Annotated in this window: 51 protein-coding genes and 5 pseudogenes (2 of these 56 only partly in view); 29 read left to right on the top strand and 27 right to left on the bottom strand. The window is 68.8% G+C overall.

Annotated elements, in window-relative coordinates; genetic code table 11:
- On the bottom strand, window positions 1–128 hold the 5' end (the start) of the coding sequence (locus ACWGIH_RS21445) for an SMI1/KNR4 family protein (RefSeq protein WP_383270136.1). 517 nt of this gene lie to the left of the window's left edge; the window shows 128 of its 645 coding nt (coding positions 1–128); it begins with the start codon at window positions 126–128; its stop codon lies beyond the left edge, outside the window.
- 77 nt (window positions 129–205) lie between these two features.
- Between ACWGIH_RS21445 and ACWGIH_RS21440 the strand changes: the two genes are divergently transcribed.
- Window positions 206–391: a hypothetical protein gene (locus tag ACWGIH_RS21440; protein WP_453446971.1), complete on the top strand. Its 186-nt coding sequence runs from the start codon at window positions 206–208 to the stop codon at window positions 389–391.
- A 184-nt stretch (window positions 392–575) separates the two neighbouring features.
- Here the strand turns inward: ACWGIH_RS21440 and ACWGIH_RS21435 are convergent, their stop codons facing one another.
- The 5 genes and pseudogenes from ACWGIH_RS21435 to ACWGIH_RS21415 all read right to left on the bottom strand — a co-directional run.
- The gene (locus tag ACWGIH_RS21435; RefSeq protein WP_453447106.1) at window positions 576–2,333 is read right to left on the bottom strand and encodes an ABC transporter ATP-binding protein; all 1,758 of its coding nucleotides are present in this window, start codon (window positions 2,331–2,333) and stop codon (window positions 576–578) included.
- A 2-nt stretch (window positions 2,334–2,335) separates the two neighbouring features.
- Window positions 2,336–4,303: an ABC transporter ATP-binding protein gene (locus ACWGIH_RS21430; protein ID WP_453446973.1), complete on the bottom strand. Its 1,968-nt coding sequence runs from the start codon at window positions 4,301–4,303 to the stop codon at window positions 2,336–2,338.
- A gap of 51 nt (window positions 4,304–4,354) precedes the next feature.
- The gene (locus tag ACWGIH_RS21425) at window positions 4,355–5,575 is read right to left on the bottom strand and encodes a LacI family DNA-binding transcriptional regulator (protein ID WP_453446974.1); all 1,221 of its coding nucleotides are present in this window, start codon (window positions 5,573–5,575) and stop codon (window positions 4,355–4,357) included.
- Window positions 5,576–6,168: 593 nt separating this feature from the next.
- The gene (locus ACWGIH_RS21420; protein ID WP_406471885.1) at window positions 6,169–6,369 is read right to left on the bottom strand and encodes a hypothetical protein; all 201 of its coding nucleotides are present in this window, start codon (window positions 6,367–6,369) and stop codon (window positions 6,169–6,171) included.
- 3 nt (window positions 6,370–6,372) lie between these two features.
- Window positions 6,373–6,513: pseudogene (locus ACWGIH_RS21415) on the bottom strand (transposase); the annotation flags it as partial.
- A gap of 335 nt (window positions 6,514–6,848) precedes the next feature.
- Between ACWGIH_RS21415 and ACWGIH_RS21410 the strand changes: the two are divergent.
- From ACWGIH_RS21410 to ACWGIH_RS21400, 3 genes and pseudogenes are all read left to right on the top strand, one after another.
- The gene (locus tag ACWGIH_RS21410) at window positions 6,849–7,664 is read left to right on the top strand and encodes a hypothetical protein (RefSeq protein WP_453446975.1); all 816 of its coding nucleotides are present in this window, start codon (window positions 6,849–6,851) and stop codon (window positions 7,662–7,664) included.
- Between the two features lie 104 nt (window positions 7,665–7,768).
- Window positions 7,769–8,083, top strand: a pseudogene (locus tag ACWGIH_RS21405) (transposase); the annotation flags it as partial.
- Window positions 8,084–8,108: 25 nt separating this feature from the next.
- Window positions 8,109–8,390 (top strand): annotated as a pseudogene (locus tag ACWGIH_RS21400) (transposase); the annotation flags it as partial.
- A gap of 317 nt (window positions 8,391–8,707) precedes the next feature.
- Here the strand turns inward: ACWGIH_RS21400 and ACWGIH_RS21395 are convergent.
- Window positions 8,708–10,168: a hypothetical protein gene (locus ACWGIH_RS21395; protein ID WP_453446976.1), complete on the bottom strand. Its 1,461-nt coding sequence runs from the start codon at window positions 10,166–10,168 to the stop codon at window positions 8,708–8,710.
- Window positions 10,169–10,462: 294 nt separating this feature from the next.
- Here ACWGIH_RS21395 and ACWGIH_RS21390 point away from each other — a divergent pair.
- A pseudogene (locus tag ACWGIH_RS21390) lies at window positions 10,463–11,031 on the top strand (transposase family protein); the annotation flags it as partial.
- A 289-nt stretch (window positions 11,032–11,320) separates the two neighbouring features.
- Here the strand turns inward: ACWGIH_RS21390 and ACWGIH_RS21385 are convergent.
- A complete protein-coding gene (locus tag ACWGIH_RS21385) occupies window positions 11,321–12,502 on the bottom strand; it encodes an ISAs1 family transposase (protein WP_453446978.1) in 1,182 nt (393 codons plus the stop codon).
- A gap of 178 nt (window positions 12,503–12,680) precedes the next feature.
- Between ACWGIH_RS21385 and ACWGIH_RS21380 the strand changes: the two are divergent.
- The 8 genes and pseudogenes from ACWGIH_RS21380 to ACWGIH_RS21345 form a co-directional block, all read left to right on the top strand.
- Window positions 12,681–12,989 (top strand): annotated as a pseudogene (locus tag ACWGIH_RS21380) (alpha/beta fold hydrolase); the annotation flags it as partial.
- Window positions 12,990–13,022: 33 nt separating this feature from the next.
- Window positions 13,023–13,916: a Vgb family protein gene (locus tag ACWGIH_RS21375; protein ID WP_453446980.1), complete on the top strand. Its 894-nt coding sequence runs from the start codon at window positions 13,023–13,025 to the stop codon at window positions 13,914–13,916.
- Window positions 13,917–14,245: 329 nt separating this feature from the next.
- Complete coding sequence (locus ACWGIH_RS21370) at window positions 14,246–14,440, top strand: hypothetical protein (RefSeq protein ID WP_453446982.1); 195 nt, start codon at window positions 14,246–14,248, stop codon at window positions 14,438–14,440.
- 423 nt (window positions 14,441–14,863) lie between these two features.
- Window positions 14,864–15,283 (top strand): hypothetical protein, encoded by a 420-nt coding sequence (locus ACWGIH_RS21365; RefSeq protein ID WP_453446983.1) that lies wholly within the window; start codon window positions 14,864–14,866, stop codon window positions 15,281–15,283.
- A 109-nt stretch (window positions 15,284–15,392) separates the two neighbouring features.
- Window positions 15,393–15,815: a hypothetical protein gene (locus ACWGIH_RS21360; protein ID WP_453446985.1), complete on the top strand. Its 423-nt coding sequence runs from the start codon at window positions 15,393–15,395 to the stop codon at window positions 15,813–15,815.
- A 321-nt stretch (window positions 15,816–16,136) separates the two neighbouring features.
- Window positions 16,137–17,180, top strand: a complete 1,044-nt coding sequence (locus ACWGIH_RS21355; RefSeq protein WP_453446987.1) for a DUF7224 domain-containing protein — start codon at window positions 16,137–16,139, stop codon at window positions 17,178–17,180.
- A gap of 580 nt (window positions 17,181–17,760) precedes the next feature.
- The gene (locus tag ACWGIH_RS21350) at window positions 17,761–18,543 is read left to right on the top strand and encodes an ATP-binding cassette domain-containing protein (protein WP_453446988.1); all 783 of its coding nucleotides are present in this window, start codon (window positions 17,761–17,763) and stop codon (window positions 18,541–18,543) included.
- 423 nt (window positions 18,544–18,966) lie between these two features.
- The gene (locus tag ACWGIH_RS21345) at window positions 18,967–19,302 is read left to right on the top strand and encodes a hypothetical protein (RefSeq protein ID WP_453446989.1); all 336 of its coding nucleotides are present in this window, start codon (window positions 18,967–18,969) and stop codon (window positions 19,300–19,302) included.
- A gap of 180 nt (window positions 19,303–19,482) precedes the next feature.
- Here ACWGIH_RS21345 and ACWGIH_RS21340 read toward each other — a convergent pair whose 3' ends face one another.
- Both ACWGIH_RS21340 and ACWGIH_RS21335 read right to left on the bottom strand, forming a co-directional pair.
- Window positions 19,483–20,562 (bottom strand): IS110 family transposase, encoded by a 1,080-nt coding sequence (locus ACWGIH_RS21340; protein ID WP_453446991.1) that lies wholly within the window; start codon window positions 20,560–20,562, stop codon window positions 19,483–19,485.
- A gap of 1,204 nt (window positions 20,563–21,766) precedes the next feature.
- Window positions 21,767–22,732, bottom strand: coding sequence for a pirin family protein (locus ACWGIH_RS21335; protein ID WP_453446992.1), 966 nt, complete (start codon window positions 22,730–22,732; stop codon window positions 21,767–21,769).
- A 149-nt stretch (window positions 22,733–22,881) separates the two neighbouring features.
- Between ACWGIH_RS21335 and ACWGIH_RS21330 the strand changes: the two genes are divergently transcribed.
- On the top strand, window positions 22,882–23,229 hold the full coding sequence (locus ACWGIH_RS21330; RefSeq protein ID WP_453446994.1) for a tetratricopeptide repeat protein: 348 nt from the start codon (window positions 22,882–22,884) through the stop codon (window positions 23,227–23,229).
- Window positions 23,230–23,359: 130 nt separating this feature from the next.
- Here ACWGIH_RS21330 and crcB (ACWGIH_RS21325) read toward each other — a convergent pair whose 3' ends face one another.
- The 3 genes from crcB (ACWGIH_RS21325) to ACWGIH_RS21315 all read right to left on the bottom strand — a co-directional run bounded on the left by crcB (ACWGIH_RS21325) (window position 23,360) and on the right by ACWGIH_RS21315 (window position 24,582).
- A complete protein-coding gene (gene crcB, locus ACWGIH_RS21325; protein ID WP_453446996.1) occupies window positions 23,360–23,734 on the bottom strand; it encodes a fluoride efflux transporter CrcB in 375 nt (124 codons plus the stop codon).
- A 13-nt stretch (window positions 23,735–23,747) separates the two neighbouring features.
- On the bottom strand, window positions 23,748–24,128 hold the full coding sequence (gene crcB, locus ACWGIH_RS21320; RefSeq protein WP_453447108.1) for a fluoride efflux transporter CrcB: 381 nt from the start codon (window positions 24,126–24,128) through the stop codon (window positions 23,748–23,750).
- 88 nt (window positions 24,129–24,216) lie between these two features.
- On the bottom strand, window positions 24,217–24,582 hold the full coding sequence (locus ACWGIH_RS21315; protein WP_365815127.1) for an ArsR/SmtB family transcription factor: 366 nt from the start codon (window positions 24,580–24,582) through the stop codon (window positions 24,217–24,219).
- Between the two features lie 108 nt (window positions 24,583–24,690).
- On the opposite strand from ACWGIH_RS21315, the gene ACWGIH_RS21310 reads away from it, so the two are divergent.
- Window positions 24,691–26,682 (top strand): heavy metal translocating P-type ATPase, encoded by a 1,992-nt coding sequence (locus ACWGIH_RS21310; RefSeq protein WP_453446998.1) that lies wholly within the window; start codon window positions 24,691–24,693, stop codon window positions 26,680–26,682.
- 375 nt (window positions 26,683–27,057) lie between these two features.
- On the opposite strand, the gene ACWGIH_RS21305 is transcribed toward ACWGIH_RS21310, so the two are convergent.
- Window positions 27,058–28,485, bottom strand: coding sequence for a dihydrolipoyl dehydrogenase family protein (locus tag ACWGIH_RS21305; RefSeq protein ID WP_453446999.1), 1,428 nt, complete (start codon window positions 28,483–28,485; stop codon window positions 27,058–27,060).
- A 143-nt stretch (window positions 28,486–28,628) separates the two neighbouring features.
- On the opposite strand from ACWGIH_RS21305, the gene trxA reads away from it, so the two are divergent.
- Window positions 28,629–29,018 (top strand): thioredoxin, encoded by a 390-nt coding sequence (gene trxA, locus ACWGIH_RS21300; RefSeq protein WP_451208822.1) that lies wholly within the window; start codon window positions 28,629–28,631, stop codon window positions 29,016–29,018.
- Between the two features lie 35 nt (window positions 29,019–29,053).
- Here trxA and ACWGIH_RS21295 read toward each other — a convergent pair whose 3' ends face one another.
- Window positions 29,054–30,106 carry a LacI family DNA-binding transcriptional regulator gene (locus ACWGIH_RS21295; protein ID WP_453447001.1) on the bottom strand — a complete coding sequence of 351 codons (1,053 nt, stop codon included), beginning with the start codon at window positions 30,104–30,106 and terminating at the stop codon, window positions 29,054–29,056.
- Window positions 30,107–30,286: 180 nt separating this feature from the next.
- Between ACWGIH_RS21295 and ACWGIH_RS21290 the strand changes: the two genes are divergently transcribed.
- Both ACWGIH_RS21290 and ACWGIH_RS21285 read left to right on the top strand, forming a co-directional pair.
- On the top strand, window positions 30,287–31,690 hold the full coding sequence (locus ACWGIH_RS21290; protein WP_453447003.1) for an amidase: 1,404 nt from the start codon (window positions 30,287–30,289) through the stop codon (window positions 31,688–31,690).
- Between the two features lie 60 nt (window positions 31,691–31,750).
- On the top strand, window positions 31,751–32,209 hold the full coding sequence (locus ACWGIH_RS21285) for a type II toxin-antitoxin system PemK/MazF family toxin (RefSeq protein ID WP_453447005.1): 459 nt from the start codon (window positions 31,751–31,753) through the stop codon (window positions 32,207–32,209).
- On the opposite strand, the gene ACWGIH_RS21280 is transcribed toward ACWGIH_RS21285, so the two are convergent.
- Entirely contained in the window at window positions 32,206–33,057 is an 852-nt protein-coding gene (locus ACWGIH_RS21280; protein WP_453447007.1) for a TIGR02452 family protein, read from the bottom strand. The genes ACWGIH_RS21285 and ACWGIH_RS21280 overlap by 4 nt on opposite strands.
- A gap of 256 nt (window positions 33,058–33,313) precedes the next feature.
- On the opposite strand from ACWGIH_RS21280, the gene egtA reads away from it, so the two are divergent.
- The 4 genes from egtA to egtD are packed head-to-tail and all read left to right on the top strand — an operon-like array spanning window position 33,314 to window position 37,702.
- Window positions 33,314–34,654 (top strand): ergothioneine biosynthesis glutamate--cysteine ligase EgtA, encoded by a 1,341-nt coding sequence (gene egtA / locus ACWGIH_RS21275; RefSeq protein ID WP_453447008.1) that lies wholly within the window; start codon window positions 33,314–33,316, stop codon window positions 34,652–34,654.
- Window positions 34,651–35,979: an ergothioneine biosynthesis protein EgtB gene (gene egtB, locus ACWGIH_RS21270; protein ID WP_453447010.1), complete on the top strand. Its 1,329-nt coding sequence runs from the start codon at window positions 34,651–34,653 to the stop codon at window positions 35,977–35,979. Before egtA ends, egtB begins: the two co-directional genes overlap by 4 nt.
- On the top strand, window positions 35,979–36,734 hold the full coding sequence (gene egtC / locus ACWGIH_RS21265) for an ergothioneine biosynthesis protein EgtC (RefSeq protein ID WP_453447012.1): 756 nt from the start codon (window positions 35,979–35,981) through the stop codon (window positions 36,732–36,734). Before egtB ends, egtC begins: the two co-directional genes overlap by 1 nt.
- Window positions 36,731–37,702 (top strand): L-histidine N(alpha)-methyltransferase, encoded by a 972-nt coding sequence (gene egtD, locus ACWGIH_RS21260; protein ID WP_453447014.1) that lies wholly within the window; start codon window positions 36,731–36,733, stop codon window positions 37,700–37,702. Before egtC ends, egtD begins: the two co-directional genes overlap by 4 nt.
- Before the next feature lie 30 nt (window positions 37,703–37,732).
- Here egtD and ACWGIH_RS21255 read toward each other — a convergent pair whose 3' ends face one another.
- On the bottom strand, window positions 37,733–38,986 hold the full coding sequence (locus tag ACWGIH_RS21255; protein WP_453447110.1) for an extracellular solute-binding protein: 1,254 nt from the start codon (window positions 38,984–38,986) through the stop codon (window positions 37,733–37,735).
- Window positions 38,987–39,270: 284 nt separating this feature from the next.
- Between ACWGIH_RS21255 and ACWGIH_RS21250 the strand changes: the two genes are divergently transcribed.
- On the top strand, window positions 39,271–39,492 hold the full coding sequence (locus ACWGIH_RS21250; protein ID WP_361831529.1) for a dodecin: 222 nt from the start codon (window positions 39,271–39,273) through the stop codon (window positions 39,490–39,492).
- A gap of 74 nt (window positions 39,493–39,566) precedes the next feature.
- Here the strand turns inward: ACWGIH_RS21250 and ACWGIH_RS21245 are convergent, their stop codons facing one another.
- Complete coding sequence (locus ACWGIH_RS21245; RefSeq protein ID WP_453447016.1) at window positions 39,567–40,055, bottom strand: phosphatase domain-containing protein; 489 nt, start codon at window positions 40,053–40,055, stop codon at window positions 39,567–39,569.
- Between the two features lie 84 nt (window positions 40,056–40,139).
- On the opposite strand from ACWGIH_RS21245, the gene ACWGIH_RS21240 reads away from it, so the two are divergent.
- The 3 genes from ACWGIH_RS21240 to ACWGIH_RS21230 all read left to right on the top strand — a co-directional run bounded on the left by ACWGIH_RS21240 (window position 40,140) and on the right by ACWGIH_RS21230 (window position 44,605).
- Window positions 40,140–41,153 (top strand): LLM class flavin-dependent oxidoreductase, encoded by a 1,014-nt coding sequence (locus ACWGIH_RS21240; RefSeq protein ID WP_453447017.1) that lies wholly within the window; start codon window positions 40,140–40,142, stop codon window positions 41,151–41,153.
- 39 nt (window positions 41,154–41,192) lie between these two features.
- Window positions 41,193–43,538 (top strand): ATP-binding cassette domain-containing protein, encoded by a 2,346-nt coding sequence (locus ACWGIH_RS21235; protein ID WP_453447019.1) that lies wholly within the window; start codon window positions 41,193–41,195, stop codon window positions 43,536–43,538.
- Between the two features lie 188 nt (window positions 43,539–43,726).
- Window positions 43,727–44,605 (top strand): glycoside hydrolase family 16 protein, encoded by an 879-nt coding sequence (locus ACWGIH_RS21230; protein WP_453447021.1) that lies wholly within the window; start codon window positions 43,727–43,729, stop codon window positions 44,603–44,605.
- Window positions 44,606–44,637: 32 nt separating this feature from the next.
- Here ACWGIH_RS21230 and ACWGIH_RS21225 read toward each other — a convergent pair whose 3' ends face one another.
- Both ACWGIH_RS21225 and ACWGIH_RS21220 read right to left on the bottom strand, forming a co-directional pair.
- On the bottom strand, window positions 44,638–45,432 hold the full coding sequence (locus ACWGIH_RS21225; RefSeq protein ID WP_453447023.1) for an SDR family NAD(P)-dependent oxidoreductase: 795 nt from the start codon (window positions 45,430–45,432) through the stop codon (window positions 44,638–44,640).
- 165 nt (window positions 45,433–45,597) lie between these two features.
- Complete coding sequence (locus ACWGIH_RS21220; protein ID WP_453447024.1) at window positions 45,598–46,458, bottom strand: GlxA family transcriptional regulator; 861 nt, start codon at window positions 46,456–46,458, stop codon at window positions 45,598–45,600.
- 153 nt (window positions 46,459–46,611) lie between these two features.
- Between ACWGIH_RS21220 and ACWGIH_RS21215 the strand changes: the two genes are divergently transcribed.
- Window positions 46,612–47,043 carry a Rid family hydrolase gene (locus ACWGIH_RS21215; protein ID WP_453447026.1) on the top strand — a complete coding sequence of 144 codons (432 nt, stop codon included), beginning with the start codon at window positions 46,612–46,614 and terminating at the stop codon, window positions 47,041–47,043.
- Window positions 47,044–47,058: 15 nt separating this feature from the next.
- Here the strand turns inward: ACWGIH_RS21215 and ACWGIH_RS21210 are convergent, their stop codons facing one another.
- Window positions 47,059–47,475 carry an SRPBCC family protein gene (locus tag ACWGIH_RS21210; protein WP_453447028.1) on the bottom strand — a complete coding sequence of 139 codons (417 nt, stop codon included), beginning with the start codon at window positions 47,473–47,475 and terminating at the stop codon, window positions 47,059–47,061.
- 40 nt (window positions 47,476–47,515) lie between these two features.
- Window positions 47,516–48,526, bottom strand: coding sequence for an aldo/keto reductase (locus ACWGIH_RS21205; protein ID WP_453447029.1), 1,011 nt, complete (start codon window positions 48,524–48,526; stop codon window positions 47,516–47,518).
- A gap of 144 nt (window positions 48,527–48,670) precedes the next feature.
- On the opposite strand from ACWGIH_RS21205, the gene ACWGIH_RS21200 reads away from it, so the two are divergent.
- Complete coding sequence (locus ACWGIH_RS21200) at window positions 48,671–49,570, top strand: LysR substrate-binding domain-containing protein (RefSeq protein WP_453447031.1); 900 nt, start codon at window positions 48,671–48,673, stop codon at window positions 49,568–49,570.
- 24 nt (window positions 49,571–49,594) lie between these two features.
- Here the strand turns inward: ACWGIH_RS21200 and ACWGIH_RS21195 are convergent, their stop codons facing one another.
- The 4 genes from ACWGIH_RS21195 to ACWGIH_RS21180 form a co-directional block, all read right to left on the bottom strand.
- Entirely contained in the window at window positions 49,595–51,106 is a 1,512-nt protein-coding gene (locus ACWGIH_RS21195; protein ID WP_453447033.1) for an acyl-CoA synthetase, read from the bottom strand.
- 77 nt (window positions 51,107–51,183) lie between these two features.
- The gene (locus ACWGIH_RS21190; RefSeq protein ID WP_453447035.1) at window positions 51,184–51,930 is read right to left on the bottom strand and encodes a succinate dehydrogenase/fumarate reductase iron-sulfur subunit; all 747 of its coding nucleotides are present in this window, start codon (window positions 51,928–51,930) and stop codon (window positions 51,184–51,186) included.
- Window positions 51,927–53,885, bottom strand: coding sequence for a fumarate reductase/succinate dehydrogenase flavoprotein subunit (locus ACWGIH_RS21185; RefSeq protein ID WP_453447036.1), 1,959 nt, complete (start codon window positions 53,883–53,885; stop codon window positions 51,927–51,929). The genes ACWGIH_RS21190 and ACWGIH_RS21185 overlap by 4 nt, the downstream gene beginning before the upstream one ends.
- A gap of 3 nt (window positions 53,886–53,888) precedes the next feature.
- A complete protein-coding gene (locus ACWGIH_RS21180) occupies window positions 53,889–54,560 on the bottom strand; it encodes a succinate dehydrogenase (protein ID WP_453447111.1) in 672 nt (223 codons plus the stop codon).
- A 135-nt stretch (window positions 54,561–54,695) separates the two neighbouring features.
- Here ACWGIH_RS21180 and ACWGIH_RS21175 point away from each other — a divergent pair, with 135 nt between their 5' ends.
- Window positions 54,696–55,574, top strand: coding sequence for a LysR family transcriptional regulator (locus tag ACWGIH_RS21175; protein ID WP_453447038.1), 879 nt, complete (start codon window positions 54,696–54,698; stop codon window positions 55,572–55,574).
- A gap of 57 nt (window positions 55,575–55,631) precedes the next feature.
- Here ACWGIH_RS21175 and ACWGIH_RS21170 read toward each other — a convergent pair whose 3' ends face one another.
- Window positions 55,632–55,838: the end of a VOC family protein gene (locus ACWGIH_RS21170; RefSeq protein ID WP_453447039.1), read on the bottom strand. Its footprint extends 558 nt past the window's final position; 207 of the gene's 765 nt are visible here — the last part of the coding sequence; its start codon lies beyond the right edge, outside the window — the gene reads right to left on this strand; the stop codon is at window positions 55,632–55,634.

The following is a 55,838-nucleotide window of genomic DNA, read 5'->3' as shown; positions in this document are numbered from 1 at the left end:
GAAGCCCCAGGCAACAAGTTCTCCAGTGTCGCCGGAGCGCGCCGCTCAAGCCAGGACTCAATACGCTGCCAGGCGTCGTCTATCTGCCGCCACTCAATACCCTGCTCGCGTGCCGTATGACCATCCATACTCAACACGCTACCCGCCAACTGCTCACGTTCTCAGTTCGGGACGCAAGGTTCGGCCGTGCTCCACTGTGCTCGCTGTGACCGGATCCGGATTGGCCATCGAGGCACTCCTCAAGGGCGCCAAGCCGTTGGGGGACGACGAAGAGCAGGGCCATGGCGCCCCCGACGCAGAGTCCACCGAAACAGACGCGCCGAACCCGAGCGCGGCATCGGCCACCCCAGGCAAAGAAGCAGAGGGCGCGAACCTGGCTGCCGACGTGTAGCTCGCCTCGGAGGAGGTTCCGACGAAAACGTTTCCGCCTCCTGCATGATCACCTCGGTGTTCCCGGCGCGGCCTGTGTCCTCGCCTCTCCGCAGCCTGGCAGTAGGTGATCTCCCACCGCGATTGGCGGTATGTCCACGGTGTTGCGGCCGTGGACATACCGCGTGCGTCGATCGGGGGCAGCGTCAGGGCGCTGGTTCCCCAGCGGGGACCGTGCCGGTGCGGCGCTGCCAGTCCGCGTAGAGACGTGCGTACGGCCCGGAGCACACGGAGAGTGCAGAGTGTGGGCCGCGCTGGATGATCTGCCCGTCCTCCATGACGACCACATCATCGGCCTGTTCGGCCGTCGATAGCCGGTGTGCCACGGCAATGGTCGTACGGTCTCTCGCCAACAGCTTGACGGCCTTGGCGACCCGGGCCTCGGTTAGCGGATCGAGCTGCGAGGTGGCCTCGTCCAGCAGCAACACGCGTGGATCGGCCGCGTAGGCACGGGCGATCGCGACAAGTTGCCGCTCCCCGGCCGACAGGGCAGTTCCAGACTCGCCGACGTTGGTGCGCACTCCGTCTGGCAAGGTCGTGAGCCACTCTTCGAGACCGAGCGCCGCGAAGATCTCCATGACGTCCCCATCGGACAGTTCGGGACACGCCTGCCGTACGTTGTCGGCAAGCGTGTCGCGGAAGAGGAAGCCATCCTGTGGCACCAGGTGGAGGGCACCACGCAGTCCGCCCTCACTGAGGCGCGGCAGTGGAACTCCGCCGATGCAGACCTCCCCACGGTCCGGGTCCGCAACCCGTGTGAGCAGCGTGACGAGCGTCGACTTCCCGGAGCCCGTGTGCCCGACCACCGCGGTTGTGCTGCCGGGTCGCACGCGTAGCGTCAGATCGTTCAGCGCGGCCCGCTGTGCACCAGCGTAGGCGAAAGTGACCGCCCGAACCTCCACGTCCAGTGGACCCGGCGGCAGCGGGACAGCCCCGATGACCGCGGGGGTGACTGCAGGACGATGGCGCATCAGGGACCGGATACGGCGCACCGATGCCACCGCGTTCTGTATCCCGTTCAGGTTCTCAGCAACCGCCTGTAGCGGCTGGACGAACATGGTGATGAGGAAGAGGAATGCTGTCAGCTCACCGAGGGTAAGCCGGTGCGCGGCACCGAGCGCCATGCCCACGACCAGAAGGACTGCAGTGGTAACTGCGACCGCTGCCTCTCCGATCACGTACGCGTACGCAGCGGCCTTCTGCGCGCGGTTCTGGGCAACGTAGTGGGAGTCGATGGCCTCACCCAGCCGGGTATCAAACCGCTGTTGCACGCTGAACGCGCGGATGACGGCTGCTCCGGCGACGGCCTCACCGGCAAGCGCTACCACGGCACCGTTGCGCTCCTGTACCCGCGCGAACCGCACCGCCAGTCGCTTCTGGAGGGCCGGCAAAACCCAGGCCAGCGGGGCCAGCGTCATGAGCACCAACAGCCCGAGGACCCATGAGTAGTGGAGCATCAGGCCGGTGGCAAGGAACAGTTGCGCCCCATTGAGCAACATGTGTGTGCCGCCGCGCTGAACGAAGTTGGTGATCTGGTCGACGTCGTAGGTCAGCCGGGAGACCAGCCCCCCTCTGCTGTAACACTGCCGGTCCAGAGGTGTCAGCACATGCAGGTGGCGCATCATGCGGGAGCGTATGTCGGCCAACACGGCCTCCACTCCACGGGCCAGCAGGTACGCCATGCCCGCTGCCCCCACTGCGGCGAGGACAAGGAGTACTAGCGCCTGTGCGACCACCGCTTCCGGGCCCGTGCCTGGCCCTGGCTTCGAGGTCACGGCGTCAGTGACCCGCTGCACTGTGAAAGGAACACCGACGCGCCCGGCCGCAGCAAGGCACGCCAGTACGCCAGCGGCAGGCAGCACCCTCCACAGCGGTCGGGCAGGGGAAGGCTCGCCTAGGTGCATACTCACGCGCCCACCTCCTGACCCGCGGCACGCACGAGCCTTCGGTACTCGGGCACGGTCCGCAGCAGCTCGGAATGTGCACCGCACGCAGCGACGCCTCCGTTGTCCAGGAAGAGCACCTCGTCTGCGAGAGCCAAGCTCTGCGGCCGGCTGGTGACGACGACCGTGGTAACCGGTAGGGCCTTTCGTAAGGCGCCGAGAACGGATGCTTCGATGCTCGCGTCCAGACCAGAGGTGGCGTCGTCCAGGACCAGCAGCCGTGGCTCGCGGACGGCAGCCCTGGCCAGGGCAAGCCGCTGTCGCTGTCCACCTGAGAGGCTGACGCCCCGCTCGGCGAGCGAGGAGTCCAGCCCCTCTGGCAACGCTGCCACGAAGTCGTCAGCCCGGACGGTACGCAATACTTCCCAAAGCCTCTCGTCAGGAAAGTCCGCTTCGCGATCCAGGGCAACGTTTCCACGGACCGTGTCGCCGAAGAGGAACACGTCCTGCGGCACGTATCCGATGTAGTCGGGCAGTTGCCCGGTATCGCAAAGCAGCCGAGGTGGCAGTCCATCAACGTGAACGCTCCCCTCGCCAGGCACGAGGAGACCAGCGATCAGTCGTACGAGGGTCGTCTTGCCAGAGCCTGTGGGCCCCGTGATGGCAAGGACGTGACCGGGCCGAACCGTGACGCTGACGCCCCGCACCGCAAAGCGCCCGGGGCTATAGGCGAACGCCGCACCGCACAACTCAAGCCGTGCCAGGCCCGGTCCAGGACGAGACGTTGGTGCGGCTGCATCGATCGTGCGTGCTCCCCTTCGGGCTGTGACCGTTCGTAGCGCGAGGGCGGTCCGGGTCGGTTCGCCCGGATACCCGCCGAGCCGAGGCACAGGTGAGTCGTCCGTTACGCGTGCCGTAGGTCCTTCAGGCGCCGCCGATCCGCGCACCGCCTCGCTGTCCGGCGATGGTCCGTCAGCCGTCTCGCCGGGCAAGTCGAGCGTCTCCCGTACGCGTGCATAGCCGATCGCGCTGGCGGGCAGCGCGGCCAGCAGCCATGCCAGGCCACTCAGCGGGAATGCGATGGCGGAGAACAGCAGCGTCGCGGAGAGCAGCTGCTCAACTCCGATCGCCCCGTCCCGTAGCCGTACCGCTCCCACGAGCAACAGCGCCAGTGTGCCGGCCTGCGGCAACAGCCCCACGATCTGCTCGAAGATTGCGCGTGTGCGTTCGACCCGGACCACGGCATCCCGCAATCGGACGGCTGCCCGCGCGAAACGTGCCACCTCGGTGTCTCTCCGATGCAGGATGCGTACAACTTGGGCCCCCTCCACACTCTCGTGTGCGATCTCCGCGAGCTCTGCCCGACGCTCCTGCAGGCGCGCGGATGGCGCTGCGACGGCCCGCGAGTACATCACGTTCATCGCAATGATTACCGGGAAGATGGTGATCCCAACGGCGGCCAGTACAGGGTCGGTCAGCAACAACGCCGCCGCCGCGAGCACACAGATACCCGACGCGCCCACGGCCAGCGGCAGGTCGGCGACCATCGCCCAGGCGACATCAACATCGCTGCCGGCCCGGGACAGCAGCACGCCCGGCGACTGGCGTAGGTGCCACTCGAAGGACAAGTCCAGGTACCTGCGCAGCACCCGGCGCCGGTAGTTCGATGTCAGGCCGTACTGCATGCGGCCGACAGCCAGACGCCGCACGAGGATCCCGCCGAGTTTCACTGCGGCCACGCCGACCGTCACGGCCGCGGCAAGGACCGCAGCTCCCGGCTCGAACCCTCCCCCGGAAAAGGCCGGACCTGCCAGACGGGCCACTACGGCGCTGAGAACGTACGCCGCCCCGACGGTCGCCGCCGCAAATGCCAGACTGCCCAGCGTTCCGGCAGCGAACGCCCGTGGCTGTTCCCGCGCCGCCCGTGCTACCAGGTGCATGCCGCGCCGCAAGACCCGATCCTCACCTGTCGCTACTTGCTGTTCCTTCATGGCAGAGAAGCTCCGGGCCACGCAGGAGAGGAATCAAGACGTATTCGGGAATCAAGACATTGATGCGCTGCCGTAAGCCAGGTCGACGGCGTCCCAGCCACAGGAGGTTCGTAGGGTCAGGCGGGGCCGCAGCCGTACCTGCCGCAGCTCGGCCTCTGGATCGTCCAAGCGGTGCACCAGGGTCTCGACAGCCAGAGCGCCCATCCTGAACTTCTCCGGAGCCACCGCCGTCAGCGGCACGTCAGCGTCGGCGGCCAGGCTGTCGTCATACGAGACGATCGCAAGGTCCTGCGGCACCTGCACCCCCTCCGCCCGCGCGGCCCGCAACAGCAGCCCCGATTCGAAGTCACCGAAGCACAGCACCGCCGTCGCGCCGGAGTTGCGCAGGGTGTGCAGCACTTCCAGGGCCAAGGGAGCCTCCGCCGAGCGCCGCATCGCAAGGTGCGTATCGATTGGCTCCCAGTCGATCCGTGCCCTGGCGCGCAGATCGAGCGCCTCGACCGCCTGGTCGAAACCCTCCGCGACGACCTGCGTGGGCGCAGCCCCCAGCCTGCGAACCAGCCCCACGTCACGGTGACCGAGCCTGGCCAGGTGCGCGAGCGCGTCGTAGGCGCCGCCGGCATGGTCGGTGTACACGTGCTCACTCCGGTCCGCTGCCCCAGCCCGCGCCCACCGCCGCTCCAGGTACACGGCCGGCACTGGCAACTCCTGGAGGCACCGGGCCAGCTGACCGGTGAGCGGCACCTCGGGAGCCGAAGGCGTCAGCAACAGCCCTGCCACTCCGGCGTCCAGCAGCTCCTCCACAGCGGTCACGGCGCCGGTTACGGCGCCGACGCCGTAGCCCGTGGTTCGCAGCACCATGGAGCAGTGGGCGGCGGACAAAGCGGCCTCGACACCCTTCAGTACTGGGGCGAAGTAGTACTCGGCCTCCGGCACGAGCACCCCGATACGCCGACGCTCCGAGGACCATGGGTGTGCCCTCTGACGCGGCAGCGCGATGACGAAGGATCCGGCACCCTGTCGGCGATCGACCAGTCCTTCGGTGACGAGTTCCTCAAACGCCCTGCGCACGGTAGTGACGGATAGCCCAGTGCGCGAGGCGAGTTCGATCTCCGTCGGCAGCTTCGCTCCAAGCGCCCATGTCCCGTCTCGGATGCCCTTCCGCAGCTGCTCTGCCAGCTTACGGAACTTCAACTCCTTTACCGCGACATCCCGTACCGCCGCATCACGAACTGCCGTCTCAGGCTCCGTCACCTCATGCACCGCTCGCATCCCGGCAGTCTGCCACGCTCCCCCGCCCGGGCCGACTGGCCGCCATGGCGGCATCACTGTGGAGGTTGCGCCAACCTTGGTATCGATATCCGTCCTGTGAGGCGCACGGAGGTTGTTGATTTGATACCCCCATCCACTCCACAGGCGGAAACTTCACACGGCGTGCGGCCGTCCATGATCGCGCTTGTGGTGACTCGAGCACTGCAGGATCTCCTTCGAGACGACCGAGCCACTGCCATCGTGTGCCGCGAGCTGCTGGATGCGATCAAGTAGCTCGTATCCAGCGTTCGCAGCCTTTCCGGCGTCGGCCGAGCCTTCGGCGAGCGCCCGAGTGCAGCCGTTTCCTTCCAGTCAGTTAGACGACCATGCCCAATCCGCTCACGGATACCCGCCAGGTGGAGGCGGGTCAGCCGGGAGTGGTACGCCGCCATTCCTTTCACAGCCTGCGAGCGGGCCCCGGCTACGTCCTCGGCGGTGGCCTGGTGCCCCCTCCGAGCGTTTGCCCGGTTCAATGAACTACCGGTCGGCGCGCAACCTCAACTCACCGGATGTCGCGTCAAGTTCGGCGTGTGCCCCGAGGCTGCCAAGTCGTGTCAAGCTGCTTGAGCGAGTTCTTCGACGTTGCCGAGTCGGTTCCGGTCGGAGCGCTCAAGGATCTTGAAGATCTGGCGGCAGATCGCTCGCTTGAGGCATCGCTGCGCATCGCGGGAGGTCTTTCCTTCGGTGATCTTGCGTGCGACGTACGTCTTCGTAGAGGGATCGAGTCGCATCCTGATCAGGGTGATGGTGTGCATGGCCCGGTTGAGCTGCCGGTCGCCGCTGCGGTTGAGCCGGTGTCGGTTGATCAGCCCCGACGAGGCAGGGATCGGCGAGACGCCGGCGAAGGAGGCAAAGGCGGCTTCCGAGCGGAATCGTCCCTGGTGGGACCAACTGACCAAGATCTGGGCGGCGGTTATCGGTCCGACTCCGAGCAGCCGAGAAGCGCAGGGGCCTGCTGCCGCACCAGGGCGAGGATCTCGTTCTCAGCCGGGGCCGACTCGGGCTGCGCGGCCGTACTGGATGCGGAGCGGAATCTCGCGGCGCTCGCCGACCACAGCACCCGCAATCGCCAGTCGGCCCTCACGGCGACCTGAGCACGCCACGGCCCGACTCACCAGGGCTGGCCCTCGGGCCAGCCCTCACCCCATTCCCCCTACCTGGCAACGCGGTTGACAGTCTGCCCCTCGGCGTAAATGCCGCTCTCTTTCGCACATATCCGCAATAAGCTCAAGTAGTGAAACCCCAGGGAACCGAGGATCAGCTCCTCCGGAAGATCCTGGTGCTGCTCGACGGCGCCAGGCAGTACGAGACGCTCACCCAGTCCGACTCCAGGGCCTGGGTCGTCGCGCCGGGCAGCGCCCTGGCCGGGGACGACTTCAAGACCGACCCCTACCAGGTGTCGCACACCGCCTGGCTAGCGCTGACGGTCGCCGTCGACCACCTGCACTGCTTCCGCCGCACGCTGGTGGGCGACGCCGCGAAAGGCACCCATACGCCGATCACGATGCACACGCACGGGCAGTTCTCACTGCTGCGGGGCGCGTTCGAAAACAGCGCCCGTGCGGTGTGGATGCTCGGCCCTCCGACACGCCTGACCCGCGTACAGCGCCGTCTCTCCCTGCAGGCGAGCGATCACCGGCACTCCAACCACATGCTCGATCTCCTTCAGAGCCAGCAGCCCCGCAGCACGGACGTCCGGATGCAGCGGCTCACGGACTTGATCATCGCTGCGGGTACGGCGCCCGCGGACGCCAAGAAGGCACTCGGTAACCCCAGCCCGACGGCCATCGTGCGCGAGGCGGGCTCCCTGGCGGCCATGGGCACTGACCAAGCCGAGGTCATCTGGAGCAGCTGCAGCGCACTCGCGCACGGCGACACCTACGGGACACTCGGCTTCCTCGATGGCACGGTCGTGGAGAAGCAGGGAAAGCTGTCGCTCATGCAGATCAGCAGCTCGCCCCTATTCCTCCGCCAGGCGACAGACCGCACAGTGGCGATGATGCAGCGCGGGTTCGCCCTCTTCAAGGAACGGGCGGCCTGCCACCACTGACAGCGCCGCACCGCCCGGCTCTACCCACAGCACGACGTGCTTGTCGCCGCAGTAGGCGCGGAATCCGGCGACGGCACCGGCTCCTGGCAGCGCACCCGAGGCCGGTGTCGCCTTCACGGCGCGCGCACGATGCACGGTGGCGGAGTGCATGCACAGCGGCGCTCGACGTGGACGATGCCGGGGACGAGGCCGCGCGCGAACGCACCGGTCAGGGCCGTGAACCGACCCCGAGTGCGGGGGTGGTGGACAGCCAGAGTGTCAAGGCCACCGAGCGGGGTGGCTGGCACGGATACGACGGAGACAAGAAGGTCCTGGGGATCAAGCGCCACCTGCTGGTCGACACGCTCGGCCTGGTCCTGGCCGTGTGCGTGAGTCCGGCCAACGTGAGCGGCCGCGACGGCGCCGCGGTGTTGCTGGCCCCGCTCCGCCGCGAAGTTTCCCCGACTGAGGCATCTGTGGGCCGACCAGGGCTATCGCGGCCGGGAGTTCTTGGCCTGGGTGCGCGAGGAGACAGGGATCACCATCCGGATCGTGCAGCGCAGGGACGGCGGGTTCCGCAGCACCTGGGCCAAGACCGATGCATCACCGCGCGTGGTGCCGATGATCGCTGTGGTCCCGCGCCGTTGGGTGATCGAGCAGAGTTTCGCCTGGTTGGGCCTGTACCGGAGGCTGTCCAAGGACTACGAGTGCCTGGCGAGCAGCCAGGAGAACGCGGTCTACCTAGCCACGATCATGCTTCTACTCCACCGCACAGCGAGGGCACCCTGGCCGGGACTTCTCAGACGCCCACTAGCCACGTCCTCGGCCCGGTTTCCATCGTCGTCTCTGACGACAGCACCGTCCTCGGTGATATCGACACGTCCATCCACTGTCCGAGCCAGCGGGCACGCTGTTCTTCGGACACCGGGCGAACGAGTGCGCCTGGGTCGTCGAACCGGCCCCGACGCCGGCGGAAGCCACGGCGCTCTCGCTGTGACCCGTGAACCCATACGGGTCGGATGGGGAACCTGAACCAGGTGAATCCAGTGGCCTCCCGCGTGCTGCTACTGGTGCCGTCCGCCGCTCCACCACCGACGCCGCTGAGCGGATGGCGGTTGCGGCGGGTTCACTGGCGTCGCCGACTGCGCTGTCGCGGCCGCGTCGCCCAGCACTGCGGTGCGGATCGCCGTCCAGTCTGCGGCCCGCCACCAGTTGAACAGCTCCACAGTGCTGATGACCGTCACCGGTAGTGAGTCGAGCGAGGCGACGAACTCGGGCCGCGCGTACACCGCCGCCGTCCGCTCCGATGGGTGCAGCTTGTGCTGGTGGTTGACGATCAGTACGCCGTCGGAGACCGGTTCGTCTGGCCGCAGCTGCGGCCAGGTCTCCAAATGCCGCTGGAGATGCCCGACGAGATGCTCCTGTGCGGGACCAGCGGCGCCCTTGACCTCGACCAGGCGTGATTCCATGCCGTCGGCGCCAACGAGCAGGTCGGCTGACTTCGTCCCGCCGAGCTCCTCGTCCAGGTCCACGGTGTGCATTCCCGCCGCGGTCAGCACCCGCGCGACCGTATGGGCCAGGTCGGCGCCGCTGCCGTACAGCAGCCCGTATCGCACCGGCTCCGCCGTCGCCTTGGCCTGTCGCAGTTCATCCTCCAGGCGCTGCTTCTCGGCCGCGTACCGCGCCTCCAGGTCCTCCAGCGCGTCGCGAGTGCTCTGCTCACCGACGGTCTGCAGATCGGGGTCGATGAAGAACGGCGACCGGGCCCGCCGCAGCGCTGCGGGCACGTACTCCGGCAGCGCCCGGTGCACCAGCCAGCCCAGGACGCTCTCCCAGCGGGTGGCATCGGGGATGAGATACCACCGCTGGTCACCCTCCGGCGACGTCCAGGCCGCGACCACCGGCTCCCCGAGCGAGTCGACGAGAATGGGATGCAGCTCGCCCGCAGCGGGGTGGTCCACCCTGCCGGAACCGTCGCCGTTGTACGACTGAGAGCCGTACAACTTCAGGCTCCACCACGGCGAGCCTTCGGGGCGGGTCAGCAGCCGAATCGCCAGATCACGGTCGGCACCCTCCAGGCCCGGCGCGATCTCGGGCCGCATCCCCTTAGGCAGTCGCCGACCACCGGCGCTGGTGGACTGGTCACCGAGGCGTACGGAGGCGTGCACCGACGACAGCGGGTTACGCGGACGGTCGCCGTCCGCGTGGCCGACGACGGCGAAGACCAGAGCGACCTCGCTGCGCTGCCGTGCACCGCCGAGGAAGCGCTGGAACTCCTCATGGCCCTGCCCGGAGAAGAAGCCCGGCTCCACGGCCGCCGGACAGTCGCTGCTCTCCATGCCCCACCATCGCGGCACGAAGCCGTGCCGCTCCCAGGGCACGTCGCCGGAGACACGCAGCGGCTCTGGCGGGCCCATCCGGTTCAGAGCTCGCTCCCTGCGGAGCAGCAGCCCCTGCTCTTCATCGGAGCCGGGCTCAGGCTGGCCAATGTGCACCGGCACCAGGCCGGTGGTTGAGCTGTTCATCGCCGCAGGCTAGCAGCCCTGTTGACACCCGGTCGGCGTACGGCCGACTCACCAGGCATCCCGCCTGAGATCAGCTGATGAGTAGCCGAAGAGTCACCAATAAGAGCTCACCGCTCTGCCTCAATCGGCTACGCGGGCGCCCGGCGGATCACGAACACACTCTCCAGACGTTAGGGGTCGACGACACGGTCGGCTTGGCTGGTTGTCCGTAGCTGGTGGCTTCCTACGTCAGGACGGGGCTGCGAGTAGCCGATCATCGCTGTTCCTTGCTGCATGGGTATGACTGTGCTCTCGTCCACCGTGTGCCGGGTCGTTCAACGTCTTGGACCACTGCTGGCGCTCGAGCCTGTTTCGCGTCCGGCCGATGCTGCGGACCGGTTGTGGATCGTGGACGGCACCCTGGTCCCGGTCCGCGACCGGCACGTCGGTTCCTCCAGCCGCAACTACCGGTTCTCCGCGAACGTGCAGGTCGTCGTGGACGCCGATACCGCCCCGTGATCGCAGCGGCCCGGCCGGTGCCGGGCACCACCGCGGATGCCCACGCCTGGCGGGCCTCCGGCCTGGCCGAGCACTGCCAGGACGTGACAGTTCTGGGCGATGGCGCCTACCTCAACTGCGGCATGGTCGTGCCACACCGCAAACGCCCCCGACGCGAGCTGCTGCCGGGCGAGGAAGCAGACAGCGCCGCGCACCGCACGGTCCGAGCCCGTGTCGAGCATGTGATCGGACGGATGAAGAACTACAAGATCCTGCGCGACTGCCGACAGCACGGCGACGGCCTTCACCACGCCGTCCAAGCCGTCGCCCACATGCACAACCTCGCGCTCGCATCAGGACCACAAGACTGTGCTCACACGCCCTGACCTGCGCAAATACAGCCTTGTGCAACACCCTTTAGTGGCCGCGCCAGCGTCAGCAGGTCAGCCCCTCCATGAACCTTCGCCAAGACCGATACGCCAGACCGGGCCGCATCAGGCGCCACGTCCCTCAGATGCCATCAGAAACCACCCGGATCAGCGCGGTGGGGCACAGGTCGTCTGCGCCAACTCGCTGTTCGACTCTGCGACCTTTTCGATCGCTCCTCGCAGGGCTGGCGGCAGCCCTCGCCCCTTGGGCCAGGGGCATTGCATGATCGCGATCTGTCCGGGTTGATCACGTGAGGCCGAGGGCTGACAGCGGGCGGTGGTAGTCGCGGCTGGTGTGGCGGAGGGCGGCGGCGATGTTGGTCTGGCCGTTCTGGCGGAAGACGCTGATGGCGAGGTTGCGCAGGGACGCCATGGTGCGGGGCAGGTGGCCGGTGCGGACCTTGGAGTCGTCCTCGCGGAAGGTGCGGTCACGGACGTGGTGCAGGAGGTTCTCGATGCCCCAGTGGCCTCTGACCCAGCCAGCGATCTGGGCCGGGGTGGCGTCGTAAATGTCCAGGCTGGTGATCACATAGACCCACTCGATGGTGAGCTTGCCCGTGCTCAACTCCCGTCGCCATCGGAAGACTTGGATGGCCTGGCGGGCGCCGGGATAGTCGATGTGGCGGAAGGCTACGACCTTGAGCCGACGGATCTCGTCACGGTGATGGGCCTTGTCGCGGGTGCGGTGCTCCAGCGGTATGTCGGCCCACGGCAGCTTCCGGACCTGCGCGTACAGACCGGGGTGGTTCTTCTTGACGACGGCCAGGTAGTGGGCGCCGCGCGTGCGGAGATAGGCGCCGTGGGCGTGCTGGGTGTGCAGGACATCTCCGGTCAGTACGGTGTTGTTCAGGTCGATGGCGTCCAACAGGGGCTGGAAGGCAGGGATTTCGTTGCTCTTGGAGGAGACCTGCCGCTGAGCCAGTACCACGCCGTGGTGGTCCATCGCGGCCAGCAGCTGGATCGCGGTGGCCGTGGTGGTGCGGGATCCGCACACGGTCTTGCCGTCGACCGCGATCGCCCGCAACGACGACTTCGGCAGCGGCCCGGGCAGTGGCGACGGTGGCGTTCTGGCCTGGAGATATGCGCCAATGGCCGCGTCGAGGTCGTCGCCGTCGACGCGTTGGAGCAGGCGGCGGACCGTGGCCGTGTGTGGCGCCGACCGGATGCCGGTGAGCGGGTCGGCCGGGAAGCCGAGGTCCCACAGGACGGACTGCGGGGCGTCCGCTATCCATTCACCGATCGCGATGAGGGAGCGAGCGCCGGTCAGGACTGCGGCGGCGGCCGCACACAGCAGCGGGAGCATCGGATACCGCCGCCCCCGCATGCCGCGTGGATCGGGCACCCAGATCAGAAAGCGACGCAGGTCGGCAGCGTCCTGCGGGGTGACACGGAGGTTCGGGAGGGCCAGTTGCCCCAGCCCGGCCGGCATGGGCGATGATGTTCGGGCAGGCACGGTCTCGCTCGGTTCTCATGGGTCTCGACAACCACATGATCACCAGCACCGTGCCTGCACTGCTCTCTGGGAATATCCCGCCCCGCACCGGGACATGACGTCACGTCATACGCAAGACCGGCGAACCAGACCGATCCCCAACACGCAATGGCCCTGGGTACGGCGGCCCGCCATCGAGGATGTCGCCACTGTCACTGCTGTAGAGCCCGATGCAGAAGTCTTCCCGGCCGTCGATCTGTACGACCGCCTCACCTGTCCGATGACAATCGTGCTGGCCGAGGATGGCTTTTACGCCTCACGGCGCGACGAGGTGCGTGCCGTCGTCGATGCCGTCCCTGGCCGCCGGCTGATCGACATCAGCTCGAACCACAACGTCCCCATGACCCGGCCTGCTGACCTCGCTGCGATCATTCTCAATCTGGTGCGAGAGCGGGCTGCGACATCGGCCAGGAATGTCGATTGATCCTTAACCCCACCAGCCCTGCAAGGAGTTGCTGTGCACGATTGTGATGCCCCGGCCATCAGGGAGATCCCGGTGGCGGACAAGGGTGCGGGGCCTTACGGCATCGCGGCCGGACCTGACGGTGCGCTGTGGCTCACCTTCGCGCACCGTGGCTGCATCGCGCGTCTGACCCTCGAGGGCGAACTCAGGGAATATCCCCTGGACTCGTCTGAGTGTCGCCCTACGGTCATTGCTGCCGGGCCCGACGGAGCACTGTGGTTCACCCGGTTCCAGGACCACCGGATCGGCCGCGTCACCGCCGACGGCGAAAGGGAGTCCTTCCCGATTCCGACGCCCGGCAGCGGACCCTTCGGTATCACTGCCGGTCCAGACGGTGCGGTGTGGTTCACGCAGATGAACACCGACCGTATCGGCCGCATCACCTGCAAAGGAGAGATCACCGAGTTCGTCCTTCCCCATACGGGCGGCTATCCCTCGGCAATCACCGCAGGCCCTGATGGGGCCCTGTGGTTCACCCTCAACCAGGCGAACGCTATCGGCCGCATCACTGTCCACGGGGACATCGTCATACACCCGCTGCCCACCCCCAGTGCCGCACCCGTGGGCATCACCAGTGACGGCACCGCCTTGTGGTTCGTTGAGATCGCAGCGGGCCAGATCGGCAGGATCTCGGTGGATGGCGCGATCAAGGAGTTCCCGCTCCCTGACCGCACGGCCAAACCCCACGCCATCGTCGCGGCGTCCACGGGGGACTGCTGGTTCACCGAATGGGGAGCCAACCGCATTGGCCACATCACCGATAGCGGCGAGATCGCCGAGTACAGCCTGCCGTCACCGTCGTCCGAGCCGCACGGCATCACCATAGGTTCCGACGGCGCTCTGTGGGTGGCCCTTGAGACGGGAGGGGTCGCGCGGGTGGAACTGTAGCTCGGGACGGAGAACCATCCAGCTCAGCCGTGTGCCCCTGTCGCGTCACACCGTCATCCGGGCGGTGACTCGGTCTCAGCTCCTACGGTCATGGGCGTGCTCTCGTCCGCCAAGGCTTCGGCGATGGTGTGGAGTTCTGCGGCCAAGGACCGCAGAGTGCTCGCCGCTCGAGCGCGGACATCCCGATCATCGGTATCTTGCGTTGCCAGGAGCGAGTACGCGGAGTTCAGGCCCCGCACCTGCTCGCCCAGGAGGCGGCAGACATCTTGCTGCTTCACGGCCGAAAGCATCCCAGAACCGCGAACACGTCCGTACGCAGGGAGACCCTGGTGGGCATCGTCTATCTGCCGAAGCAGCCGCCCGATCCGCGCCGGCAGGGCACCTGCCCTCAATGCATGGCCATGCAGGGCGAACGCTGCTTTCAGGCCCCGAAAGGCGGAGTCCACCGGCGGCGCCTCACGGCGAACGGCATCAACCCCGCAGACGTGCCCGGACTCAAGGCCCGTTCACGATCACGCCGTTGACATCCCCGCGACCCAGAGCCGCGGGGAGATCCGCCCCCCCAGGGCGCTGGACAGGATGGGGACTCGGAGGCCAAGCAGCCGGCGGCCGTGGGAGCTCGCTCGTGGGGGTGGTCATCGCGGGCTTGCCGTGACGGACGAGCCGGGTGGACCTGTTATGCCGATCATGCGACCTGTGATCAATGCGGCTTTGGCCACAACGGCTGCGCTCTTGCTTATGGCTCCCGCGTCGTCAGCGGGGTCTGCGAGAAACCCTCCCAAAGCGCGCATTCCTGCTAACAGAGAGCCCAAAGACTCAATATATACCAATCCCCAGAGGCCACACAGGTTCCCCACAATCTCACCTTGACTAGCCCACCTGAACTTCATAAAGTCCCCTTGATCTACAGAAACCCTGCTTCTGTAGCGCAACAAGGGGGGCCAAACGTGCAAACTCGACTAAAAGCCGCAGCTATCTCCGGTGCAGCAGCCTCGCTGCTCCTTGTGGCAGCTCCCAGCGCCAACGCATCCGTCCACTCGATTTCCGTCAGGGACGGCACGACGGGTGACGAGTCGATCCGATGGGCCGACGAACAGTACAGTGAACTTAGGTTCATTCACTGTAATTCTGAGTCTGATGAGAGTGTCGACGTCTCATACTGGCGCGATATCTCGCTCTATCCTGACACTCAGTACGACCAGAAGACATTCACGGCGTGCTTTAAGTGGAGTGACGGCGATGTAAGCAGAGGCGAGTGGCGCGGCCTTCCCAAGGGGAACTACTACTTCCAGCTCGGTCTCGTGGACGATACATCGTCGCACCATGTAACGGCGGCTGCGAGTGTGGATACCACAGCAGCCGACTAGCCAGCCAGCTCCCAGGGAGCGATCACCTAGAGCTGATCGTCTAAATCCCGCCAAGGAGCGAAATGCGCAGAAATGCGCCGCCGTAATCAAAAGGGTGGGGGAAAGTTACATGTTCATAAAACGAAGACTCTCCAGCATTGCCAGTATCAGCGCCGCCGTCACTTTGATGACAATTCCAGCGGCTCAGGCAACGATCATCAGCTTCAGCATCAAGAACAAAGAGGCTGGTTCAGAGTCTAGCCACTGGTCGGAGGAAAAGTACACGGAAGTCGCCTTCAAGAACTGCAACTCCACGAGGGATTCAAGCGTGGATGTCAAGTTGTGGCGAGCTATCGACTACTATCCAGATTCGGACCACGGCAGTAAGCACTACACCGCTTGCTTCTCATCCAACAGGCCAGCCGTGAGCAGCGGTGAGTGGAGCAGTTTGCCGTGGGGCAGCTACTACTTTGAGCTCGACAAGATCGATGGCGGAGGGTCGAGCACGCTCTCAACGGAAACTGCTTGGGCCGACACGACAAAGGCCGATTAGCAACTAGCAAACCGGCTTGGAGGGGTGCTCTTCATTGCGAGGCACCGCTCCAAGTCGCTAAAGCTCAGCTCAGCCCGGAGAAAAATCTTGAAACTCTCTACTTCCTTGCGTACCAGTAGCGCTCTTTGGGCTTCGCCATTTGCGCTGGGGCTGACGCTGTTCTATTTCTTTTCCGGCGGTGAGCCCTCCGAATTCCAATACGGGTATGCCCCCTCTGTAGTTGCTGATGCGCTAGGGCCGATGCACGCCCTAACATATGCGGTGGCTTCATCCCTGGGGGCTTGGGAAGCGGGCCGCGTCAGGCGAAGTGGCGTTTGGAGTATGGCTGCCGTACGATCTCGCCACCGCATCGCGCTGAATTTGCTGGTTCCAGTCATGACACTTTCCTGGCTCATGATGGCTATTCCAGTTTCCATTTCGCTTATCTCTTCTGGAATCACCCCCTCAGTGGAGAGCCTACGGCCTCTCCTCGTTGGCATTGCCCTGTCTGTCGCCCACGCGACGATAGGCTTTGGCGCTGGGGTGCTTGTTCCACCACTGATATCTGCACCTCTCATGGCAGTCGCCACGTTTCTCCTTGTAGCTTTCTCTACCGCTACAACACCATTCTGGCTTCGCCATGTTTCAGGCCAATATCGCGAGCCGTTGATGCTCGGTGAACTCGTCTCGTTTGAAACGATGTTTCCCCATCTGCTGTTCACAGGCGGAATTGCTCTCGGGGTGGCCTCATCCTGGTTCTTTATTAAGTCAACCCTCGTCAAGGTAGGTCTCGCATGCCTACTTGCTCTTGGGGGAATGACGAGTGCTCAGCGGCTGGTTCACGACTGGGGGCCAAGTGATCCGGTTCTGGTTGGCAACGCACCAATGTCGTGCGTCAACCGGGCGCCACAGGTGTGCATGCCCACGGCCACCAAGGACGGTCTTGCAAGAGCCTCTACAGCGGCACAGTCGGTTCTGGATGATCTACGTTCCGCAGGTGTCAATGAAGAACCTGCCCTCATCACGGACCGCCTTGCGGATGGACGGTACTATCTACCTTCAGATAGCCGAACGTGGCGAGTTAATCTCACATCAGGGGTCCGCAACAATAACGTCCGTTATCAGCTAGTGGCCGCCGCTGTGGGATTTAAATGCGAACGACCGTCGCCCCGTGTTAGCCGTGAAGTGATGCTTTGGGCGGCACAGGTGACTGGCGAGGAACGCTCGTACCAGCAGCAGTTGGAGGCGCGGGCTGAACAGTTCGACACAGCCGAGAACCAGACCAAGGTCCGAACTCAGGTCAAGAAGATTCTAACGTTGCCTGCTCAAGACCAAGGTGCTTGGTTCAAACAGCGTCGTCTCGATGCCTGCCGCAGTAGCTCATGAAGTGGCTGCTAAAGACGCGACGTGTGCATAGCTTTCTTCTTGCGTCATTCATAGGTTACGTCGCACTTATCGTTGCAACGCAGGACACGGTTGCGACCCTTCCCTCCTTCACGCTGGGTGGCGGAGTCCAACTCAGGCTCATGCTCTTCGCCCCCATTCCGTTGCTAGCCGGCCTCATTATGAGCCTAGAATCCAGGCTGTATGCACCGGAAATCTCAGGCGTCAGGTCAATCTCGCTGACTGACGCTGCTATTGTAACGGTAGTTAACCTAGCGGCAGTTGCTGTAGGTTTCGCTGCAATCAGTTTGCATGCCTCGTCAGAGATTGCGACCGTTGGACGTAACACAGTTTTCCTTACGGGGATTATGCTGTGCGCACGGTGGATGGTCGGGCCTGCTGCAGTCATGGTTCCTATTGCCTGGCTAATGGCGGTAATTTTCGTCGGATATCGCAACCCAAACGACCCCTATCCGTGGACAGTCGTTGCTGAGCCCGTGGCGACGCCCCATGCCGCTCTAAGTGCAATCGCAGTTTTTATTGTCGGCCTATGCATGCTGCTCCCCGCTCCAAGGAATAAATCATGACGCTCAGGCTTAATTCTTGCCGCTACGCTTACAAACGCTGGCAGGCGCCAATCATCAAGGACCTGACGTTTATCCTTCCAGACGGACTCACGATTCTGCTGGGCCCGAATGGTGCGGGAAAGTCGACGCTCCTCAAACTTGCCGCTTCAGTCGCCCAACCCAGTTCGGGCACAGTCACCTTGGGCGACATCTCCTCTCGGTCAAAGCCCTTCCGGGTGGCTGTTGCGTGGATGCCGCAGGACATTACCCCCATGCCGTCACTAACAGCTCGCGAGTACGTCGCCTATGTTGGGTGGCTCAAAGGAATGAACCGGCGCGACGCCTGGGATCGAGCATCTCAAGTTCTACAGCGCGTCGAGCTGTCAAAAGAGTCCGACATGAAATCAGCTAGTCTGTCGGGCGGCCAATTGCGCCGCGTGGGTGTAGCCTCTGCCCTCGTCCATGATGCGCGTGTTCTCCTCTTGGATGAACCCACAGCCGGAATGGACCCACGCCAGAGGCGCGTATTTCGGAACATCTTGAATGATCTGACTTCCGATGTGCAGGTCCTGATGTCGACACATGACGTCACAGATCTGGCGGAAGAGGCCGCTCACGTAACTGTCCTAGATGAAGGGAAAATTCTTCATACGGGCGACACTGCGGAATTTCTGCGCCACACACCGACGGGAACCGCTGTCGGGCGAGCAGCCGAGGGCGCATACAGTGCCATTCTAGGCGAGGGCATGGACCCCTTGCGGATGCGCCGAGAAGGCAGCCTTGACGAAAGGCGTGGGTAGCGCACCTGGCGACGTCGTTTTCCGACCGGGAGAGTTCAAAATGCTGCCGCGGATCCCGTTGCAGCCCAAATCTAATGACGCCAAACACCAAGGGCCACCGTCCTCACCTTCGAGCAGCAACGGTGAAAATGCTCACTGAAAAAGTTCCCGAAGCGTCTCAAGCTGCTCTTCGCCAAGGCGAGGGGCAGCTTTGGCGTGTACTGTTGCCCATTGCTCTATGTGCCACGCCACGGGGTCCTCTTCAGGGAGCAAGGGACCATGGATCGCTTGATTTTGAATTCCCAAGCCCCCGGCCCGTACTTGTACCACTCGTGGAAGACTGCCCAAACAGATCTGAACACGTGCCGGAACGCGAATGGAACGTTCAGCTCAGCTCTCGACCGAGGAACGTCTGATTCGAGCCACTGAAGGATCCGCCTGCCCTTGCAGCAGGCCGAGGCGATGCCCCGGCTGCACCCCCACGCCTCGTTCTTCAATTCGGCGCTGCCGTTCGGCATGATCTGCGGCGGCCATATCGACACCGCGATCCGCGCTTGCCCCTTTTTCCGTGAGAGGTGGCGTTCCCGTTCTCTTCCCGTGCGCAGTTGGGGTCGGCTGTTTCGCGGGCGGCTCGGTGGCGCAGTACGCCGCCACGTGTTCCGCGCCGCCGACCGCCTCGATCAAGCGCTGCCACTTCGCTTCCAGCGCTTTGCCATGGCTGGCCGTCGACTCGTAAGCCCGGCACTTCGAGGCGCGATCGCGGTACTCCTCAGGATGTGAGGGTGTCGCTGCGTCTGGCGCGCGGCGGGGATGCCATGTCTCGCGGTCAGCGCAGCGGGCGTGTCGCTCGCTGCCGCCAGTCGTAGAGCGGAGCCAGGACCCAGCGGGAGAGAGCGGTTTGAGTGGGTTAACGAGGGCGAGAGGGAAAACCGCACCTGTCCCCCATGTCCCCCAAGAAGCTCACCCGGTCAGCGCTGGGTGCTCCGCAAGGAGTGCGCCCCGCGAGGCATCTCCTTTCAATGTCTTTCGGCTGGCGCTGATCAGGCGGTAGATCTCGCGAGCCACGTACCGCTTCAAGCAACGGATGATCTCCCGCCGAGTCTTCCCCTCGGTCACGCGTCGCTCGTAATACGCCTGCGTCCGCGAATCCCAGCGCAACCGTGACAGCACGATGCGATGAAGCGCAGCGTTCGCCTGCCGGTGGCCGCCGCGGTTGAGCCGGCGGTGCTGCCGGCTGCCCGATGAGTATTCGACGGGGCTTGCCCCGCACAAGGCCGCGAAGGACGCCTCACCTCGCATGCGCGCGCTGTTGTCTCCCAGGACCATCAGCAGCACTGCCGCGCTATGGGGGCCGACTCCGAGCGCCTCGAGTAGGCGAGGATAGTGCGTTACGATCACGCCTTCCAGGCGCTGTTCCAGCAGTAGAGCCTGCACCCTCAGTTGCTCGATGCGCTCAGCTAACACGCGCAACGTGAATCGGGTTGCCCGTACCAGCGGGTCCGTCTCCTCATCGCCTTCGCGTAACTGCAGGCAGGCCAGGATGAGCGCTCGGCGCTTCAGACTCCGCAAATCCTCACGCAGGACTGGGTCTGCGGTAACCAGAATGGCCCGCAGCTGGTTCATTGCTTGCCGTTTGGCACGTGCGGCAGAGTCCTTGGCCATCACATACATGCGTGCGATCTCAATCGGGCCACTGCCGGTATTGACCGGGAACTGCGCACGGCCACTGAGCACAGAGCGGGCAGCAGCGACTGCGTCGCCCTCATCCGACTTGCTGCGTCGGCGCCGGGCCGAGCGACCCGGGCCAGGAGCCTCCACAACCTCTATGCCTGCAGACAGCAGATGCCGAGACAGCGCCGCCCCATAGTTTCCGGAACTCTCCACCCCCGCCCGGTGGACCACACCCCATCCACAGGCCCACTCGACAAGGTCCCGATAGCCACTTGCCGTGGTAGGAAAGCGCTCAATAGCCAGGGCTTGCCCCAGCATCGACACCACTGCCGCCACGTGGACGTCACGATGCGAATCGACCCCGAGCACCACCTCACCTGCATTAGCAGCGTGGTCCGCGGCTTGGTGAAAGTCTGACGACTCGATCGTTCATTCACCCCCGTCGGCCCACGCACAAGCCTCGCCGCTGGCCCGGAAAGCGGTCGCAGATGACACTGTGCAGAGAACGCCCGCATAACAGAGCTCTAGACACGCTCGCCCGGACCAGCGTCCGAGCCCACTGCCTCGGCCCGAGTCGACACAGGATCGTTAGGACACCTTGGTCAAAACCGTCAGGAGCCAGTCCGCGGTGCAGGAGCAGTGCTAGACGTCATGCTTCCCGAGGGCGACCGCTCCAATCTCAGCATGCCACCAGGCGCCGCAGAAGTTCCTTCAGCGCATTTCAACGCGCCCCGCGTGAATGCCGACAGGCTTGTCCGTGCCACTGGCTGGCCCTCACCAAGGGGAAGGACCCCCGAGCCGCGTAGCGCTTACGGGAGCGGACAATCACACGCCGGGTTTCCCCCTCCTGCAACCGTTGCCCGCAACAGCCCTGCATCCTTGCGTCGACCCGAGGAGAGGGAACGCGAAGCGAGGGGGTAGCCCAACGGCCGGACGATCGCTCCCGGTTCAGGCGGCGGTACTGCTGGCGCCCCGAAGTTCACCCCGTCGGACTGTCCCGCGCAGCGAGCAAGCAATGCGTTACCGTCCGAACGTTCCAGGTCGCCACCCATGTCCCCCGTGCCACACAAAGCGGGCACGCACGCCAGAACGCGGAACAGAGATGACCGCAAGTCCGACGACCAGATACTCCGCCACGCCTCGCGTGAGACGAAGACTGCAATGAAAGCGGGGCAGCCCTCAACTTCATGCAGCACGCCGATTAGCGCCTGGAACCGCTGAGGTTGTCGTACCCCCACAAAGAGCTGGCCAGTGGCGCAGCGCACCACCAGCTCTCCGCGCGCTTAAATGATCTCACCTCCACCAGGGGTCAGCATTCAGGTCGGCGGTTCATCACCGGCAGGGGCAACTAGTTGCGTCCTACCTGCAAGCCCACGGAACTGACCACCCATCAGAAAGGTCAGCATTGGGTCAGCATTCGGTCTGCCAAGCTCTGCCACAGAAGATCAAACCCTGGACCGAGAAACCCCTCTGCAGCACCCGACTCCAGGCGCTGCACAACATCGTGGCCCCCTAGTCGCCGCCCTGCGCCAAGATCCCTTCGGATCTCGAGCCGGGCAGACATTCGCCCAGCTCAGCGCACACGACCCCGCGGTTTCAGAGGCACGGGCGGCAGGTCCGGCGCAGGGATCCGGCCACCGTCGTACCCCTTCACCTCGCCGAAGCGCGAGCTGTCCATCCAGTCCGAACGGGCCTGTGCGATATCCTCGTTGGACCGCCCGATGAAGTTCCACCACATGATCAGTTCCTCGTCGAACGGCTCACCGCCGAGAAGCATCAGGTCCGCGTCCGACTCGGCGCGCAGCGGCAGTTCGGTGCGGCCGCAGCCCAGGTACAGCATCGAGCCGGGCAGGACGGGGACGCCGTCGACCCGGGTCTCGCCGGACATGCACAGGACGGCGTACTCGAAGTCGGGGTTCAGCGGCAGGCGTACGTCCGCGTCGCGGGCCAGGGCGAGGTCGGCGCCGACGATCGGGGTGTAGGTCGTGCCGGGTGACGTGGTGCCGTCGACCGTGCCGAGGATGAGGGTCGCCGTCAGGCCGGGGGCCGTGACCAGGGGCAGCTCCGCGTGGTGCTCGAAGCGCGGGTCGGTGTTGCGGTGGGTGTCGGGCAGCGCCACCCACAGCTGCGCGCCGTGCAGGAAGCGGGCGTGCGACCTGGGGCTCTCCTCGGAGTGCGAGATCGCCCGGCCCGAGGTCATCAGACCCAGCTCGCGGGGGCGGATCGTCTGGAGGCTGCCGGTGGAGTCGCGGTGCAGGACCTCGCCCTCGTGCAGCCAGCTGACCGTCTGCAGGCCCATGTGCGGGTGGGGGCCCACCTGCATGCCGGGCTCCTCGGCGATGTCGTCGGGGCCGTAGTGGTCCACGAAGCACCAGGCGCCGACCATGCGGCGGCCCAGGTTGGGCAGCAGGCGGCGGACCTCGGTGGACTCGCCGAGCTTCACCTGTCGGGGGCTGAGGAGTTCACGGACCGGTTCCGCGACGACGAACCCGCGACCGCCGCACAGGGACGGGACCGCCTCGCGATCAAGATTGCTCATGCCGCACAACCTAGACCCGTCGGACACCGGGCGTCAGGCACGCACCTCGGTCATTCCGGAGGGATCTCGTCAGCACCGCCGTCACGCCGGATCCATTTAGTGGAATTTTTAACCAACCCTGGCCGTTGGAGCGCTCGAAGGAGGCAACAGTGGACACGACGTACTACGACCACGGAACCGCGGCGGAGCGCTGGGAGCGCGCGCGGCAGTTCTTCGACGCCAAGGAGTACGCCACGGCGGCGCGCATCCTCGGCACCCTGGCCGACGAGGTACCCGAGCAGGTCGCCCCGCGTCTGCTGCTGGCCCGCGCCTACTACCACTCGGCGCAACTGCTGCGCGCGGAGGCCGAGTTGCGTACGGTCATCGAGCTCGACCCAGTCGAGCAGTACGCCAGGCTGCTCCTCGGCCGCACGCTGGAGCGGCAGGGCCGGGACGCCGACGCGGCCCCGCACCTGCGGATGGCGGCGGCCCTCTCGGGGGACTTCGCCGAGGTCTGACCCCCGAGGGTGACCCCGGGGTGACTCAATCCCTCCCGTTCGCACGGGGCGCCGGTGGCACGAGCCATCGGCGCCCCGACGACGGGCGACCGAGGAGCCCTCAACGCGCTTCGGCCGGCGTAAAGGCCCGTCACGCCCAGAACGCCTCCGCCAACGCGATGCCCAAGAAGACCGCCCCGAGCGCCGCGACCACGCCGACCACGACATTGGCCGCCGCGTAGAACCTGGCACCACCCTCACTGAGCCGCAGCGTCTCGTACGAGAAGGTCGAGTACGTCGTCAGGGCGCCGCACAGGCCGGTGCCGAGGAACAGCTGCGTGTGGGAGGAGGCGGCGCCCGCGACCGTCGCGCCGGTGAGCACGCCGAGGATCAGGCTGCCCGCCACGTTGACGGTGAGCGTTCCCCACGGGAAGACCGTGTCGTGCCTGGCCTGCACGGCTCGGTCGGTGAGGAACCGCAGCGGGGCGCCGATCATCGCCCCGGCCACGACACAGAGCCAGTTCACCGGACCACTCCGGTCATGCCCGCCTCCGTACGACCAGACGGCGGGTCGCCCACGCCGCGGCCCACACCGCCGCGAGGGCCGCGAGCAGCGTCAGGCCGAGATAGGCGAGGCCCGTGCCGGCGTGGCCGCCCGCCACCAGGCGCTCGATGTCCACGGCGTACGTGGAGAAGGTGGTGAAGCCGCCGAGTACGCCGGTGCCGAAGAAGGGCCGCAGCAGCCGGTGCGGGGTCCGCGCCTCGGTGAGGACCGCCATGAGGACGCCCATGAGCGCGCAGCCGATGACGTTCACCAGGAGCGTCGTCGTGGGGAAGGTACCGGGAGCGGTCGGCCAGATCAGGGACGCGCCGTAGCGTGCCGACGCGCCGATCGCGCCGCCGACGGCCACGACCGCCATCACGGGCCACACTCCGAATGTCACCTGTCCCACCTGTGCGGAATCAAGAGGTGGCCACTGAAGAACGCCACCGAAGATCGCCCTCAGGCTAGCCGCCCGGCGGGGTGTCCCGCAGACCGAGGCGCAGGTGCTCGACGTGGAAGAGCGCCTGGTCGAGGAGTTCGGCGACGTGGTGGTCGTAGAGGGCGTAGATGACGGAACGGCCGCGCCGTTCGCCGGTGATGAGGCCGAGGTTGCGCAGCAGGCGCAGCTGATGGGAGCAGGCCGACTGCTCCATGCCGACCGCTTCGGCCAGATCGCCGGCCGCACAGGGGCCCTCCTGCAGACGGGCGAGGATCAGCAGCCGCGAGGGCGTCGCCAGGGCCTGGAGCGTGGCGGCGACGTCGGCGGCCCCCACGGTGTCCAGGCGTTCGCGCGTGGTGGCGTTGCTCTTGTCGTCGACTCCGTGGCCCATGGCGCCATCCTAGCGACGACACATGTACGCATGAAAAGCTGTTCATCCATTCCTGTACGGTGTGGGCGTTGCCTTGCCGTTCTCCGACCCGTGGAGGGTTGCCCCGCCATGCCCACTGCCCTGATCCCCCGCCCTGACCAGGGAACTCGCGCCGGTCCATCGGCGCCTCCGCGCCGCCGTACCCGCGTCCTCGCGCTGGCCGAGGCCCGCTGGGCGGCGGCGGCCACAGCGGCGTTCCTGATCGCGCTGCCCCTCCAGCTGACCGGGACGCCGTCATGGCTGTGGGGCGCGCTGTACGCGGTCGCGTACGTCGCGGGAGGCTGGGATCCCGCGCTCGCCGGGCTGCGGGCGCTGCGCGAGAAGACCCTGGACGTGGATCTGCTGATGATCGTCGCGGCCCTCGGCGCCGCCTCGATCGGGCAGGTGATGGACGGGGCGCTGCTCATCGTCATCTTCGCCACGTCGGGCGCCCTGGAGGCCCTGGCCACCGCTCGTACCGCCGATTCGGTGCGCAGCCTGCTCGACCTCGCGCCCACCACGGCCACGCGGGTGGACTCCGGGGGCGGCGAACAGGCCGTCGACACGGCCGAGTTGAAGGTCGGCGACGTCATCCTCGTACGGCCCGGTGAGCGGGTCGGCGCGGACGGCGAGGTGCTCGAAGGGGCCAGTGACGTCGATCAGGCGACGATCACCGGGGAGCCGCTGCCGGTGGCCAAGGGTGCCGGGGACGAAGTGTTCGCGGGCACGCTGAACGGGGCCGGGGCGCTGCGGGTGCGGGTCGGACGTGACGCGTCGGACTCGGTGATCGCGCGGATCGTGGCGATGGTCGAGGAGGCCTCGGAGACCAAGGCGCCGACGCAGTTGTTCATCGAGAAGGTCGAGCAGCGGTACTCGCTCGGCATGGTCGTCGCCACCCTCGCCGTGTTCGCCGTACCGCTGGCGTTCGGCGACGACCTGACCGGGGCGCTGCTGCGCGCCATGACGTTCATGATCGTGGCGTCGCCGTGCGCGGTGGTCCTCGCCACGATGCCGCCGCTGCTCTCGGCGATCGCGAACGCGGGGCGGCACGGCGCCCTGGTGAAGTCGGCCGTCGTGATGGAGCGTCTGGGGCAGGTCGACGCGGTGGCCATCGACAAGACGGGGACCCTGACCGAGGGAACGCCCCGGGTGACCGCGGTCCACGCGCTCCACGGCAGCGGCCTGACCGAGGACACCCTCCTCTCGCTCGCGGCGGCGGCCGAGCACCGCAGCGAACACCCCCTGGCGCGCGCCGTGGTGAGCGCAGCGCGGGCTCGCTGCCTGGACCTTCCGTCGGTGACGGACTTCGCGTCGACGCCGGGGATCGGGGTCAGCGCCACGGTCGGGGGTACGGACGTCCAGGTGGGCGCTCCGGCACGACTGCTCGAAACCGGGCCGGGCGGCGGCCCCGCGGACGCGCCGAGCGGCGAAGTCCACGTCATCGCCGAGCAGTTGGGCGAGGACGGCCAGACGGCCGTACTGGTGCTGCGCGACGGGGCCCCCGTGGGTGTGCTGGGCATCGCCGACCGCCTGCGCCCTGACGCCGCGGCAACCGTCAGCGCCCTGCGGTCCCTCACCGGGACCACCCCCATGCTGCTCACCGGGGACAACGCGCAGGCCGCTGCCCGGGTCGCGGCCGAGGCCGGCATCGAGGACGTACGGGCCGGGCTGCTCCCGCAGGACAAGGTCACGGCGGTACGTGAGGCGGAGGGCGACGGTCGCAAGGTCCTCGTCATCGGCGACGGCGTCAACGACGCGCCCGCCCTCGCCGCGGCCCATACCGGCATCGCGATGGGCCGGGCCGGTTCCGACCTCGCCCTGGAGACCGCCGACGCGGTCGTCGTGCGGGACGAACTCGCCACCGTGCCGAGGGTGATCGCCCTGTCTCGGCGCGCCCGAGGCTTGGTGGTGCAGAACCTGGTGATCGCCGGCACGTTCATCGCCGTCCTGGTCACCTGGGACCTGGTCGGCAACCTGCCGCTCCCTCTCGGCGTACTCGGCCACGAGGGCTCCACCGTGATCGTGGGCCTCAACGGGCTGCGCCTGCTGCGGGAGTCGGCGTGGCGGGACGCGGGGAACTGAGGGGGGCCGGAGGCGCGGGCGGCCGAGCGAGCCGTACGTCGGCGGTTCCGCGGCCGGCGTCGCACTCGACCTGGGCGCTGCGGCAGACAGTCGAACCTCTCCCTGCGCGGGATGGCCTTCGGCGGCTCCCGGGGTGAAGACAGCGGCGTGCACCGCGTCCCGTACGCGCCGCGAGGAGTCGGGGTCGGTGAACGTCGCCGGACGGGCGACGAGCACGAGCGCCACGCCCACGTGGGCCGACATCACCATCTGGGCGGCCGGTTCGGGGGCCGGCCGCAACGTGCCCTGTGCTCGGACCGACAGCCTGCGCCCCACCCGACGGGGCCCGTCACCGCGTCGGTGACGGGCCCCGGATGGTTCGGGCAGCCGCGTGGGCTAGCCGCGATAGGTCTCGAGCAGACGCAGCCACACCTCACTGACCGTGGGATACGCCGGAACCGCATGCCACAGGCGGCCGATCGGCACCTCCCCCGCGATCGCCACCGTCGCCGAGTGGATGAGTTCACCGACGCCGGGGCCCACGAACGTCACGCCCAGCAGAACCTCCCGGTCGAGGTCGACGATCATGCGGGCACGGCCTTCGTAACCGTCCGCGTAGAGGCCGGCCCCCGCCACGCCCGCCATGTCGTAGTCCACGGCACGCACGCGATGACCCGCGGCCTCCGCCTCCGCGAGAGTGAGGCCCGCCGAAGCCGCCTCGGGGTCGGTGAAGACCACCTGGGGCACGGCGGCGTGGTCGGCGGTGGCCGAGTGCGCCCCCCATGTGTCGGTCTCCAGGAGGGGGACGCCCTGGGCGCGGGCGGTGATCGCGGCCCCGGCGATGCGGGCCTGGTACTTGCCCTGGTGGGTGAGGAGCGCGCGGTGGTTGGCGTCGCCCACCGCGTAGAGCCAGTCGCTGCCCTGCACCCGCAGGCTCTCGTCGACCGGCAGCCAGGAGCCCGGGTCCATGCCGATCGTCTCCAGGCCGAGGTCGTCGGTGCGCGGGGCACGGCCCGTGGCGAAGAGGATCTCGTCGGCCTCGAGGGTGCCGCCGTCGCTCAGGGTCGCGGTGACCGTGCCGTTCTCCCGCCGTACGGCCGTCACGGAGACGCCCGTACGGACCTCCGCGCCCGCCTCGGTCAGCGCCTTGCCGACCAGTTCCCCGGCGAACGGCTCCATGCGCGGAAGCAGGCCGTCGTCCCCGCGGACGAGCATGGTGACCTGCGAGCCGAGCGCCTGCCAGGCCGTGGCCATCTCCACGGCGACCACACCCCCTCCGACCACCGCGAGGCGGCCGGGCACGTGATCCGCGCTGGTGGCCTCGCGGCTCGTCCACGGCTTCACGTCGACCAGCCCCGGCAGGTCCGGCAGGGCGGCCCGGGTGCCGGTGCACACCGCCACCGCGTGGCGGGCCGTGAGGGTCTGCTCGGTGTTGTCGGAGCCCGTGACGGTCACCTGGCGGGTGCCCGCGATGCGGCCGTGACCGCGGTAGAGGTCGATGCCGATCGACTCCAGCCAGCCGACCTGGCCGTCGTCCTTCCAGTGGGAGGTGTAGTAGTCCCGGTGCGCCAGGACCGCCGACGCGTCCAGGGGCCCCTGCACCGACTGGCGCAGTCCGGGCACCCTGCGGGCGTCCGCGCGGGCGATCACCGGGCGCAGCAGCGCCTTGCTCGGCATGCACGCCCAGTACGAGCATTCGCCCCCGACGAGTTCGCTCTCCACGATCGCCACGCTCAGGCCGCCCGCACGGGCCCGATCCGCGACGTTCTCCCCCACCGGACCAGCACCAAGGACCACTACGTCGTATGTCTTCGAATCCGTCATGGAAGCCAGTGTGGTCGCAGGTGTGCGACGTGGCCACATGGGTACGCGCGCGACAGCGGGCACGGGGGAGCGCGTGGAATACGTCTGCCGCCCGGGCCGTTGTGCACTACGGCTTCGACTGACAGCAGGAAGAGGGAAACACCATGACCAGCACGACTGTGGAGCTCACCAAGGAGAACTTCGACCAGACGGTCACGGACAACGAATTCGTCCTGATCGACTTCTGGGCGGAGTGGTGCGGTCCGTGCAAGTCGTTCGCGCCCGTCTACGACAAGGTCGCCGAGGCCAATCCCGACATGGTCTTCGGCAAGGTGGACACGGAGTCGCAGCCCGAACTCGCGCAGGCATTCGGCATCCAGTCGATCCCGACGCTGATGATCGTCCGCGATCAGGTGGCCGTGTTCGCGCAGCCCGGCGCCCTGCCGGAGGCCGCACTCGAGGACGTCATCGGACAGGCCAGGCAGCTGGACATGGACGAGGTCCGCAAGTCCGTCGCCGAGGAGCAGGCCAAGGCCGAGGCGCAGGAGCAGTGAGCGAGAGCAGCAGGAAGAACCCGTAAGCAGAGGGGTCAGCTCGACTCGCGGTGCACTGCCGTCGCACCGAGCACGTCGTGCACCTCGGGCTCCATGCCCGGGTCGCGCACGACCCGGTCGACGAGTTCCGCGAGCTTCTGGCCCGAAGGCAGCTCGATGCGGACCGTGCTGAGCCGCGGCCGCAGGAGCCTGCCGAGCATCAAGTCGTCGGCGCCGATCATCGCCGTCTCCTCGGGGACGGCGATGCCTTCGTCCTGCAGCGCCCGCATCAGCAGCATCGCGAACTCGTCGTTGTACGTGAACACCCCGTCGACGCCGAGCGTGCGCCAGCGCGCCGCGAGCCGCGCCGCCGACTCCTCGTCGTAGGCGAGGGGCAGTTCCGTCATCGTGGCGTCCGTGCCGTGCTGCGCCAGGGTGCTGCGGATGCCGTCGGCGCGCGGGCGCGCGAAGGCTTCGAGGCCCTTCTCCTCGGGGATCACGACGCCGATGTGCCGGCTGCCGCGCTCCAGCAGATGGGTGGCGGCGCACTGACCCACGAGACGCTGGTCCATCAGCAGGGCATGGGCGCCCTCGGCCCGCTGCGGGCCGATCGTGAGGACGGCCTTGGCGCCCGAGCGCTTCAGGACGTTCACCCCGCGGGCGCCGAGCGCCGAGGCGTCGGGGGCGAGGACCGCCACCGGGCGCAGCTCCGCCCAGGCACGGGCCGCCTCCTCGCCGGTCAGGCCGAGGCTGCCGTACTGCACGACCGTGTAGTCGAAGCGGCTGAGCGCCCACTGCAGCTCGTTGAAGAACTCGCTGAAGAGCGGGCCGACCGGGATCTGCGGCGTCGGCATCAGGACCACACGCGTGTGCCCGGCGCGCAGGCTGCGGGCCGCGGCGTGCGGGACGTAACCCAGTTCCTTCGCGGCCTCGTGGACGCGGCGGCGGGTGGGCTCGCTGATGCGGACGGCGCTCGTGTTGTTCAGAACGTACGAGACGGTCGCGCGCGAGACCCCCGCCAGGCGCGCCACGTCGGCGCTCGTCGGCACGGAGTACTGGGCGGACTGCCGCGCGGCCTGCTGTGCGGTCTTGTTCGGTATCTGCACCATGACGGGGCTCATCCTTCCAGACGGCGCGTGAGCGCTCCCCGGCGGGCGCCGAGGCGCCCCCTGCCCGCGTCGGCGCGCTCCCCGCCGTCCGCGCGGCGTGAACTTCCCTGCCCACGTACCGCGTTCTCGACTGGCCGGTTAGCGTGCCTGCACCTGCCCGTCGATCAAAGGTGCCCCCACATGACTGCCGACCGTGCCGATGGACTCGCGCGCACCGCTCGCGCGCTGGCCGACGGAGAAGTGTCCGCACGTGAGCTGACGGAACGGACGCTGGCGCGGATCGAGGCCTCGCAGCCCACGCTCAACGCGTTCAAGCTGGTGCGGGCCGAGGCCGCGCTGGCCGAAGCGGACGCCGCCGACCGGGAGTTGGCGTCCGGCGGGACGGGGCGGCCGCTGCTCGGCGTGCCGCTCGCCGTCAAGGACGACACCGACATGGCGGGCGAGCCGACCGCGTTCGGATGCCGGGGCGACTTTCCGCCGAAGAAGGAGGACGCCGAGTCGGTGCGCCGGCTGCGGGCGGCCGGAGCGGTGATCGTCGGCAAGACCAACACATGCGAGCTCGGGCAGTGGCCCTTCACGGAGGGGCCCGGCTTCGGGGACACCCGCAACCCCTGGCACACCGGTCACACCCCCGGCGGTTCCTCGGGCGGCTCGGCGGCCGCGGTCGCCGCGGGCCTGGTGCCCGCCGCGCTCGGCTCGGACGGCGCGGGCTCGGTGCGCATCCCCGCCGCCTGGACCCATCTCATCGGGATCAAGCCGCAGCGCGGCCGCATCTCGACGTGGCCCTGGCCCGAGGCCTTCAACGGCATCACCGTCAACGGCCCGCTCGCAAGGACCGTCGCCGACGCGGCCCTGCTGCTCGACGCGGCGAGCGGCAACCACCGCGGTGACCTGCACAAGCCGCCCGCCATCAGCGCCACGGACGCGGCGACCCGCGAGCCGGGGCGGCTGCGGATCGCGCTCTCCCTGCGCATGCCGTTCACCGCGACACCCAAGCGGCTGCATCCCGTGGTGCGGCGCAAGGTCATGGTCCTCGCCGACCGCCTTGCCGCGCTCGGCCACGACGTCGTGGAGGACGACCCGCGCTACGGACAGATCGGCCTCGGCTTCGTGCCCCGCGGCACGGCGGGCATCGCGGACTGGGCCCGCGAGGTGCCCGACCCGAGCCTGCTCGACCCGCGGACCAAGGAGGCGGCCCGCCTGGGCCGTCTGCTCGGCGGCGCCCCGCTGCGCCTGGCCCGCCGCGCCGAGGGCGCCCTGCACCGCAGGGTCGGCGCGATCTTCTCGGCGTACGACGTCGTCCTCACGCCCACCACCGCCACTCCCCCGCCGCGGATAGGCACCATGGCCGCCCTCAGCGGCTGGCGCACCGACCAGGCCATGATCGCCGCCTGCCCCTACGCGTGGACGTGGAACGTCCTCGGCTGGCCCGGCGTCAACGTGCCCGCGGGCAGGGTGGGCGACGGCCTTCCGGTCGGCGCGCAACTGCTCGGGCCCGCGGACAGCGAGCCCCTCCTGATCTCGCTGGCCGCCCAACTGGAGTCGGACCAGCGGTGGTACGAGCAGTGGCCTGCGGCCGCCTAGACGGTGGCGGGCGCCGACCCGCCCCGCGGGTCGGGCCGGCGAGGTTCTACGGTGGCCCGCGTGACAGCCAACACCGATGACCCGCAGATGTCCGCGCACCCGGGCCGCACCGGCCGCACCGCGACCACCGAGGCCGAGCCGCGCGAGGTCGGGCGGGTACAGACGACGTACGCGCCCGCACACGACGGTGATCCCGACCCCGGCGAGATCGTCTGGACGTGGGTGCCGTACGAGGAGAACGACGGGCGCGGCAAGGACCGTCCCGTCCTGGTCGTCGCCCGCGAGGCACGCGGCACGCTGCTCGCCGTGCAGCTCTCCAGCAAGCAGCACGCGAACGATCGCGAGTGGGTGCCGATCGGCAGCGGGCCCTGGGACCGCGAGGGGCGCGAGTCCTGGGTGGACATCGACCGGGTGCTTCGGGTGCACGACGCGGGCATGCGGCGTGAGGCGTGCGCGCTCGACCGGATGCGGTTCAACCTCGTCGTGCGGCGGCTCCAGGAGCGCTACGGCTGGCGTTAGCCCCGCTGGGCACGATGAGCCGCGCCGAACGCCTCCTCGAAGGCGGCCCGGGTCACCGCGCCGCGCGTACGGTCGAGCACCCCGAACACGATGTGCCCGAAGTACCCGTGGAACCGGCCGCCTTCGTCGAGCAGCACCCGGAACGCGTCGGCCACCTGGGCAGGGTCGTTCTGGAAGACCCCGCAGCCCCACGCGCCGAGCACGAGCCGCCGGTAGCCGCAGGCGGCGGCGGTCTCCAGGACCCGCTCCGCGCGCCGGGCCAGGGCGGCCGGAAGGTCCTTCGCGCGCTCGGGGGCCTGGCGCAGCACGACGCCCGCGTTCGGCGCCGCCGAGGTCAGGAAGCCGACGGTGTGGGCCGCGTCGAGGAAGCGGCCCCGGTCGTCGCGGAAGACCGGAACGCCCGGGGAGTGGATCACGCGGTCGGTGTAGAAGGGGTCGCGGTGGGCGCGGTGGTGGTCGTAGAAGTCCCGGACCGAGCGCACGCACGTGTAGAGCGCCGAGGCCCGGCAGAGCGCCTCTTCCTGCGCCTGCGCCCCGTTCAGATAGCCGCCGCCGGGATTGCGCGCGGAGGAGAAGTTCAGGACGGCCACGGGGCCCCCGTCCGCTGCCGTCAGGCGGTGCGCGGCCTCCAAGCTGCTCTCGCCGGTGACCTCGACTACCGTGGAGGTCAGCTCGGGCGGCGTCACGGGAGTCACGTCCAGTGCCGCAGGACCGAACATCCGCGTGCCGGAGCGCGCGGCGTCCACGGCATCCGCGATCACCACCTCGCGGCCACCCGGGGCGACATACCGCCCTGCCGCCACGATCTCCTCGGTCTGCTGCGCGATCCCGCGCAGTCGTGCACTCATGCCGGCTCCCCCGACCCGGACGCCATTCCGTCCCCCGTCTCACACATGAACGCATCGTGAGCTCTCGCCGACGTCCGCCGCAACAGAATTCCCTGGCACCGGCTTGGCTCCAGGGGCACTCTTGTGCGAACGGCCGACAAGGTCTTGGGTAGTACGAGCGCTGCCGACCCAGGCCGGTTCGGGCCCACCCTGATCGAGTCGGCCGGGTGGTCCACAACCGCTGGACCAGGCAGGACTTGAACAGGAGGACCTCAGCATGCCCGAGGGTGACTGTACGACGTACCGCGCGAAGTACGGCACCGCGGTATCCGAGTCCGAGGCGGAGGCGCTGGTCGCCGGCATCTGCTTCAAGACCGGACCACCGCGCGTCACCGGTGTCGAACTGGAATGGCTGATCCACGAGCCGCACCGGCTCCATCTGCCCGTGTCCCCCGCCCGCCTCGAAGCGGCCTACGCCGCACTGCGGGCCCTGCCCCTGCACTCTCTGATCACCGTCGAACCAGGCGGCCAGCTGGAGCTCAGCTCGCTTCCCGCCGCCTCGCTCATGGAATGTGTGTCCGCCGTATCGGCGGATCTCTCCCTCGTACGCGATCGCCTTGCCGCCCTGGATCTGACGCTCACCGGGCTCGGCGCCGATCCCTGGCGCCCGCCGTCCCGCATCCTGCACCGGCCGCGCTATGACGCGATGGAGTGCTACCTCGATCGCACGGGCCCCGCGGGGCGCCGCATGATGTGCTCCACGGCGTCCGTGCAGATCTGTCTGGACGCGGGGCACGAGGAGCCGGGACCGCTCGGCTACGGACGCCGCTGGCGGCTCGCCCATCTGCTGGGCCCCGTGCTGGTCGCCGCTTTCGCCAACTCGCCCTTCCAGAGCGGGCGTTTCACCGGCTGGCGCTCCACCCGGCAGGCCGTGTGGGCGTCCGTCGCACCGGGCACGTCGGGCGCTCCGCCGCTGGACGCGGAGCCGCGGGCGGCCTGGGCACGGCACGCCCTGGACGCGCCGGTGATGTTCGTCAGATCGCAGGACGGCGACGACGACGCGCCCTGGGCCGTCCCGGAGGGGCTGACGTTTCGCACCTGGGCCCGCTCCGGTGCGCCACGCCCGCCCACCCGCGACGACCTCGACTACCACCTGACCACGCTCTTCCCGCCCGTACGCCCGCGCGGCCATCTGGAGCTGCGGATGGTCGACGCCCAGCCGGGACAGCACGGCTGGATCGTGCCGCTCGCCGTGACGAGCGCACTGTTCGACGACCCGCAGGCCGCCGAGACCGCCTACCGCACCGTGAAGCCACTGGCCGAGCGCGCGTGCCCGCCGGGTGCGCCCGCGGCGCCGCGCAGCCCGCTGTGGCTGGACGCGGCGCGGGACGGGCTCACCGACCCGGAGCTGCGCGAGGCCGCGGCCGCGTGTTTCGCGGCGGCCTCCGACGCGCTGCCCCGTCTCGGTGCGAGCGCCGAGGTGTGCGAAGCGGTCGCCGGGTACGCCGAGCGGTATGTCGCGCGGGGCCGCTGCCCCGCCGACGACCTGCTGGACGGGAACCCGCACGGCGGCAGCCACCACCACGCACCCGAGCACGAGAAGGGCATCCTCCGATGACCGGAACCGTCAGCGACCCCGATGCGCTTCGCCGACGCGCCCAGGCGGCGCTGCTGGCCGCCAGGGACCGCACCTCGCTCCTCACCACGTGCGTCGAGGAGCCCGAACTGACCGCACAGCACTCGCCGTTGATGTCACCTCTGGTCTGGGACCTCGCACACATCGGCAACCAGGAAGAGCAGTGGCTGCTGCGGGCGGTGGCGGGCCGCGACGCCATGCGGCCCGAGATCGACGGACTGTACGACGCCTTCGAGCACCCCCGCTCCGAGCGGCCGAGCCTGCCGCTGCTCGCGCCCGCCGAGGCCCGCCGCTACGCGGCCGACGTGCGCGGGCGTGCGCTCGATGTCCTGGAGAGCACACCCTTCCGCGGTTCGCCGCTGACGGATGCGGGCTTCGCGTTCGGCATGATCGCGCAGCACGAACAGCAGCACGACGAGACGATGCTGATCACCCATCAGCTGCGCTCGGGCCCCGCGGCGCTCACGGCACCTGACCCCGCGCCCGCGCCGCCGTTCGGCGGCCCCGCCGAAGTCCTCGTGCCGGGCGGCCCGTTCACCATGGGCACCTCCACCGAGCCGTGGGCGCTGGACAACGAACGCCCGGCCCACCGCCGTGTGGTCCCGCCGTTCTTCATCGACACGACGCCGGTGACCAACGCCGAGTATCAGCGCTTCATCGCCGACGGCGGCTACGAGGAGCAGCGGTGGTGGGCCCCGGCGGGCTGGGACATGATCCGCGGAAACGGCCTCTCGGCGCCGCTGTTCTGGCGCAGGGAGGGCGGTCAGTGGCTGCGCCGCCACTTCGGGACCGTGGAGGCCGTACCGCCCGACGAGCCGGTGCTGCACGTCAGCTGGTACGAGGCGGACGCGTACGCCCGCTGGGCGGGCCGGCGTCTGCCCAGCGAGGAGGAGTGGGAGAAGGCCGCCCGGCACGACCCGGCGACCGACCGCTCGATGCGCTACCCGTGGGGCGACGCCGACCCCACACCCGAGCGCGCCAACCTGGGCCAGCGCCACCTCCGCCCGGCCCCGGCCGGCAGCTATCCCGCCGGTGAATCCCCGCTCGGCGTACGCCAGTTGATCGGCGACGTGTGGGAGTGGACCTCCAGCGACTTCCTGCCCTATCCGGGGTTCGCCGCCTTCCCCTACCGCGAGTACTCGGACGTCTTCTTCGGCGGCGGCTACAAGGTGCTGCGCGGCGGGGCGTTCTCCGTGGACGAGGTGGCGTGCCGGGGCACGTTCCGCAACTGGGACCACCCGGTCCGCCGGCAGATCTTCTCCGGGTTCCGCACCGCGCGCGACGCGAGTCCGACGGAGGCCCGCTGATGTGCCGTCACCTGGCCTTCCTCGGGCCGGACCAGCCGCTGGGCAAGCTCCTCGTGGACCCCTCGCACAGCCTGCTGCGCCAGTCGTGGGCGCCGCGGCACCAGCGCTACGGCACGGTCAACGCCGATGGTTTCGGGGTAGGCTGGTACGCCGACGGTGACCCGGTGCCCGCCCGCTACCGCCGCTCCGGGCCCATCTGGGGCGACCAGTCCTTCGCCGACCTCGCCCGGGTCGTCCGGTCCGGGGCCCTGCTCGCCGCGGTGCGCGACGCGACCGAGGCGGGCGCGGACGGTGAGGCGGCGGCGGCCCCCTTCGCCGCCGGGACCTGGCTGTTCAGCCACAACGGCGCGGTCACGGGCTGGCCCCGCTCGTTGGCCCGGGTGTCCCGCCTCCTGCCGCCCGAGGACCTGCTGTCCATGGAGGCGCGCTGCGACTCCGCCCTGGTGTGGGCGCTGGTCCTGCGCCGGCTGCGCAGCGGTGACGAGGAGGGGCAGGCCCTCGCGGACACCGTGACCGAGGTCGCGGAGGCGGCCCCCGGATCACGCCTCAACCTGCTGCTCACCAACGGCGAGACGATCGCGGCGACCGCCTGGGGCGACACCCTCTGGTACCTCGCCGAACCCGGCCGCCGCACCGTCGTGGCCTCCGAGCCCTACGACGACGATCCGCACTGGCGCCAGGTGCCCGACCGCACCCTGCTCGCCGCAAGCCGTACCGATGTCCTGCTGACCCCGCTCAAGGAGCCCACCGCGTGAGCCCGTTCCAGCTGACCCGCACCCTGCCCGTGGACGCCACGGACGCCGCTCTGCGCGCCGACGTCCTGCGCGGCCTCACCAGTACCCCCAAGACGCTGCCGCCCAAGTGGTTCTACGACGCGCGGGGCAGCGCCCTCTTCGACGAGATCACCACGCTGCCCGAGTACTACCCGACGCGTGCCGAGCGCGAGATCCTGCAGACCCGTGCCGCGGAGATCGCCGCGGCGACGGACGCGCGCACGCTCATCGAGCTGGGTTCGGGTTCCTCGGAGAAGACCCGTCATCTGATCGACGCGCTGGCGGACCTGCACACGTACGTACCCGTGGACGTGAGCGAGAGCGCGCTGACCGGCGCCGCGAACACCCTGATCGCCTCGCGTCCCTCCCTGGACGTGCACGCGCTGATCGCCGACTTCACCGGCGGTCTCGCTCTGCCGGGCACGCCGGGGCCGCGGCTCGTCGCCTTCCTCGGCGGCACGATCGGCAACCTGCTGCCCGCGGAGCGCTCGGCGTTCCTGTCGTCGGTGCGCACCCTGCTCTCCCCCGGTGACGCGCTGCTGCTCGGCACGGACCTGGTGAAGGAGGAGTCGGTGCTCGTCTCGGCGTACGACGACGGGGCGGGCGTCACCGCCTCCTTCAACAAGAACGTCCTGACCGTGATCAACCGCGAGCTCGGCGCGGACTTCGATCCCGACGCGTTCTCGCACGTGGCCGTCTGGAACCGCGAGCGCGAGTGGATCGAGATGCGCCTGCGGTCCCTGACCGCCCAGACGGTGAAGATCCCGGCGCTCGAGCTCGCGGTCGACTTCGACCGCCACGAGGAGATGCGCACCGAGATCTCGGCCAAGTTCCGCGAGGAGGGCGTACGGGCCGAGCTGTCCGCCGCCGATCTGGAGCTCACGCACTGGTGGACGGACGAGAGGGCGCGCTTCGCGCTGTCGCTCAGCGTGGCGCGCCAGGCCTCGTGACGGGCCGCCGGCGCTCGCGGCCCGACGCTTTCACGGCCCGCTGACGTCCAGCTCCCGGGTGATCCGGCGCGAGGCGGCCTTCGCCTCCGTCGCCGGGTCGCCCCCGGCGAGGACCTTGGACATGTACGCCTTGATGGGGTTGTCCGCCTCCACCGCGGCCCACTTCGGTGAGGCCGGTGTCGCCCGGCCCCGCGCGGCGCCCGCGGCCATCGCGGCGACTCCCTCCTCGCCCGAAACGGCGGAGGCCAGCGTCGTCTTGTTCGGTACGTAGTTCATCGTCCGGGCCAGGTCGGTCTGCCACTTCTTGCCCGCGAGCGCCTCAATCACGGCGACCGCGCCCGCACGGTCCTCCGTCTTCTCGCGTATCACGAGGTCGGATCCGCCGGTGAAGACGGCGGCCGGCTTCGCCGCGGTCTTGCCGGGGATCGGGAAGTAGCCGAGTTTCCCCTTCAGCTCGGGGTTCGCCTCCTCGATGGCGCGCGCGGTCCCGGGCACGGCGACGATCTGCGCCACATCCTCCTTGGCGAACACCCCCGCCTGCGGCGGATGCTCCTCGTCCGCGTCGCGCGGACCCTCGCCCAACGCCTGCAGCTGCCGGTAGAAGTCCATGCCCCGCAGCGCGGCGGGCGTATGCAGGCTGCCCTCCCACACGCCGCGCGACCCCTTGGCCTCCGTGGCGAGCTCGCCGCCCTCGTCCCAGATGAATCCGGCCAGGGTGTACCAGTCCTGGCCCGCCAGGTAGATCCCCTGGTCGCCACCGGAGTTGAGCCGCTCCGTGTCGGCGACCCACTGCGCGCGCGTCTTCGGCGGCTGTTCGATGCCGGCCTGCGCGAAGAGGTCCTTGTTGTAGATGACGACGCGGTTCGCGGCGTACCAGGGGATGCCGTACTGGCTGCCGTTGTAGCGCCCCGGCTCGGCGAGGCCCGGCAGCCAGTCCTTCATGCCGAGGTCGCGCGCGGACTCCAGGGTGAGGTCGTAGAGCCCGCCCTCGTCGACGTACTGGGCGACCTGGGTGTTGCCGACCTCGATGACGTCGGGCCCCTCCTCGGCCTTGAGCGCGGCCTTGACCTTGCCGCCGATGCCGGTCCACTCCTGGAGGCGTATCTCCAGGTCGACGTCGCCGTTGCGCTTCTCGAAGTCCGTGGTGAACCGCTTGATGAACTCCGCCGACGCGCTGCCCCGCGTGAGCCACACGGTGACGGTCCGCCTGTCCTCTCCGCCGCCCGGCAGGACACCGCAGCCGGGGAGCAGCGTGGTGGCGGCGAGGACGAGGGTCAGGGACATGGCGACGCGGCGGTGCGGTTTCACGTGGGTCACTTTCTGCCTGCGGACAGGGAGGGGCGGCCCGACGCGGGGGGTGAGCTGATGGCTCGAACGGGTATGGCTGGAGTTTGGTCTGTACCAATGGGTAATTCAAGGGGCAACGGCACCGAAATCCGGGATTCCGGTGCGTACACGCCGTGGATCCCCCGCGCCCACCGCCTCGCGCACCGCCGCGTGGTGGGGCACGGTGGAGTGACGTCACCCCATCACTGTGACGTCACCACACGGCGGAGAGGAACTGCCTCATGTCCGACCACACCTACCGGGTCACCGAGATCGTCGGCACCTCGCACGAGGGCGTCGACCAGGCCATTCGCAACGGCATCGCCCGCGCCTCGCAGACGCTGCGCTCACTGGACTGGTTCGAGGTCACCCAGGTGCGCGGCCACATCGAGAACGGCGAGATCGAGCACTACCAGGTGGGCCTGAAGGTCGGGTTCCGCCTTGACGACGGCGACAGCGCCTGACCCTCACCGAGGCGTCATCGCTTGAGCGGTCACCTCTGCTGAGCGGTCACCTCTGCGCTCTCACCACTGAGCGGTCACGTCCGCCCCTCGCGCTCCTGCGCGTCCTGCAACGCGGCTGACGTGCTCGCCCAGCGCGCCCGTACGACCTTGAAGCCCGCCCGTTCGGCCTCGTCGCACACCAACTCGTCGTCGTCCACCAGCATCCGGACCTCACGGGACCTGGAGATCCGCCGCAGGATCTCCAGCTTGGTCCGGCGGGCGGGCCGCCGGTCGTCGTTGCGGCGCATCCAGATGCGCCCCTCCGGGAGCCCCTGGGCCGCCAGCCACGCCACGGTGTCCTGGCGGCACCGCTCGGGCCTGCCCGTGAGGTAGACGACCTCGCACTCGCGCGCGCTCTCCAGGGCGAGGGCCACCCCCCGGGTCAGCGGCGGGTCATCCGGAGCCGCCGCGAAGAAACCCGCCCAGTCCCGTGGCCTCCGCTCCAGGAAGCGCTGGCGGTGCGCGGTGTCCGCGAGGGTGTTGTCCAGGTCGAATACGGCCAGCGGCCTGCTGTCGTCGCTCACGCGCCCAGCCTAGGCAGTCCCGCGGCGGTCTCGCCCCGGACCCGCGGCCGGGAATCCTGGCGCCGCTCAGGCGTTGAACCTGTCGTGACCTCAGTGATCGGATCAACCCGCTTCTCCGTCCTCGACCGTTCGCGCACCCGCGAGGGACACGAAGGACCCGAGGCCCTGCGCGACACCGTGCGCCTGGCGCAGGAGCTCGAACGGCTCGGGTATCACCGTCTCTGGGTCTCGGAGCACCATGCGGTTCCGGGCGTCGCGGGATCCGCGCCGACGGTCCTCGCCGCCGCGGTCGCCGCCGCGACGCGCACCATCCGGGTCGGCACGGGCGGCGTGATGCTGCCGAACCATCAACCCCTGGTCGTCGCCGAGCAGTTCGGGGTCCTCGAAGCGCTCTTCCCCGGGCGCGTCGACATGGGCCTCGGCCGCTCGGTGGGGTTCACCGACGGGGTCCGCAGGGCCCTCGGCCGGGACAAGCACGACGCCGAGGACTTCGCGGCACAGCTCACCGAGCTCCTCGGCTGGTTCCGCGGCACGTCGGACACCGGAGCCCACGCCCGCCCCACCGAGGGCATGACCGTCCCGCCGTTCGTCCTGGCCATCGGTGAGGGAGCCACCGTCGCGGCCCGCGCCGGGCTTCCGATGGTCATCGGCGACCTCAGGAGCCGCGAGAAGATGCTCCGCGGCATCGATCACTACCGCGCCACCTTCCGCCCGTCGGAGTGGTCAAGCGAGCCGTACGTGGTCGTCTCGGGCACGGTCGCCGTCGCCGAGACCCCCGAGGAGGCCCGCCGCCTGCTGATACCGGAAGCGTGGTCGATGGCGTACTCACGCACCCACGGCACCTTCCCGCCCCTGCCCCCGGCCGAGCGCGTCGAGTCGCCGCGGATGACGATGACCGAGAAGGAGCGCGGCTTCTACGAGTCCGGGCTCGTCGGCCACATCCACGGCACGGAGGAGCAGGTGGCCGACGAGCTCGAGATGCTGATCAAGGAGAGCGGGGCACAGGAAGTGCTGGTCACGACCAGTACGTACGACCGTGAGGCCCTGCTCGACTCCTTCCGGCGCCTGGCCCGGGTCGCGGGTCTGGCCGGGACCTAGAATCGTGGGGTTTGCCCCCGAGCCGCCTACGGAGTCCCCATGCACAGCCCCCACGATCCGTTCGTACGTGTCCGGGGTGCCCGCGAGCACAACCTCCGGGACGTCGACGTGGACATCCCCCGCGACGTCGTCGCGGTCTTCACGGGGGTCTCCGGCTCGGGCAAGTCGTCGCTCGCCTTCGGTACGGTCTACGCGGAGGCCCAGCGCCGCTACTTCGAATCCGTGGCCCCGTACGCCAGGCGGCTGATCCATCAGGTGGGGGCGCCGCAGGTCGGGGAGATCACCGGGCTCCCGCCGGCGGTCTCGCTCCAGCAGCGCCGCTCCGCGCCCACGTCCCGCTCCTCGGTGGGCACGGTCACGAACCTCTCGAACTCGCTGCGCATGCTGTTCTCCCGCGCCGGCACCTACCCCGAGGGCGCCGAGCGGCTCGACTCGGACGCCTTCTCGCCGAACACGGCCGCCGGGGCCTGCCCGGAGTGCCAAGGCCTGGGCCGGGTGCACGGCACGACCGAGGAACTCCTGGTGCCCGACCCGTCCCTCTCCATCCGCGAGGGCGCGATCGCGGCCTGGCCCGGCGCCTGGCAGGGCAAGAACCTGCGCGACGTCCTCGACGCCCTGGGGTACGACGTCGACCGCCCCTGGCGCGAGCTGCCGCGGGCGGACCGGGACTGGATCCTGTTCACGGACGAGCAGCCCGTGGTCACGGTGCATCCCGTGCGGGACGCGGGCCGCATCCAACGCCCGTACCAGGGCACGTACATGAGCGCCCGGCGCTATGTGATGAAGACGTTCTCGGACTCCAAGAGCCAGACGCTGCGCACCAAGGCCGAGCGGTTCCTGGCGAGCTCCGACTGCCCCGCGTGCGGCGGCAGCAGGCTGCGACCGGAGGCGATGGCGGTCACCTTCGCGGGCCGCACGATCGCCGACCTCGCGGCGCTGCCCTTGTCGGAGCTGGCCAAGTCTCTGCAGGGCGCGGCACGTTCGGAGGCGGCGCGGGTCCTGGCCGCGGACCTCCTCGCCCGCATCGACACGATCACCGAGCTGGGCCTCGACTACCTGAGCCCGGACCGCGCCACACCCACCCTCTCCACGGGTGAGCTGCAACGGCTGCGGCTGGCAACGCAGTTGCGTTCCGGTCTCTTCGGTGTCGTGTACGTCCTGGACGAGCCGTCGGCCGGTCTGCACCCGGCGGACACGGAGTCCCTGCTCACCGTCCTCGACCGGCTCAAGGCCGCGGGGAACTCGGTCTTCGTCGTGGAGCACCATCTCGATGTCATGCGCCACGCGGACTGGCTCGTCGACGTGGGTCCCGACGCGGGTGAGCACGGCGGGCAGGTGCTGCACAGCGGCCCGGTGGCGGACCTGGAGGGCGTGGCCGAGTCCGCGACGGCCCGTTTCCTCTTCGGGCGTGAGTCCGCGCCGCCGCGCGAGGTGCGTGACCCGCGCGGCTGGCTGAAGGTGGGCCCCGTCAGCCGGCACAACCTGCGCGACGTGACCGCCGAGTTCCCGCTCGGCGCCTTCACCGCGGTCACCGGCGTCTCCGGCTCCGGCAAGTCCACGCTCATCGGAGAGGTCACCGAGGAACTCGACGGCGTGGGGCGCCTGGTGTGCGTCGACCAGAAGCCGATCGGCCGCACGCCCCGCTCCAACCTGGCCACTTACACGGGTCTCTTCGATGTCGTGCGCAAGGTCTTCGCGGCCACGGACGCGGCACGGGCACGGGGTTACGGAGTGGGCCGCTTCTCCTTCAACGTGGCGGGCGGACGGTGCGAGACCTGCCAGGGCGAGGGGTTCGTGAGCGTGGAACTGCTCTTCCTGCCCAGCACGTACGCGCCCTGCCCGGACTGCGGGGGTGCCCGCTACAACCCCAAGACGCTCGAAGTGACGCACCAGGGGCGGAACATCGCCGAGGTGCTCGACCTGACGGTGGAGGCGGCCGCGGAGTTCTTCGCGGACACCCCGGCCGTGGCCCGCAGCCTGCGCACCCTCCTGGACGTGGGACTCGGCTACCTGCGCCTCGGGCAGCCCGCGACGGAACTGTCGGGCGGCGAGGCCCAGCGGATCAAGCTGGCGAGCGAGCTGCAGCGGGTCAGGCGTGGTCACACGCTCTATCTCCTGGACGAGCCCACGACCGGGCTCCACCCGGCCGACGTCGAGGTCCTGATGCGCCAGCTGCACGGCCTGGTCGACGCGGGCCACTCGGTGGTGGTCGTCGAGCACGACATGGCGGTGGTGGCCGGCGCGGACTGGGTGATCGACCTGGGTCCCGGGGGCGGCGACCAGGGCGGTCACGTGGTCGCAGCAGGGCCGCCTGGCGCCGTGGCCGAGGCCGCGGGGAGCCGGACGGCACCGTATCTGGCACGGGCGAGGGCCGGGGGCCGCTGAAGTTGGTCCGCACCAACTCCTTGACGGGAAACGGGAGTCTGCCTTAAATCAAGTACTGAACAAAGCGTCGGCGTTGATCGCTCGCCGCGTTCAGTTCTCGATGTCGATTTGTCATGCGCATGCCCTATCGACAGTTGCGCGCACGTCTCAGCCCCCACTCTCTCGCCACCCCCACGTGAAGCGATGTGATGACAGTGCATACCTCTTGGCGCCGCCGTGCGGCGCTCACCACAGCTGCCCTGGCCTGCTGCGCCACGGCCCTGACCGGTCTCCCCTCCGGAGCGTCGGCGGCCCCCTCCGCCGACTCCGCCGCCGGTTCCGCCGCGGCCGCCACCTTCACCGACAACTTCGACGGCCCCGCGGGATCGGCGGTCGACGGCGGCAAGTGGCAGATCGAGACGGGCGACAACGTCAACAACCACGAGCGCCAGTACTACACCTCGGGCAACAACAACGCGGCCCTCGACGGCCAGGGCAACCTGGTCATCACCGCCCGCAAGGAGAACCCCGGCAACTACCAGTGCTGGTACGGCCGTTGTGAATACACCTCGGCCCGCCTCAACACCTCCGGCAAGTTCACGCAGACGTACGGACATGTCGAGGCCCGCATGAAGGTGCCGCGGGGGCAGGGCATGTGGCCCGCGTTCTGGATGCTCGGCGCCGACATCGGCAGCGTGGGCTGGCCGCAGAGCGGTGAGATCGACGTGATGGAGAACGTCGGCTTCGAGCCCTCCACCGTCCACGGCACCCTGCACGGCCCCGGCTACTCGGGCTCCGGCGGCATCGGCGCGGGCTACACCCTGCCCGGCGGCGAGGCGTTCGCGGACAAGTTCCACACCTTCGCGGTGGACTGGTCACCGAACAAGGTCACGTGGTCCGTGGACGGCAACGTCTACCAGACCCGCACCCCCGCCGACCTCGGCGGCAAGCAGTGGGTCTTCGACAAGCCCTTCTTCCTGATCCTCAACCTCGCGGTCGGCGGCTACTGGCCCGGCGACCCCGACGGCAACACGAGCTTCCCGCAGCAACTGGTCGTCGACTACGTCCGCGTGACCACCAACGACTAGGCGTCGCCGGCAAGCGGGTCGAGCCGTCCTCGCTACGGGACGATCGCGTCCACGTAGCCGCCGTCCACCCGCAGTGCGCCGCCCGTCGTGGCCGAGGCCAGTGGGGAGCTGAGGTAGACCACCATGTGTGCGATCTCCTCCGGCTCGATGAGCCGCTGGATCAGGGACTGCGGGCGGTGCTTGACCATGAACTCCCGCTGGGCCTCGTCCCAGGGCAGGGCGGGGTCGACGAGCTCGTACACGAAGTCCTCCACACCGCCGGTGTGCGTGGGCCCCGCGATCACGGAGTTGACAGTCACGCCCGATCCGGCGGCCTCCTTGGCGAAGCCCCGGGAGACCGCGAGGAGCGCCGTCTTCGACATGCCGTAGTGGATCATCTCGGCGGGGGTGACGAGTGCCGAGTCGCTGGCGATGTTCTGGATCCGCCCCCAGGAGCGGTCCTTCATCCCCGGCAGATAGTGGCGGATCATGCGGACGGCGGTCAGTACGTTGACCTCGAAGTAGCGGCGCCATGCGTCGTCGCTGATGTCGAGGGCGGGCTCCGCGCCGAAGATGCCCAGGTTGTTGATGAGGATGTCCGCCCGGGGGACGGCCGCGAAGACCTGCGCGGCGCCTTCGTCGGTGGAGATGTCGCCGGGGGCCGCGAAGAATTCGGCGGCGCCGTGCTCCCCCTTCAACCGGTTGACGGCCTTGTCGACGGAAGCGGCGGAGCGACCGTTGACGGCTACCCGGGCGCCCGCCTTGGCCAGGCCGACCGCGATGGCTGCCCCGATTCCCTGGGTCGATCCGGTGACGAGGGCGGTCTTGCCGGAGAGATCGACGAGCATGCTGTGTTACCTCCTGCTGCGGTGCGACTGGGTGGCCCCAAGCGTGGCCTCCGCCTTGTCCCCCGATGTCCAGTAGATCATTCGGGCGGCTTCGGAGGCTTTGGCTGCGCTGGCGGCCTTTCTGCGAGTCTTCTCGTGGTGGTTCTTCTGTGCGTCCTTCACGGGTCAACCGTGCAGTTTCCGGTAGGCGGTCGGGGTCACTCCCACCTCTCTCCGGAAGATCGTCCGGAAATTGGCGGCCGACCCGAACCCCGTCGCCCCGGCGATCCTCTCCACGGACCAGTCCGAGGCCTCCAGGAGCCGGCGCGCGTCGAGAATCCGCTGGAGGGTGACCCACTGCATGGGCGGCAGGCCCGTCTCGCGCACGAACCGACGGATGAGGGTCCGCCGTGACAGCAGGCTGTGGTCGGCGAGCCGCTGCACGGTGATCGCGGCCCCCAGGTTGTCGAGCACCCACTCGCGCGTCGCCCGCAGGCTGTCGCGCGGCGGGGCGGGCACGTCCCTGTACTGCGGTTCGTTCGCGCCACGGGTGGAGGAGAAGACGAGGTCCTTCGCCACGCCGTCCGAGGCGGTGGCACCGAAGTCCTTCTCGACGACGTGCAGGCACGCGTCGATTCCGGCGCCTCCGCCCGCGCACGTGAGAATGGCCCCGTCCTCGGTGAACACCCGGTTCTCGACGACGTCCACGCCGGGATACGCCAGACGGAGTTCATCGGTGTGGCGCCAATGCGTCGTGGCCGACTTGCCGTCCAGGATTCCGCAGGCCGCGAGCGCGAACACCCCTGTGCAGATGGCCACGACACGGGCGCCCCGTTCGACGGCGATCCGCAGCGCCTTCAGGTATTCGTCCGGGACCGGGACGTGCGGTTCCTCATAGCCGGGCACGACGACGATGTCGGCGGACTCGACGTCGGCGAGCGAGGCACCACCGGCGCCGACATCTCCCCTCACGAGGACTCGATAGCCCGGATGCCGCCCGAAGACGTGCTCGGGGATGCTGACGTCGAGTGCGAACACACGCGGCATCACCAAAATCGCGACCACCGTCCGGCCTTCTGCGGACCCCAATTGCTCCCCCTCGTACCTTCGCGGACCTGCCGCCGGCTCTGGCACGATCCTTGCCGTAAGTGGCACAGCCGAGCCTGGCCCGCCCCTGAACTGCCTCATACCGTCGACCTCATGAGTAGCGCACAGCAAGTCGAGAGTTTCGGCGTCCCGTGGGAGAAGACCTACGGGTACGCACAGGCGGTCAGACGCGGCGACACCATCTACCTGTCCGGCCAGGTGTCCCACAGCGGTACGGAAGTGATCGCTCCCGCTCCCGTCGATGATGCCGGACGGGTCACCGACTTCTCCCGCACGGGCGAGCAATTGCGCCAGTGCTACGCCAACGCGGCGGAACTGCTGGGGCGCTTCGGCGCTTCGCTCGACGACGTCGTCGAGGAAGTCATCTTCGCCCTGGACGTCGAAGCCACCGACGCCGCGGCGGGGCCCGTGCGCAAGGACGCCTACGGGCGGCCGGACCCGCAGGTGGCGAGCACCATGGTCGGCACTCCGCGGCTGGCTTTCCCGGAGTTGCTGGTCGAGGTCAAACTCATCGCCCGGGTCTGACGGACGGCCGCTTCCTCAGGCGGCGAGGGTCCGCGTCAGGGCGGCGAGTCCGTCGCTGAAGATGCCGTGGAACAGGGCGACGACCTCGTCCTCGTCGGCGCCCACCGGTGTGAAGACGCCGGACCACTCGACGCGGGAGGTGTGTTGGCCGGGCACCTCGTGCACCGTGAGGGTGGCCACGTAGTCGGTGGCGGGGAAGGGTGCCTCGAGGATGGAGTAGCTGTAGGTGCGGGCCTTGTCGTCGAAGTGCAGGAGGCGCTCGACGATGACGCCGCCGTCCTCGCTCGTGAGCCTCCGTACGCGGCCGCCCTCGCTGGATTCGCTGGCGGGGATGAACGGAAGCCAGTCGGGCAGCGAGTCGAAGCCGCCGATGAGCTGCCAGACGCGGTCGGCCGGTACGGGGATCTCGACTGAGGTGGAGGTGGAGGCCACGGTTGCTCCTTGTGAGAGGTACGAGAGGGGTGGTCGAACGTCAGGCGGTGGGCACCGGCGCGTCCGCCGCGATCAGCTTCTCGGCGCGCAGGTCCGTCCAGAACGCGGCGGGGATCTTCTCGCCGAGCGCGGCGACGTCCTCGGCGATGCGGCTGGGCCTGGTCGCTCCGGGGATCGCCGCGACCGTTGCCGGGTGGGCGAGGGCGAACTGCAGCGCGGCGGACTTGATGCCGACGCCGTGCCGCTCGGCGAGCGCCTTGATGCGCTCGACCTTGGCGACGATCTCCGCGGGCGCCTTCTGGTACTCGAAGTGCTGACCGCCCGCGAGGATGCCCGAACTGTAGGGACCACCCACGACGACGTCGACGTTCCGCGCGGCGGCGTCCGGCAGCAGGCGCTGGAGGGCGCGGTCGTGGTCCAGGAGGGTGTAGCGGCCCGCGAGGAGGAAGGCGTCGGGCTTCGGCTCGTCCAGGTCGAGGGTGAGTTCGAGCGGCTCCACGCGGTTGACGCCCAGGCCCCAGGCCTTGATGACACCCTCGGCGCGCAGCCGGTCCAGGGTGCGGAAAGCGCCCGTACGGGCCTGCTCATAGGCTGCCAGCCACTCGTCGCCGTAGAAGTCCTGGGCGACATCATGCACCCACACGATGTCGAGCCGGTCCGTCTTCAGCCGCTTCAGGCTGTCCTCGATGGAGCGGAGGGTGGCGTCGGCCGTGTAGTCGTTGACCATTTTGTTCGGGCGGCCGTGCTCGAAGAGACCACCCTTCTCGCCGAGGTCGCGGGCGGCGGGGTCCTCGACCTCGTCCAGGATGACGCGGCCGACCTTCGTGCTCAGGACGTAGTCGTCGCGGGGGTGGCCCGCGAGGACGTCGCCGAGCCGGATCTCGGAGAGGCCCGCGCCGTAGAAGGGGGCGGTGTCGAAGTAGCGGATGCCCTGGTCCCAGGCGGCCTCGACGGTGGCCGCGGCCTCCTCGTCGGGGATGGCCCGGAACATGTTGCCGAGCGGGGCGGTGCCGAAGCCGAGCGCTCCGGGGAGAAGGTGCTTGATGCTCATGGGGGATGCGTCCTCGCGGTGGTGGATTTCCGACGGTTCCGTGGGGTTCAGGTGATCCGTCGTCCTTGCGAGTTCGAGATTAGGATCGATGCTTGAGACTGTCCAAGACTCGCTTGGACACACTTGAGTCCTCCGAGGTCTTACATGCTTGACCTGCGACAACTGCGCTATTTCGTGGCCGTGGCCGAGACGGAACACGTCGGGCGGGCGGCTGAGGCCCTGCACATCTCCCAGTCGCCGCTCAGCCGCCAGATCGCCCAGCTGGAGAAGCAGCTCGACCTCGTCCTGTTCGAGCGCAGCCAGCAGCGCATCCGCCTCACCGCCGACGGCCGGGTCTTCCTGAGCGAGGCCCGCGCCCTGCTTCGGCACGCGGACCGCCTGGAGAACCTCGGCCGCAGGCTCGGCCGCGGCGAGGAAGGCGGCCTGTGCATCGGATACGTGGGTGACGCCATGCACACCGGCGTCCTGCCGGGCGCGCTGCGCACCCTGCAGGAGGAGCGCCCCGGGATCCACGTCGCCCTCTACAGCCTCTCCGCGGCGGAACAGTTCGAGGGCCTGCGTCAGCGCAGCCTCGACATCGCCCTCGTACAGGAGCCGCCGGAGAAGGACGATCCGGATCTCCTGGCCGCGCCCCTCCTCGAAGATCCGCTGCTGCTCGCGCTGCCCGCGACCCATCCGCTCGCCACGCAGGCCGAGTTGGCGCCGGACGACCTGGACGGGCAGGCGTGGATCGCGGTCGAGAACTCCCGGGATCCGGCCTGGCGTGACGCCTTCCTCGCCTCGTGCGTGGCGTCCGGCTTCACCCCGGACATCCGCCTGGACGCCGCGGAACCGCTCACCGCGCTCGGCCTGGTCGCCTCGGGCCTCGGTCTCGCGCTCATCCAGAAGAGCATGGTGCGCGGCACGACGGAGGGTGTCGCCGTACGCGAACTGCCCTGGCACAAGGCGTCCGTTCACCTGTGGGCGGCTTGGCACGCCATCGATCTGCGGCCGGTGGTGGCGTCCTTCCGTGAGACGGTCCTGGCCGGCCGCGACCGCGACTGACGCGGCCCGCTCACCCCTGCCGGTTCACTCCCAATACGACGTACGCAGCTTGGACTTGGCCAGCTTGCCGGTGGGGGTGCGGGGCAGCGAGTCCGTGAAGTCCACGGAACGCGGCGCCTTGTAGTGGGCGAGGCGTTCGCGTACGAACGCGATCAGCTCCCGCTCCAGTTCGGGGCCGGTGGTCACTCCGCCGGCCGGGCACACCACCGCCTTGACGGCCTCCCCCATCTCCGCGTCCGGCACCCCGATGACCGCGACGTCGGTGACCGCCGGATGCAGTACGAGACAGTCCTCGGCCTCCTGCGGATAGACGTTCACACCACCCGAGATGATCATGAATGCCTTGCGGTCGGTGAGGAAGAGATAGCCGTCCTCGTCCACGTGCCCGATGTCGCCCGTGGTGGTCCAGTTCGGATGCGTGGGGTGCTGGGCGCCGCGGGTGCGGTCCTCGTCACCGTGGTAGCGGAAGGGCAGTTCGTCGCGCTCGAAGTAGACGATGCCGGTCTCGCCGCTCGGAAGAAGTGCGCCCGCCTCGTCGCAGATCCGCAACTCGCCGAGGAACCCGTCCTTGCCCACCGAGCCGGGCTTGCGCAGCCATTCGTCGGGCGAGATGAACGTGATGCCGTTGCCCTCCGTCGACGAGTAGTACTCGTGCAGGATGGGCCCCCACCACTCCAGCATCCGCCGCTTCACCTCGACGGCGCAGGGCGCGGCGGCATGGATGGCGATCTTCATCGACGACAGGTCGTACCGCCCGCGCACCTCGGCGGGCAGCTTCAGCATCCGTACGAACATGGTCGGCACCCACTGGCTGTGCGTGATCCGGTGCCGTTCGACGGCCGCCAGGGCTCCTTCTGCGTCGAAGGCGTCCATGAGGACGACCGTGCCGCCGAGCGACGTGACGACTCCGCAGAAACGCAGCGGCGCCGCGTGGTAGATCGGGGCGGGCGAGAGGTAGACGGTGTCCTCGCCGAAGCCGTACATGGCCTGGAAGATCAGTACGTAGGTGCTCGGCTCCTCACGTACGTCCCCTTCGGGCAGCGCGGGCTTGATGCCCTTGGGGCGGCCCGTGGTGCCGGAGGAGTAGAGCATGTCGGTGCCGCGTGGCTGGTGGGCGGGCGGCTGCGCGGACGCGGCCTCCAGGGCCTTCTCGTACGTCCCGTCGTCGAGGCCGAGCAGGAGCGGCGGGCCGCCCGCCAACTCCGTCACGGCGGCGCCCAGTTCGGCGAGCGAACCGGAGATGATCAGCGCCTTCGCCCCGCAGTCGCGCACGATGTACGCGGCTTCGTCCGTCGTGAGGTGGTGGTTGACGGCGGTGAGGTAGAGGCCCGAGCGCAGCGCCGCCCAGTAGACCTCCAGGGCGCGCGGGTCGTTGTCGCAGAGCAGGGCGAAGTGATCGCCCCGGCGCAGCCCTGCGGCCCGCAGATGATCCGCGAGCCGCAGGGAGCGTTCTTCGAGCTGTCCGTAGGTGAGGGTCCGTGTGCCGTCGGCGGTGACGACGGCCGTCCTGGCGGGGTCGTACGCTCCCGGGTGCATGCGGCGACGGTAGCGCCCCGCAGGGGCGCGGGGAACTGCGCGATCAGCCACAACCAACCCGCGGCCTCCCACCGCCCCTAGCGACTCACCTTCCTCGTGGCTCGCAGCCACTCCTTGTTCATGGCAGAGATGGAAGGCAAGGGGATCCCCTTGGGGCAGGCAGTGGCGCAGGCGCCAGTGAGCGTGCAGCCACCGAAGCCTTCCTCGTCCATCTGCGCGACCATGTCCAGGACCCGCGTCTCGCGCTCCGGGGCGCCCTGCGGCAGGACACCCAGGTGATTGACCTTGGCCGAGGTGAAGAGCATCGCCGAGCCGTTGGGGCAGGCGGCGACGCACGCGCCGCAGCCGATGCACTCCGCGTGCTCGAACGCGAAGTCCGCGTCGGGCTTCGGCACGGGCGCCGCGTGCGCCTCGGGGGCGGCACCGGTCGGGGCGCTGATGTACCCGCCGGACTGGATGATCCGGTCGAAGGACGAGCGGTCCACGACCAGGTCCTTGACGACCGGGAAGGCGGCGGCCCGCCACGGCTCGACGTCGATCGTGTCGCCGTCCTTGAAGGACCGCATGTGCAGCTGGCAGGTGGTGGTGCGCTCGGGCCCGTGCGCGTCGCCGTTGATGACGAGCGAGCACGCGCCGCAGATGCCCTCGCGGCAGTCGTGGTCGAAGGCGACGGGGTCGTCACCCTTGACGATGAGCTCTTCGTTGAGGGTGTCCAGCATCTCCAGGAAGGACATGTCGGACGAGATGCCGTCGACCTCGTAGGTGGACATGGCGCCGTCGGCGTCGGCGTTCTGCTGGCGCCAGACGCGCAGGGTGAGCTTCATGCGTAGCTCCGCTGAGTGGGGTGGACGTACTCGAAGACGAGGTCTTCCTTATGGAGGACGGGGGCATCACCGGTGGCGGTGAACTCCCAGGCGGCGGCGTACGAGAACTCCTCGTCCACGCGCGCCGCTTCGCCGTCCGGCGTCTGCGACTCCTCGCGGAAGTGGCCGCCGCAGGACTCGGCGCGGTGCAGGGCGTCGAGGCACATCAGCTCGGCGAGCTCCAGGTAGTCGACGATGCGGTTCGCCTTCTCCAGGGACTGGTTGAACTCCTCGCCGGTGCCGGGGACCTTCAGGCGGCGCCAGAACTCCTCGCGGATCTGCGGGATGCGCTCCAGGGCCTTGCGCAGCCCCGTCTCCGTACGGGCCATGCCGCAGAACTCCCACATGAGCTCACCGAGTTCGCGGTGGAAGGAGTCGGGTGTGCGGTCTCCGTCGACGGCGAGGAGTCGGGAGATCCGGTCGGCTGTCTCGTCCAGCACCTCACGTACCACGGGATGGTCGTCGGAGATCTCGTCGTGGTGCGGGTTGCGCGCGAGGTAGTCGTTGATCGTCGACGGCAGCACGAAGTAGCCGTCGGCCAGGCCCTGCATCAGGGCGGACGCGCCGAGGCGGTTCGCGCCGTGGTCGGAGAAGTTGGCCTCACCGACGGCGAACAGACCCGGGACGGTGGTCTGCAGGTCGTAGTCGACCCAGAGTCCGCCCATCGTGTAGTGCACGGCGGGGTAGATCCGCATCGGCGTCTTGTACGGGTCCTCGTCGGTGATCCGCGCGTACATGTCGAAGAGGTTGCCGTACTTGGCCTCGACCGCCTTCTTGCCCATGCGCTTGATGGCGTCGGCGAAGTCGAGGTAGACGCCCTGGCCGCCGGGTCCCACTCCCCTGCCCTCGTCGCACACGTTCTTCGCGGCGCGCGAGGCGATGTCGCGGGGCACGAGGTTGCCGAAGGAGGGGTAGATGCGCTCCAGGTAGTAGTCGCGCTCATCCTCGGGGATCTTGTTGGCCGGGCGGTCGTCGCCCTGGGCCTTGGGGACCCAGATGCGGCCGTCGTTGCGCAGCGACTCACTCATCAGCGTCAGCTTCGACTGGTGGTCGCCGGTGCGCGGGATGCACGTCGGGTGGATCTGCGTGAAGCAGGGGTTGGCGAAGTAGGCGCCGCGCCGGTGGGCACGCCAGACCGCTGTGGCGTTGGAGTTCATGGCGTTCGTCGACAGGTAGAAGACGTTGCCGTAGCCGCCGGAGGCCAGGACCACCGCGTCGGCGAAGTACGTCTCGATCCTGCCGGTGATCAGGTCGCGGGCAACGATGCCGCGGGCGCGGCCGTCGACCACGATCACGTCGAGCATCTCGGTGCGCGCGTGCATCTCCACGTTGCCCGCCGCGATCTGCCGGCTGAGTGCCTGGTAGGCGCCGAGGAGGAGCTGCTGACCTGTCTGGCCGCGCGCGTAGAACGTCCGGGAGACCTGTACGCCGCCGAAGGAGCGGGTGTCGAGGAGACCGCCGTACTCGCGCGCGAACGGGACGCCCTGCGCGACGCACTGGTCGATGATCTCCACCGAGATCTGTGCGAGGCGGTGGACGTTGGACTCGCGGGCGCGGAAGTCGCCGCCCTTGACGGTGTCGTAGAAGAGCCGGTGGATCGAGTCGCCGTCGTTGCGGTAGTTCTTCGCGGCGTTGATGCCGCCCTGCGCGGCGATCGAGTGGGCGCGGCGCGGTGAGTCCTGGTAGCAGAACTGGACGACGTGGTAGCCCTGTTCGGCGAGCGTGGCGCCCGCGGAGCCGCCCGCGAGGCCGGTGCCGACGACGATCACGGTGTGCTTGCGGCGGTTGGCGGGGTTGACCAGCTTGGCCTCGAAGCGGCGGGTGTCCCAGCGTTCGGCGACGGGTCCTGCCGGGGCCTTGGTGTCGACGACCGGCTCCCCGGTCAGGTAATCGGCGTACTCACGAGAGGAATTCATTGCCTAGCTCACCACTCCGGTCATGACGGCCACGGGGACGACGACGAAGCCCGCCGTCAGGACGAACGCGACGCCATTGGCGATGATCTTGAGGGCGCGGTCGCGGGTCGCCTTGCCCGCGCCCAGGGTCTGCGCGGCGCTCCACAGGCCGTGGCGCACGTGGAAGCCGAGGGCGACGACGGCGACGATGTAGATGACGTTGCCGTACCACGTGGAGAACGTGTCGATGATGTTCTGGTAGGGGTGCAGGTGCTCGTAGCCGCCCGGGTGCACGGTGCCGGTCGTCAGGTCCAGGATGTGCCAGACGATGAACAGGGCGAGGATGATGCCGCCCCAGCGCATCGTGCGGGTGGCGAAGCTCTTGCCCGCCTTCTTGTTGACGTACTTGGCGGGGCGCGCCCTGATGTCGCGGCGGCTCAGCTGGTAGGCGGAGACGGCGTGCGCGACCACGGCGGCGACGAGCACGACGCGGATCAGCCAGAGCGTCCACTCGTAGTGCATGAAGGGCTCGCCGACCGTGCGCAGCCAGTGGGCATAGTGGTTGAGCTCCGCGGGCCCGAAGAAGATCTTCAGGTTTCCGATCATGTGGGCGATGAGGTAGAGCAGCATGATCAGGCCGCTCACTGCCATCACTGTCTTCTTGCCGACGGAGGAGTCCCAGATCGTGCGCGTCATCGACGACCGTTTTCGGTCCGTCCGCGTTGCCAGAGCCATGGGACCGACGCTAAGGCCGAAGGTCCCGATCGGTCCAACAGATGGATCAGCTCATCTCGATAGCGGCTGGCTATCATCGGCCGTACCCTGCCGTGTATGCAGTTCCAGCAGCTCCTCTACTTCGTCGCCGTGGCCGAGACCAGGCACTTCACCCGGGCCGCCGAGCAGGTGCACGTCTCCCAGCCCTCGCTCTCCCAGCAGGTCCGCGCCCTGGAGAAGGAGCTGGGCGCCGAGCTGTTCAGCAGGGCCCGCGGCAACATCGCACTGACGGACGCGGGCGAGGCATTGCTTCCGCTGGCCCGCCGCATCCTCGCGGACGCCGACACCGCACGCATCGAGGTCCAGGAGCTGGCCCAGCTGCGCCGCGGCCGCATCCGCCTGGGGGCCACGCCCAGCGTCTGCACGGGTTTGCTGCCCGAGGTGCTCCGTGCCTTCCACGACCGGCACCCCGGCATCCAGCTCCTCCTGGAGGAGAGCGGCTCCCACGACCTCGTGCGGGAACTGGCGCGCGGCGCCCTGGACCTGGCCGTGGTCGTGCTTCCGCTGCCCAGCCCCTCCCCGGCCCTGACCACCGTGGAGCTGCTCCGCGAGGACCTGGTGGTGGTGTCGTCGCCGGAGGCGCGGGGGTTCGGCGGCAAGTCGGTACGGGTGGCCGATCTGCAGCGGGAGCGCCTCGTGATGTTCCGCCACGGCTACGACCTGCGGGAACTGACGGTCGCCGCCTGTCGGGCCGAGGGGTTCGAGCCGGAGTTCGCGGTCGAGGGCGGCGAGATGGACGCGGTGCTCGGCTTCGTGCGGGCCGGGCTCGGAGTCGCGGTCGTACCCCGCATGGTGGCCGAACGCGCCGGACGCGGCCTGCGGATGACGCCACTCGCCCGCCCGACCCTGCACCGCACGATCGCGCTGGCCCACCGCAGCGATGTGGCTCCGCCACGGGCTGCGCGGGAGCTGCAGCGGATGTTGTTGGAGCGGTGAGGGCGGCTACTGAGGTTACGTGTCCCCGCGGGCCGGTGGGGGCTGGGCGCGCAGGTGCTAACGGGCGCGGGCGCTGGGCAGACCGCCGGTCTCGGGATCCCGGATCGTCAGGCAGTACGTGCCACCCGCCGGGTCCCGCATGACGATCCAGTGCGGCCCCCTCCACACGGTCTCGGCGCCGAGCCGCTCGTGCCGGACCCGGTCCGCGTCGAGGTCGGAGCAGGAGAAGTCCTGGTGAGCCCCGGCGGGCCCCTCCGTGTCGAG

This window comes from Streptomyces sp. NPDC054872 (assembly GCF_053610705.1).
Note: the sequence above shows the minus strand (reverse complement) of the source record. Positions and strands in the feature narration are given on the sequence as shown.

Bases quoted from the DNA above. Each gene is read 5' to 3' on its own strand.
- egtA (WP_453447008.1), top strand. From the start codon at position 33,314: ATGCCCGAGGGTGACTGTACGACGTACCGCGCGAAGTACGGCACCGCG.
- ACWGIH_RS21295 (WP_453447001.1), bottom strand. From the start codon at position 30,106: ATGGTGCAGATACCGAACAAGACCGCACAGCAGGCCGCGCGGCAGTCC.
- ACWGIH_RS21205 (WP_453447029.1), bottom strand. From the start codon at position 48,526: ATGAGCATCAAGCACCTTCTCCCCGGAGCGCTCGGCTTCGGCACCGCC.
- ACWGIH_RS21200 (WP_453447031.1), top strand. From the start codon at position 48,671: ATGCTTGACCTGCGACAACTGCGCTATTTCGTGGCCGTGGCCGAGACG.
- crcB (WP_453447108.1), bottom strand. From the start codon at position 24,128: ATGGCGGTCGTGGCCGTCGGCGGCGCGATCGGCGCGTCGGCACGCTAC.
- ACWGIH_RS21305 (WP_453446999.1), bottom strand. From the start codon at position 28,485: ATGACGGATTCGAAGACATACGACGTAGTGGTCCTTGGTGCTGGTCCG.
- ACWGIH_RS21310 (WP_453446998.1), top strand. From the start codon at position 24,691: ATGCCCACTGCCCTGATCCCCCGCCCTGACCAGGGAACTCGCGCCGGT.
- ACWGIH_RS21195 (WP_453447033.1), bottom strand. From the start codon at position 51,106: ATGCACCCGGGAGCGTACGACCCCGCCAGGACGGCCGTCGTCACCGCC.
- ACWGIH_RS21435 (WP_453447106.1), bottom strand. From the start codon at position 2,333: ATGCACCTAGGCGAGCCTTCCCCTGCCCGACCGCTGTGGAGGGTGCTG.
- ACWGIH_RS21175 (WP_453447038.1), top strand. From the start codon at position 54,696: ATGCAGTTCCAGCAGCTCCTCTACTTCGTCGCCGTGGCCGAGACCAGG.
- ACWGIH_RS21335 (WP_453446992.1), bottom strand. From the start codon at position 22,732: ATGAGCAATCTTGATCGCGAGGCGGTCCCGTCCCTGTGCGGCGGTCGC.
- ACWGIH_RS21220 (WP_453447024.1), bottom strand. From the start codon at position 46,458: ATGCCGCGTGTGTTCGCACTCGACGTCAGCATCCCCGAGCACGTCTTC.
- ACWGIH_RS21235 (WP_453447019.1), top strand. From the start codon at position 41,193: ATGCACAGCCCCCACGATCCGTTCGTACGTGTCCGGGGTGCCCGCGAG.
- ACWGIH_RS21180 (WP_453447111.1), bottom strand. From the start codon at position 54,560: ATGACGCGCACGATCTGGGACTCCTCCGTCGGCAAGAAGACAGTGATG.
- ACWGIH_RS21420 (WP_406471885.1), bottom strand. From the start codon at position 6,369: ATGCACACCATCACCCTGATCAGGATGCGACTCGATCCCTCTACGAAG.
- ACWGIH_RS21225 (WP_453447023.1), bottom strand. From the start codon at position 45,432: ATGCTCGTCGATCTCTCCGGCAAGACCGCCCTCGTCACCGGATCGACC.
- egtB (WP_453447010.1), top strand. From the start codon at position 34,651: ATGACCGGAACCGTCAGCGACCCCGATGCGCTTCGCCGACGCGCCCAG.
- ACWGIH_RS21315 (WP_365815127.1), bottom strand. From the start codon at position 24,582: ATGGGCCACGGAGTCGACGACAAGAGCAACGCCACCACGCGCGAACGC.
- ACWGIH_RS21360 (WP_453446985.1), top strand. From the start codon at position 15,393: ATGTTCATAAAACGAAGACTCTCCAGCATTGCCAGTATCAGCGCCGCC.
- ACWGIH_RS21425 (WP_453446974.1), bottom strand. From the start codon at position 5,575: ATGCGAGCGGTGCATGAGGTGACGGAGCCTGAGACGGCAGTTCGTGAT.
- ACWGIH_RS21430 (WP_453446973.1), bottom strand. From the start codon at position 4,303: ATGAAGGAACAGCAAGTAGCGACAGGTGAGGATCGGGTCTTGCGGCGC.
- ACWGIH_RS21385 (WP_453446978.1), bottom strand. From the start codon at position 12,502: ATGCCGGCCGGGCTGGGGCAACTGGCCCTCCCGAACCTCCGTGTCACC.
- ACWGIH_RS21395 (WP_453446976.1), bottom strand. From the start codon at position 10,168: ATGAACAGCTCAACCACCGGCCTGGTGCCGGTGCACATTGGCCAGCCT.
- ACWGIH_RS21355 (WP_453446987.1), top strand. From the start codon at position 16,137: ATGGCTGCCGTACGATCTCGCCACCGCATCGCGCTGAATTTGCTGGTT.
- trxA (WP_451208822.1), top strand. From the start codon at position 28,629: ATGACCAGCACGACTGTGGAGCTCACCAAGGAGAACTTCGACCAGACG.
- egtC (WP_453447012.1), top strand. From the start codon at position 35,979: ATGTGCCGTCACCTGGCCTTCCTCGGGCCGGACCAGCCGCTGGGCAAG.
- ACWGIH_RS21215 (WP_453447026.1), top strand. From the start codon at position 46,612: ATGAGTAGCGCACAGCAAGTCGAGAGTTTCGGCGTCCCGTGGGAGAAG.
- ACWGIH_RS21280 (WP_453447007.1), bottom strand. From the start codon at position 33,057: ATGAGTGCACGACTGCGCGGGATCGCGCAGCAGACCGAGGAGATCGTG.
- ACWGIH_RS21290 (WP_453447003.1), top strand. From the start codon at position 30,287: ATGACTGCCGACCGTGCCGATGGACTCGCGCGCACCGCTCGCGCGCTG.
- ACWGIH_RS21250 (WP_361831529.1), top strand. From the start codon at position 39,271: ATGTCCGACCACACCTACCGGGTCACCGAGATCGTCGGCACCTCGCAC.
- ACWGIH_RS21350 (WP_453446988.1), top strand. From the start codon at position 17,761: ATGACGCTCAGGCTTAATTCTTGCCGCTACGCTTACAAACGCTGGCAG.
- ACWGIH_RS21185 (WP_453447036.1), bottom strand. From the start codon at position 53,885: ATGAATTCCTCTCGTGAGTACGCCGATTACCTGACCGGGGAGCCGGTC.
- ACWGIH_RS21230 (WP_453447021.1), top strand. From the start codon at position 43,727: ATGACAGTGCATACCTCTTGGCGCCGCCGTGCGGCGCTCACCACAGCT.
- ACWGIH_RS21190 (WP_453447035.1), bottom strand. From the start codon at position 51,930: ATGAAGCTCACCCTGCGCGTCTGGCGCCAGCAGAACGCCGACGCCGAC.
- ACWGIH_RS21255 (WP_453447110.1), bottom strand. From the start codon at position 38,986: ATGTCCCTGACCCTCGTCCTCGCCGCCACCACGCTGCTCCCCGGCTGC.